Genomic DNA, 57671 nt, shown 5'->3' with positions numbered 1-57671 from the left:
GATCAGCAAAGAGCTGCTTGTAAATCGCCTTTATGTCAATGAAACGCATGCTCCTGATTTGTTTTCGCAGCGGCTTGAATTTTTTCCGGACAATCAGGCGGGCTAACGCTTCAGGCTCGATTTCATAATCATGTACCGAATCCCCTGTAAAGCCGCGTTTTTTCGCAAGATAGGCATGCGCCTTATGGTACTCCTCATTGCTGAGCAGCTCGATTTCCTCCTGTACCCACGGCTGATTCCTTTCAGCTTTTTCCGCTTCCTTTATACGCTTGCCAAGCCATTCCGTCAGCTTCTCAAGTCTGTTATGGAATCGGAGTGAGGTATCGCTGCTGTAGAATCGGTCAGCCATTTGCTGAGCAGTAACGATTGGCTTGCCCCTGAAACTGATATCCTTAAAGATCATGCCTGTTAACTCCAGAGACGTTAAGTAATCATTAATCGCCTCAAGAAAACGAACAGATGCCTTGAATTTAATGCCAGCTACCCTAGCTTTGTACTCAGGGGTTTCCGCTGCAGTTAAGACATACTCTAATTGCTCATATGGATTTTCGACAGTGAATTCTTTCCCCAGCCGGTGATCGAGGTATTCCTGGAAAGTAACCTGCTGCATGTTCTCTTCCCCCAGTTCAGGCAGCACATTGGATACATAGCTGTTAAACATCGAATTGGGAGAGAACAGGATGATCTGATCAGCATTTAGATTTTCCCGATATTTGTAAAGCAAATAAGCAATCCGCTGCAGGGCAGCAGATGTTTTGCCGCTGCCGGCTGCCCCGTGAACTATTAGCAGCCTTCCCAGATCATGACGGATAATCCGATTTTGATCCTGCTGAATGGTTGCAACGATATTATGCATATGCTTATCAGTTCCCTGGCCGAGAACCTGCTGCAGAATTTCATCCCCAATGGTAAGGCTCGTATCGAACATCGATTGCAGTTCTCCCCGGCGGATCAGGTACTGCCACTTTTTCTCCAATGTGCCCTCAATTGTGCCTCCGGGCGTATCATATTTTGCCGGCCCCGGCTGGTAATCATAATACACACTTGAGACAGGTGCCCTCCAATCGTAGATAAGAAAATTTTCTCCACTCTGATCCCTCAGGGTAGAGATTCCTATATAGACGGGTTCAAGATCGGAAGAGTCTTCCTCCCTAAAATCGATCCGGCCGAAATAGGGCACCTCCTCCATTCGGCGCAGGGTGGACAATCGCTTCGAAGCATGTCTATGGGTGCTTTGGCTTACAGATAGAGCCTGCGCTTCTTGTCTTAAGCCAATAATCGTCTCCAGATAATCATCAAACGTATCCGTATTCACCTTCACTTCATCCCAAAAGTGTTTGCGGATATGAACTACTTCGTTTTTACGTCTGGAGGTTTCTTCTTCCAATCTGCGGACTTCCTCCGAAATCGTCTCCATTACACCATCCAATCGTTTTTGCTCCTGCTGAAGTTTTGAATCCATAGCAAACACTCCTTAAAAAAATTTTATAAAAAGGTTGACAAACGAATTGATTGCATTATATAATTAAGATAGGGAAAATATACTTTTGTTTAATTAAATAATGCGCATCTATATAAATTTACCACAGGGCATTCTCTTTTTCAATGGTTTTTACATAATTTTTTTTGTCGAATCCACACTAGCCGTTTTTAACGTTTCCAGCGTTAAAAACGGCTAGTTTTATTTTTCATAGTTTCCCGCCTAATTAGACATTGGTTCCCTCCTGCCCATTCCTAATCGTATTTTTATTTCCCCTCATTAAGACTGCCGGCTGCAGGTCTATTCTTTTCCTTCAGGACCTTTTTTCTAAAGTAAAAAGTCCGCCTTTTGACTCCTAAGGCGGACTAAACTTTATTGGCGATCCTGCAGTGATTTACCCTGATTTTTCTTAAACTTCTCGATCATGGCTGCAAAATTCTCATGTGCATAAATGCCTTCCGATTCTGAAATAGCCCCATAAAGAACAGAATCTAAAGATTCCTTTAATACGCATAAAGACTGCTGAACAGCACCACTCTCAAAGCTCTCCAGCGGCTCAGGTAATTCATCCTCATCTAATATAAAAATATCTCCATTCGGAAGCACTAGCATATCGATGATTAAATCTTCAAATGAAACCATTCCATCGGTGAGCACTGTATCTTTTACAATGTTAAAATAGGAGCCTAAATAGCCGCCTTCAGCATCTCTCCAGAAATACAAATTATATGGGCGGTCCTCCCAGTAATAAGCAATCGTATAACTGCCTTTCGGTATAGTTAATTGAGTTTGACCTGCTATCATTGTAAAGGAATCTTCTATAATATGAAAAAGCACCGCACGATGATTTTCTGCTGTCAGCAGCATACAATGATGTTCCACGATTTCGGAATCGTATCGTATCTTTCTTTCTATTATTTCATCCCCATACATCATTTATTGCTCAAGTCTCCTTTTATAAATTCATTCTGTCCAATTGGCCCATAGTTCTGCGGACCATTTACGCTCGTTATTATAACTTATTGTACATAGAAATAGAAAAAGCTTACTCCATCCAGCTAATTTAATAGCCTGGAGTAAGCTTTTAATACTTTAGTGTTTTTGCAGTAAGCTGGTCAGCAGCCCCTTGTCCAGGCTGCCTTTTCCCGTTCGCTTAGCCTCGTCATGCCACCAGTTGGCTTTTTCCGGGTTTTCGAGGACTTCTTTTATCTCACTCGGATGCTCAACAACTGGCGCGGAGCCGCGAAGCGACCTGCCTGCAGTCTCTCTTACAAACAGGGTGACAACAATAATTCCGAACGCACACATGCCCATCAGGTAAAATGCCGGTACCATATTATTATCAGTCACACTCACAAGCCATGCCACAAGCAGCGGCGTCGTTCCTCCAAAAAGGGATGTCGCCGTATTATATGTGATGGCAAGTGCACCGTAACGCACTTTCGTGAAGAATAAAGAAGGCAGTGTAGCCGGCAGGGACCCCTGCAAGGTGGACAGCGTCGCACCGAGAATCAGCAATCCAAAAAAGGCCGCATATATATTGCCTGAACGAACCAGCATGAATGCAGGGATGCTTAGGACAATTGCCCCCAATAAACCTGCTTTTAATACTTTGTTCCTCCCATATCGATCACTCAATCGTCCCATTGTTAATACCATTGGAACCATGGCAATCATGACAAGCACAAGGAGCAATAACCCTTTTTGCTCACTGTAGCCAAGTTCCTCAGACATATAAGATGGCATATACGTAAGAACGGTGTAACTCATCACATTGTAAAAAATTACGATGCTTGTACAAATTAACAGAGCCTTCCAATGCTCAGCAAAAATCTCTCTTAGGGACGAATGTTCTTTTCTTTCTTCTATCGTTTCATTCATAGCCTCAAATGCTGGAGTCTCATCCAAATGGTTGCGGAAGTAGAAACCGATGATGCCAAGTGGTGCAGCAATGAAGAAAGGTATTCTCCAGCCCCATTCCACCATTGTTTCACTTCCAAGAATAGATGTCAGCAAGGTGACAAGACCGGCACCCGCAATAAACCCTACCAGTGTTCCAACCTCTAATCCACTTGCCATAAAGCTGCGATTTTTATCGGGAGTGGTCTCCGCAATGTAGGTCATTGCCCCCGCATACTCACCACCCGTTGAGAAACCTTGAACGAGTCTGGCTAATAGCAATAACACCTGAGCAGTAATCCCAATGGCTGCAAAACTAGGTATTAAACCAATACTAAGGGTGGCAGCCGACATCAGAATCATAGTGATTGCCAGGACATTCTTCCGGCCAATGCGGTCACCCATCATTCCAAAAAACATACCACCGAGCGGCCGTGCTATGAAAGCCACTGCAAATGTAGCAAAAGCATATATAAGCTGAAAGGATGGATCAATTTCCGGGAAAAAAACTTTTCCGATTGTAACGGCTAAGAAGGAGTAAATACCAAAGTCAAACCACTCCATCGCATTCCCGAGCGATGTACCCATCATAGATTTTTTAGCGACACTGCTGTCTACTACCGAAATATCTTTTTTCTCTACGGATCTTGGTTGTTTATTCACATTTTCCCTCCTAAATATTATTACACTAGAATAATTGCTTAATGGTTTTTTCCCTATCTCTCATCTATTAAACAATACAAATATTGGTAATAATCAGAAATCTTAACACCTGCAACTCCATTAAACAAAAAAGCTGCCTATTGGCAGCCTGCTGATCAATGGTGGTTTTAAGCGACCATATATTATAGATATTGGAATTATAATGCTGATAGTTACACCTTAGCTTTACAGAGATATCAAAAGGAAACAATCATATCTTCCCTTCTCTAATCTGTCCAATCAGCTTCTCCATCCAAAAAATAGCATGCTCCGCTTTGGTTGACACGTATCCGCCCAGGAATTCAATTAGCTGTTCATTATCTTTGTCTTTTTCAATTAGCTGTTCAAAACTTTTATAATACTCCCACTTAGCCTTGGCACTCTTTAATTTTTCTTCAAGGATTGCAGCTGCTTTGTCCCGGTCTACGTATTCGAGGTTGGCCAAACCCACCATCATTTCACCGATCGTATCGGCTTTTTCAAACAATTTGTAAATTTTCCTCGGCAGTTCTTCCCGGCCGTTTGCGGTGATCTCGAATATGTGTTTATCCGGGCGATGCTCCTCTTTCATAATTTCAACTGCTTGAATCAAGCCTTGTTTCTCTAAAGAATCAAAATGGTAGTACAGCTTGCTCTCTGTTATTCCTGCGAGCTGATCAAATGGAATGGGTTCTGAAAGCTGCTTTTTTATTTTATAAGGGTAATTCTTACCTTCCATCAGTTTCGTTAAAATAAATATTTGAATGGTCATCCTTTATACTCCTTCAAGAGAATTACCCTTATTTTAGCAAAACGCAGGTGCCATTTCAGCCTCATCCTTTGCCTTCTTAATAGAAAGCCACCCTTAAAGATATCAGTATGCCTGCACTAAGGGTGGCTATTTTATCTTACTTAAACACCTTCATCGGCAGGTGCGTCAAGGACTGGCCAGTGGCAGATGATGTTAAATTCTTTTCCAATTCAAACCCTTCCACTGGTTCAATGCCGGAGAATTTTTTCACGAAGGTCTCCAATGCTATTTTCATTTCCAGGCGTGCCAGAGGGGCACCCAAACAGAAATGCGGGCCATTGCCGAATGTCAGATGCTTTTTATTGTTAGGCCGGTGTATGTTTAACGAAAAAGGATCTTCAAACATCCGATGGTCCAAGTTACAGGCACTCATCCAGGCAATAACGACATCCCCCTCTTTTAGCTCAACACCTAATAAATTGTTATCTTTTTTCACAGTGCGGTCTCTTCTCGACATATGGAATCGATAGCGAAGCATTTCTTCAACTGCGTTCGGCACCAATTCAGGGTCTTTACGCAGCTCTTTATATAGTGACTCATCGTCATATAGCAATGAATAAAACGTATTGGCGATCGCATGACTGGTAGTCTCGACTCCTGCACCTAAAAGCAGCATAGTCACCTGCACAATTTCATCATCGGTAAACTTTTCGCCATCTACCTCAGCTTGAATCAAATCAGAAATAATATCATCCGAAAGATTCGACCTCTTCTGAACCACTATCGGATAGAGATATTGAAAATATTCTTTCGCAGCATTTTGTTTTTGAAGCTCTATGTCTTCCAGTCTTTCTTTATCATAAGGCTGGAACAGGATATCTACCCACTCCTTGAACTGGGTCCTGTCCTGTATCGGCACGCCAAATAAATCGGCAATCACCATACTCGGCAACGGGGCTGCCAGAGCCTCAACGATATTCACTATCGAATTTTCCTGGATGTTTTCTGTCAGTTCCTGTGCGATCTGCTCAATGCGCGGCTCCCAATTCTTTAAACTGCGGGGAGTAAAAGCTGCCGCTAACAAGGAACGCCATTTTCGATGATCCGGAGGGTCCACAAGTGTCAGATTGGTTAAAGGCGACGCTTTTTGCTGCTTATCATTGGCGCCAACAAAAATCGTTGTTCTCGGCCCGGCGCTTGAAAAATATTCATAGTTGCCAAGCACCTGTTTCACACCCTCATAGGTAAACACATTCCAAGTATTCGTTGGTTCATGATAATACACCGGATGATGATGGAGCATATCTTTATACCACTCAATAGGAAAAAACTCTTCTGCACGTAACTGGAAATTAGTAATCTCGTTTACGGGAATAACTTCTTTCAACATACGATTTCTTTTCCTCCTTTAAAATGATGGAGATTCGCCGGGCTTCGCCAAAGTTAGATTTAATAGGCTATTAAATGCCTTCGTTAATTACATTACTCTAATTAGAGTAGTTTAAAAAGAGTATTTCAGGCTAAATATTTCCATATTTTATTTTGGAGAAAATTTATATGTAGTCCATGTAACCTACAAAACGATTGAAACTTGAGAGATACGCCTGTATGGATGCTGCAGCTAGTTCGATAGGCACCTTTCAGGGAAATTTTGTATTTAAGTGATTAGACTTATGGTATGGTAATACATATAGGGTGAGTCCCTTGTTAGTAAGGATTTAAAGGAGGCCTCGTCATGATTATCAAGTGGATTCGGCACAGATAATGAACAGGGGCAGGCCAATGCTCCGGGAAGAAACTGATCTGCGATAGGAAGAACAGTGAGACGGAGGTAAAATATGAGTGAACAAATAATGAAAATAAATAATGTGGAAATCTGTACTGAGAGCTTTGGGAACCCCAAGAATCCAGCTATTCTTTTGATAATGGGCGCCATGACTTCACTCGATTGGTGGGATGAGGACTTCTGTTTTCGTCTAGCTGAACAGGGGAGATTTGTCATCCGGTACGATCATCGGGATTTGGGAAGGTCGACTACTTATGAACCCGGGACTTCCCATTACACCATAACGGACTTGGCTGATGATGCGGCAGGCGTACTCGATGCTTATCAAATAGACCAGGCACATATTGTCGGTATGTCCATGGGCGGCTTAACTGGCCAGATTCTTGCCTTAAGACATCCGGAACGTGTATTGACGCTGACCCTTATCGCCTCAAGTGTGTTTGGAACTGTGATGGAAAAGCTGCCGCCAATGGACCAAAGCATACTGGATTACCACGCGAAGAGCGCTTCCATCGATTGGTCGGATCGGGATGCGGTTATTTCCTTTCTTGCGGGCGGATGGAAAACATTAGCCGGCTCCAAACCTTTCGAGCATGAAAGAATGCATAAGCTGGCAGCAAGAGAAGCCGACCGTGCCAATCATCTCCCAAGCAGATTTAACCATGCCCTGCTGCAAGGCGGAGAAGAATATTATGATAAAACGGATGCGATTCGCGTACCGGTTCTCATTATCCACGGCACGAAAGATCCTGCCCTCCCTTACGAGCATGGACTTGCGCTTAGGAAAGCCATTCCTCATGCAGAACTGGTGACGCTTGAAGGGACTGGACATGAGATTCATAGTGAAGACTGGAACCAGATTATAAATTCTGTTGTTAAGCATAGCTCCTGATTAAAGACTAAGATGTTACTAGAAAGTTCAAAGCCCAGTTTCTCCAATCAAATTAGAAACTGGGCAGCTTTTTTCTTTACAATCATGGCATTAAAAGGAACGGAAAGGAATTGACTGCATCCGAACCCTTTAAGTGTGAATTTTTGAAACCCCTTTATACATTTATTCGTATAAAATATTAGAAAAACCTAAAGAAATATGGTGTTGCTAAGTGTTCATTAGAATTTTTCACAAATCAAGCCGACCGGCACAAGCAGCTCTAGTTGCAGGCTCTATACTATTATTAATTGGCGGAATAGTTAGTCTTGCTTTCTAAGTTCCAGCCAGCCAGACATACTATACCTTACTAAAATTGTATTTAAATTGAATTACTGCCTTTAACAGTACCATATCACGATATTCAACTACATTTAGATTCCTTTGTAGCGGAGGCGTTAGCAAAAGCTGGCGCCTTTTTTTAATTAGCTGTGAACTAAAAAAAGAAGCAGCTGGAAAACAGATGAAATCCAGTGATTAATCCTTAACTTACACTAAAAAAAGTGCAAGAGCTATGGTCGCACTTTATGATTGGAATTGATTAATTTAAGCTCTTTTTCAGACTTACCTGATTCCGGGCAGAGTGAAAGTAAATCTGCATTAACCGCATAAGTAAATGTATCCTCTGTTTTTAATTCTCTCTTGCCGTTGATAATTAATTTGTCATAATGTAAAGAGATTTTTATAAGATGGGTATACATTTGGTCGTTTTCAGCGGACTTAAGCTGCTTAATCCAAATACGAATTCCTTCTGGTTTTAGCTCTCCCCAGCTGATGGAGTTTGCATTATATTTATGATGATAATAATCGTTTAAGCTATGACGAACCCATACCTGCATTGTGTCATATATAAACATCTTTGCTGCTTGATCCTTCACTTCATATTTTTCTCCTCCTACTGCAGGAACCTTACTAGCCGAGGCATTACCAACGGTTAAGAAAAATATCGCGACAAAAATTAGCACCATTTTATTCATCTCAACACCCCCATAATTAATTATGAATAGGGTTGCCTAATGATATTCTTTAATGTACTTAAAATGGAAGTTAAATTTAGCTGGGTTCCCAACTATCATGCCCAAGCAGAATAAACCTCCCGCAATAATAAAATAAAAAAAGTGCAGGAAATAAGATCTCCATACACTTTTTCACCTTCACCTATTTATTTAATAAAAGCTCTGTTTCCGAAAAAATTTCTTGTAGTATTTCCAGCGCTAGCCTTGTGCTATCTATGTTTGCAGAAAGCAATGTGATTATTTTATCTATTTTTATCTTATAGTCTTTTGGCTTGGCATCAAACCCGTCAATCATTCGAACAGCTTTTTTCTCATTGATACAATATTCTTCATTCAGAGCAAATAAGACTTGATTTAGACATGAGATGGATCGATAACAATGACCTGTAACATACGAAATATCATCTTTATCAGCATTAGCTTTTGCAAACATTAATGAAAACGATGCTTCGAACATAAAGTAGCCAATGATTGCATCCTTTAAAGGCTTTGGATATGGCATGGTTTTGGATTTTAGGCTGGCAATTCGATTCCTTTTGTCATCCAGTATTTTGCAGATGGAGACTTCACCCATATACATAACATTTAAATAGGCATGTGGGTGTCCTGTATGGTAATGAGTTGAAACGTTACCTAACAGGCATTCATCAATGACCTGCTCCACTCTATTGATATCACGAAATATTAAATCAACGTGATAACCTTGAACAATAATCCATCCGCCTCCATTTATCCAAGCACCCCATTCCCCTAAAGATGTAACTAAATTCTCTCTATGTTCATCATCCAGTTTTGCAGCAGCCCTGTTAACATCACTGACATTAAAACCTGCCGATTCATCATAGTAGATTCCAATGTCAATATCAGAAGTGGCGTGATTAGTCCCTCTTGCTCTGGAGCCGCCTAAAACTGTCCCTACAATGCCAGGTATCCCGTCCAGTTCTTTTATTATTTCAGTTATAATCTTTTGCACAGTCAAAAATTTTCAACTCCTATAGATTTATTTTAATATGGGGCCATACGTTACTCATCCATTAATTTGTCCTCCCTTTCTTTCAGCCTGCCGCTCTCAATTATCTTTATTTAATTATAAAATCTAAGCTCTTTCTCACAATGTTATAAATGTATAAATTATCATTTGTGACTTAGGCGTTTCCTATATAACTTTATTGATATAAGGATAATGATATCGAGCAAGCAGCAGCAAAGAATCATCAATCCACTGAAGAGATAAGAACTTGGAAACAGACAACCCCAGAAACTATCCCAACTGACAACGTTTCTATAGATTTGTATGGTGAGGTTGGAAAATATGGACTTGTCCGCGGCACCTTCAGGGTTGAGAATGAGGGGAAACATACATGGTATTTATGGGTTGACCCTGACAAAAAGGAAGAGTTGATTGGTAAAAAAGTAACTATTACAGGGATTAATGAAAAAGATAAAAACGCAGAAATGGACTTAGGTGTAAGTGATATTGCAGAATTATTAACGGATGAAGCAAAAATTATTCCTGACTCTATGAATGCATTGAAATTCGAAAGTACCATAACTCCGCCAAGGGAAGGCAAATGGAAAATAAATACTTTTGTAGATGATACCATATTAGGAACAACTGTTGCTGAAGCTCAAGGTAAATAATGCTCTACAATAATATTCTTATTATAAATGCCCTTCTTTTTAGAAGGGCTGTTTTTTTTTGCTATCCTAAAGTTTGCCCATTTTTAACAAATTACTAGAGATCGCCACTTAGGGACATTAGTATGATATAAAGAAATTTGGTTTTTACCACTGGTTATCATCAACAAACCGCAACAGTTCCTTTGATACAGAAATAACGTCTTCCTCATTAAAAATGATACAAGCTGTGCCCCCACCATATTTCTCGTGTTCAAATTCACCAAGGACTGTAACATATCCCTTTTGAAAAAAATAAATGAGTTCTCCATCGAGTTCTTCAACAGCACTTAAATCATTAAATAAATATGCTTTGCGCGGTTTGTCATAAATCTGCAATGCACTGCCTCCTTGCTCCATGATTAGCAGCTTTACTTGTATAAAAGTACCCGTAAATTTAAGTGAATTTCTTCAAAATCTATTAACTTACCTTATTAATGCACCAAACACCAGTTAATTATTGCACTCAATTTATTATATAATGTTAAAATATTATATTGCTGATTCCTGTGGTCTAATTTTTGTATTTTACTATATTATCGGTAGTTTGCAGCTTATTAAAGAAAATATAGAAAGAGGGATTTTTTATCAAAGAAAAAAATTTGGTTGTTATACATACTGTTTCTTTGTTTGTTTTTATAGCTGTTACCAGCCTTACATATACTCAAGCAGGTTTGGAACTTGACCAAGTCATCACACACTGGTTAATAAAATTCAAAGATACACTTATTGGAAGCAGTATGAAATACATCTCTGTATTAGGTTCGAGTGAGTTTATTTTAATCTGTACACTATTCCTTTTACTTTGCCTCATGTTTAAAAGAGATTGGTATAATAGCTTGTTCTTATGTGCTGTAACATTTGGGGGTATTCTTTTAAACCTTGTGTTGAAAATCGCTTTCCAGAGGGAACGCCCAGAAGATATGCATTCCATTGAAGTTTTTAGCTACTCTCTTGATATTCCATCTTATAGTTTCCCAAGCGGTCACACAATGAGGGCTGTTGTGATGTGCCTCTTTTTAATCTATATTAGTTCCCTTTTATTTAAAAAGGGTTTCACTAGAATGGTATCCTATGTTATCTGCATCACCATTATAATAGCCGTAGCAGCAAGCCGTATTCTCCTTGGATTTCATTTTCCATCCGACACGGTCGCTGCTGTCAGTATTTCAATAGTTTGGTTCACCTTCTGCTTATACTTTTTCCCATTCATAATAGAAATAATAAAACGGCAAAGGGCTTAAAAACCTTTTCCGTTTTTTATTTTGTATAAATAAAGCACGGCACTTTGCTTAAATATCCTGCCTATAGCATTTGAATTCTTATCTTATTCTTCACTGTTCACCTATATCCTCTTTTAGAAAACTTCCCGCAGCAGCTAAATTCTTTTACTGGGAATCCATTAATCTTGGAAAATCCACCCTTTTTTCTAATCATTTTCTAATCTGCTTTTCAGATAATTTTAGTTTTCGGCAGGTACATTATAAGTAATAAAGCTAGGAGGGAAACAAATTGAAGATTGTAATTGTACCATCGGGGTTTAAGGAATGCATGGATGCGGAGGATGTTGCTTTGGCGATGGAAAGAGGAGCTATGCGGTTTAATGAGTCCGCCAAAATCGAAGTAGTACCCATGATTGATGGGGGTGAAGGGTTTGCCAAAACCATCACGCGATTAAAGAGCGGGAAATTAATTTACCTGGAAGCTACCGGGCCTGTAGGCAAAAGAATACATACCTATTTTGGCATGTTCGAAGAGAACGGGAAGCAGACTGCTGTAATTGAGATGGCAGCTGTTGCCGGGCTGAAGCATGTCCCGCTGCTGGAACGCAATCCTTTGCTGACGACTACTTATGGTGTGGGCGAGTTGATCCTGGCGGCACTTGACCTTCGGGCAGATCGATTTCTAATCGGCTGCGGCGACTCTGGAACATCAGATGGAGGAGCTGGAATGGCTCAGGCACTTGGAGTGAAGTTTATGGATACCAACGGGGAAATTATTGATATTCATGGCGGAGCTGATTTATTGAAGGTAAAGCATATTGATGCCACTGGTATTGATAGGCGGCTTAGTAAAGTGAAAATAGATGCAGCCTGCAACTGGGAGAATGTTTTATGCGGGGAAAGAGGTGTGGCAAGAGTATTTGGACCGCAAAAGGGTGCGAGCCCAGAACAGGCAGGCATATTATCTGACGCTATGGAACATTATGCTGGATTAATAGAAAACACCTTCTCTTTGGATGTCAGATTGATACCTGGAGGCGGGGCCTCAGGCGGGCTAGGGGCAGGTTTGGCAGCATTTGCAGGTGCCTCTCTTCATCCGCGCTTTAGCCTTATTAAGAAGTATATTAACATCGAAGAAAAAATTGCAAACGCTGACATTGTGCTAACAGCAGAAGGCAGCATCGATTCCCAGACTCCCCATGGAAAAATACCAACAGAAGTCGCGCGAATTGCCAAGAGATACGGAATCCCCGTTATTGCCATTACCGGAACGATCGGAAAGGGAGCCGAACTAAATTATGAAGCAGGCATCGATGCTTTCTTAAGTATTATTCAAAAGCCAACTTCACTTGAGAAGGCTATTCTCTATGCTCCTGAATGGATTGAAGACAGCACAGAATCTGTGATGAGACAGATTGCCATAGGGCTGAGGATTGCCAAAAGGAACCGGGTTAAGGAAGCAGCCGTTTAATATGCAGACAAGAATAGAAAGACATAAACATAGCGGGCCTCTTATGGTACAAGTGGATCGTGTTTTTACACGGACGCTCACCATTATCCTCTTACATGGCCTTTTCCTGCTGGTGACTTTCTTTTTGGAGGGGCTGGACTACAAGGCAAAATTATCACTATTTGCTTTCCTCTCCGCCATGACCCTTTGGATCACAACGAAATTTCCGGCAGGATATGTCGCACTTGCTAGTGTTTGCTTCATTGTTTTCATGAAGGGCAGCAGCCAGGAGCTTCTATTCCATTCCCTCTCCGAAGAAGTAGTATGGCTGATGATTGGGGCCTTTATCATTGGAGAGGCGGTTACACAATCCGGATTAGCTGCCAGACTTGTTGAATTTATTTTAAGGAAAAGCCGGACTGCTGGAAGAATGAAAATGGGGATTATCTCATATATTTTCGCAACAGCTTTTTTTATCCCCTCCACTTCCGGACGTGCTGCAATGGCAAAACCCATCATCATGCATGTAGGAAGCAGATTATCTCCAGGAGAGAAAAGAGTTTTGGCGGTCACAGTGCCAGTCGTCATACTAATGAGTACATCTGCTGCTTTAATTGGAGCCGGATCTCATATGATTAGCATCGGCCTCCTAGAGAGCGCTTCGGGACAGACCATCTCCTATTTACAATGGATGGTATGGGGTCTGCCATTTGCTCTAATAGTGACAATTTTATCTGTGTTGGTCATAAAATGGCTGATGAGACAGGAAGCAACATCCGCCCACTGGGATACTAAAACAGCCGTCGAAGTAACCAAGCCTCTAACCATGGCGGAGAAAAAAACTTTAGTCATTATTGCCTTCCTTTTAGCAGGATGGATGACTGAAAATATCCATGGGTATGATCTTGCGTTTGTAACAGTCCTTGGAGCCATCGTCATGATGCTTCCCAACATAGGTATCATCAGCTGGAAGCAAGGAATTAAATCAGTATCGTGGAACCTTATTCTGTTCGTAGCAGCAGCGACTTCCCTTGGAAAGATACTGGTTGAAACTGGTTTGGTTCAATGGCTGGAGGAAAAGATAACAGGTTTTCTCTTTTTGTTCAGTCAGGCCCCTGGCTGGATTATAGTACTGGGCATTTTACTGATCACCTCAACGAGCCATTTATACATTACTTCCCATACTACAAGGGCAATCGTTCTGATTCCAGGGATCATTCTCTTTAGCCAGTCAGCAGGGATTAGTCCCTCTGCTGCCGTCTTTCTAAGTTTAATAGGAATGAATTATTGCATTACCTTTCCTGTCAGTTCAAAAGCACTGCTTCTCTTTTATGAAGATGGAGATTTAAATTATGATGCAGGGTTATTGACTAAGTTAAGTGCAATCCTAATGCCGGTTTACATTATAGTGGCTGTGGTTTTTTATTGTACTTATTGGCAATGGACTGGAATGAGCCTGCATTAATTCAGCTTACATTAATTGGCTAGTTCATTTCCACTGGTGTTTTTCAAAACATCTCAAATGGTCTATAACAAAGCAAAACTCGTCCTGCAACTGACGAGTTTTCTTTGTTAAACTGAAGCCCCCATTACTTTAAATTCTAAAGTCAAAAAGTTCCCTTCTAATTTGTCGGTGAAGCTTTATCTTAAATTTTGTTGACTAAATTAGTAGTAACTTGCCTGTCCCCTTAGTGGAATAAAAAAAAGCCGCATAATTCAGCAGCCGGTCATGAACATATGCTCTTGTTATAATAAGCAGCTGTGCTTACTGAGAGTTAATTGTGACTTAAAAATCAATGTCAATCCACTTTCAAATAATGAAAGAAAACACGTTCCCATCTATAAATTAGTAATTTCACCATTACCTATATGTTATATTTCGGCCTTCCGTAACCGGCAATCTTTTGATTAGACAAAGTATAAAACTTCTTGCTAACGCCGCCTCCGTTGGAAATCTCGCTGGAAGCCCCGAAAGTATTGCCTTCGATTGTATATACATATGTGGAATCAACCGCATAAACAATTCCTGTATGACTAACACATTGAATGTTGGAGCCAAAGAAAATTTGATCACCAATTTTCGGGCCGGACGTATAATATTGACCGTTATTTTTAAAATATAGAGCGGAATGTGCGCAGCTAGCCCCACGCTCTCCATGGCACAAAAGCTTCTTCGCTTCTTCTACTCCGTAAGCTTGTACAAAGCACCAGTCAACAAATACGTCGCACCAGGCATATCCTTGTTTTTCACCAATATAAAATCCGCTGATGGCATCTAAATCTCTTGCGTACTTAGTGAAATTATTAACACCAGCATTAGCGGTCTTGTCATCAAGATCCCTGTTACTTGCCTTTTCAAGATAGCCAACTTCTGCTTTGGCTATTTCAATGACAATGGATACATCAGTCACATCCTGCACCTCCTTAAAACGGTAATACAAGCCACTACTTTATTAGATGCGTCAATATAAAACCCAGTTACAGGATACATGGACTAGTACCTATTTTAATCGAAAAATTTTCAACGCCAGTTGAGTATGGCGGCTCGTTAGAACACCAGATGCTTGGAAGAATAGATATAACCAGCTGTAGCAAAAATTGACCTACAGTACTTAATTAATCTAGTAAGAACACAAAAAAAGCAGCTGTATAGGCTGCTTTTTTCGTCCGTAAATAGCTTAAAATTAGAGCTAACTATTTATTATGTCGTTTGTTAACTTCAATCTTTATGAACTCCGGCAAATAGTTGGGAGTACATCCTTTTGATACTTTTTCATCTTTGTAAAGACCCGTTTTCTCGCCAATTTTAATACAGCGTGCACGATTCTTTTCATCATAAACGCCTATCCAGCCTGCGGTGAAATTCATAGCCCATTGTACTTCCGGTTCTTCCTGCGAAATATTAGCTTCTAACGCAGATAGCAAGTCTTCGGTGTTATCAGGCGGTGTTTGTCCAGTCCATCTCAACCGTGCTTGATAATACCAGAAAGCTCGCCTTTGTAGAGCAGAAGGACTAGTTTCCCATGACTCCATCAATGCAACTGTCTTCTTATCTTTATTGAGCTGATTAGCCATTAACCAATCCATTAAGTTATTTCGCTCATCAATCGTGTGAATCTGCATATCCTTATCAAGCTTATTCAGTACATCTTGTGAAAGAAGTTTTTTGTCCATAATTAGGATTGCTAAAAGTCTGGGCAAATACTCTTCGCTTGACCATAGTTCCATAGCTAGTTCGTGATCCTTTTTTATGACCTTCGCGATTTTTCGTAAATCGCCCAGCTTGGTTTTACTATCGATCTGAGATAAGATGTTTTCTGCTTTTGAAGAGCGTTTTATTTCTGCAGCTTTATTTTCGTTCATTTTATACCACTCCTTTTTTAACACTTTTTTAATATGTAGTTGACGTTCTATTTTTTATCTCCAAGTATAGTTCGAAAACTTTACAACTTCAATTAATGCCTTTGAGTTTTTCCCACTCACTTAAGTACATAGTTGGTGAGTTCTCAGGCTCTGAAGGGAGTTTGCAGATAAATTCTAATGAATTCCCATCGGGATCATGAAAATACACCATAGCATGAGATTGATCTGGCATTACAATTGGCTCAGCAGGTTCAAATCCGAACTCTTCACACAGATCAATCCCCCTTTGCTTTAACCATTGCTTTGCATTTTTCAAATCCTCAAGATTCACTTTAAACGCTATATGTCTTAAGGATGGATGGTAATTTATATTAACACTTTGGTCATTTTCCCATAAACCAATCCAGCTATTATTCTCTACTATCCAAAAAAACGCTGTCCTCTCATACCTGATTGCTAACTTTAAGCCTATGCCTTCGTAAAATTCAATTGACTTTTGTAAATGACTAACTGGCAAATGCGCTTCATATAATCCTCTAATCATTTTATATAACCTCCTTACATGAAATTTTACATTTCTATGAGATGATTACCTCCAGGCATAGTTTGATATCCCCTGCAACTTTAGATGTAGGATTAATAGGAATCTCAGTTTGTCCAAAAGAAAAAGCTGCCGATTAGCAGCTGATCTTGCACTTAAGCATCCTTTCGTTCAACAGGCAAAGGTTATTTTTGAGCAGGATTTTTTAACCACTCGTCATTCCGCTGAAAATATACTTCACTAGATTCCCTATGGATATGGTAAAGCCATTTCAGGCATATGGATTGGATTAAAATATTGAAGTTCAGCAGTCTCATTATCGATTGGATATAGTTCACCACTCTGCCACTCTGAATAATGCATTCAAACATAAAGACGTTATACTCCACTTGATGACCAGTAGGATATTGATATCGAAAGTCTTCCCCGCCAAATATACCTAATAACTTCTTGGGTAAAACATTTAATCCTGTCTCTTCCCATACGTCTCGAATAACTGCTTCAGCAGGTGCTTCTCCAAGTTCAATGGCACCAGCAGGAAGACTCCACTTTTCACCATTTCCTTTGTATGGTAATAAAATTTCTCGCAAATCGTTTCGAACAATCCCTGCTGCACAGGGCATAAAGATTAGTTCATTCCCTACTTTTTCTCGGAGTTTCTTATAGTAATCTGACATTCCCATTATCTAACCACCTAGAGTTAGTTATTTCTTTATAAATTCTCTCCGGTATATAAAGGACCAGTTTTTTCTTCACCTAAACTTCCCTGAGTAAGCAAATTGCTCTATTACTTTATTAAAGAGTACATCTTTAAGTCTTTATGTTCCCCTTTAACATACAAAACTTTTCTGTTTATACCTTCAAATGACATCCCCAACTTTTTCATAACGCGCTCTGAACCCTCATTTTCTAAGAAGCATCTTGCCTGAATACGAACTAAGTTCATACTTTCGAACCCAAAAGTGGTGATTGCCTCTGCTGCTTCCGTAATTAACCCTTTGCCCCAGTATTCTTTTGATAAGACATATCCAATTTCAGCACTATTGTGTCTTGGCTGCCACCAAACAAAATGAACTGTTCCAATAAATTTACCGCTTTCTTTGAGCTCTATCCCCCACGGGGCATCATATTGAGGCAAAAAGTTATTTATAAAGTCAATTGTATCTGTTAATGAAGAATGTGTATCCCAGGTTACATATCTTGTTACATCTTCATTCGAGGCATATAAAAACATATCTTCTGCATCATCTAAGGTGATTTTTCTAAGAATGAGACGTTCCGTTTCTATTTTAGGTATATCACCAAATCTTTCTATCATATTCATGAATTCACCGCTTTACAAAATATTACCTGGTGCCCTGGTTAGCAGTCCCGGTTTATTTCATTTCAATAAAAGGAGTATTTTTACCTGCTTAACGCCAGGCTTCCTCTGAACCGCCTATAAGGTAAATTACCAACAAAAAAATAGCGTTAATCCAATCCCACCTGGATAAACGCTGCCTTCTTCTTTATCTGTTCCAACTGTTTTGCAGTTTTCGAATAAAAATAATTTGACCAATATGATAGGCATTATGGGTTGTTGAATTACTCAGAATATGCCACCATTTAGCCTGTTCCGGAAAACCGATTACGTCACTTTCTATTTTATCTGCGGATAATAAACCATCCCATTTTAAAAGTACAGCAAGCAGCGTTCTTTTTAAATCATGAAAGGTGGTATTTTCCGGAATTTTAAAACTCTCTTTGTTATCTGCAATGGAAGGGACAGCATCCATGCTGGATTTCATATACCTGGTCTGCCAGCATTGATTCCAATATATTAAATGCTGTACAATCTCAGCAATACTGGGACAATTCTCGTTTGGCTTCCAAAATGCCTGTTTTTCTGTTAGATTTTCCACGGATTCTGAAAAAGGCTTATACCAACTGGCATCATTGGCATTCGCCAGAAATTGGTCAGAAAGAAGATCTTTTATGTCAGCTATTGTAATCACTCCTCATAAGTTCTCATTTACCTTTTATATTATTCTATATATTTACTTTGACACCCTTATAGTAAAAAGATACTTTTAAATTTCTTAATATTAGTAAGCCATTCCTATTATTTTTTTGAGTTGTTCCTCATTTTCTTTTATATTCACTTGGATACTTAGATGTTTATTCAGCCTAAGAATTTCTGGTACCATGCTACCCATTGTTTTCATAATTTGATTAGTGTTACGGCCACAATCCCAGCTTTCCAAGAGCGATAATTGCCAGCCTTTCAATTTGCTTCTATTCCCCTCAATTTTAGACCAAACACCGTAGGGGCTATCCAACTGCTGTTCCATCTCCATAAACCAGCCAGAAACAATTAACCAGCGTACTCTATCTAAGTTAGATAAAGCATAATAATTTTCATTCCTCATAACCGCACGGTAAGTTTCGTGTATTAAAGCAAAGAGTTTGCCTCGCCAAAACTCAACTTCCTCCGGTGATGGTTTATACACCTCAAATGATGAGTCATTAATCACCACACTAATCATGTTATTTGGGTCATAAAGAACTTTATATCCCTTTAACCAAATAGACGGTTTAACCTCCTCAGGCGAATGATACCAGCTATCTACCTTTACAAAAGAATCGTAATGGGTAACTATAACTGGGGAAGAAGGATGGAAGTCTTCATAAAATAAAACATTTCCCCATTTTCCAGCTCTATTACCTTTCTCTTTAATAAAATCCGCTTTCTTTTCAGGAGTGACAACAGTGTGTAAATCAATATCTGAGTAATTGTCAAAGTTCCCTCTCGCCAGTGAACCTGCTAGATAAATAGCCAAAACATTGGAATCTGATGTAAGATCATTTAATGCGTTTTCCAAGAGAACATCCCGATATTTAGGCAGTGATTGATCTCTTTCTAAATGTTTGCTTACAAAGCCCACTCTTCTTTCACCTGCCCCTTTAGCACAAATAGAAAAAAGCTCCTTGATTAGCAGCTGATCTTGAGTATAGGCACCCGTAATTTTAAGTAAATGTATGCATAATAATACTTCTATCTTTACCCATAAACGGATTAAAGGATTATATCAAATATTCTTTGATAGCCAAAGGGCAAAACTGAAGCAACTAAAACACCGATAACTATATAAGATGCTGCTAAAACTCTAAATTTAAGAACGGGTATTTCTTCTCTTTTATAAGCAATACTTAAGACTTTAATCATAAAAAAACAGTAATAAAAATAATCATAGCTGAAAAAAGACTGGTTAAAAATACTGGCATTTTGCGCCTCCCATATAAGACACTCTATTTTCTATATTTACTTTTAAATTCTCCGAGGATGAATTTAATTCCTTTTTTATCACCTTATTCTGTAACAACCTTCTCCTCTCTTGTATTAAAAGAAAAAGCTGCCTTATCGGCAGCTGCTCTTTAATTAGCAACACAAGCAGGAGCAATAAAAAGGTCTAAAAACGTATACTAAGCTTTCTTCTCCCACACTTTAGTATAGAAAGACATAATAACCCAAATAGCAGCCGGAAGTGTGATTGCTCCAATAAGCATATACATTAACATGTTAAATGTATTGCCATTTGCATATAACAAAATAAAAACAGCTATTAAGAAGACCAGAACTGGAATAGTCTTTATAAGAACAACTAATCCATTTTTTTCTTTTACCTTCCATTTGTTCTTGTACGTCGCGATTACAGTCCAAGCTGCCGGAATGGCAATGGCAGTGAAAATAACAGCTATTGCAAACAGTATTGATTGAACTAGAGCGGAGCTTAGCGCTGCTCCAACCCATGCAAGAACTGTTACTAAAATGAACGGGATGGCAAAATAATTCATAGTATGAGCTAAATTTTCATACTTTTCAGCAGATGTGTCACGGTCGCTATAAATCGGTTTTGTATTAGGTTTCGCTCGAAATAAATGAATATCTCCTTCTGAAGCAATATGCGACCATCCAGAAGCTGAAAAAAAGGCAAAGTATTCTTCTTCATCCCCTTTTAATGAACGGTAATCTACACTGTAGATATAATCTGCACTTTCCCCTTTTTTCAAAGTATATCCCATACCTTTAAAACCACTGACATGCCAGCCTTTCAATGAAAAACGGCGTAATTTTTCCATATCCTTATCCTCTGAAAAAGCTAGCCCGCCTGACATGATATACTTTGTTTGTTTCATTCTTCCCCCTCCTTCAGTCCCGATTCTGCTAAGTGAATCATCAGTTTCCTAATCTTCACATCTTCTTCTAATACTTCCCTGCCCTTGTCAGTAAGCAGATACGTCTTTCGCCTTGAATCTGACCCATCATGCAAATAAATCCAGTCTTGATTTAATAATTTTCTAATTATCGTGTACATTGAAGCAGGTCCTATCGTAATTTCTCCTTTTGTTGTTTCCTCAATTAAGCTCATAATGGCGTAGCCATGCCTTGGCTTCGTTAAAGCAGCCATAATGTAAAACATCGAATCCGTTAATTGCTCCGTTTTCTTCAATCCATCACCCTCTATATCTCATTAAGATATATCACTATATGATACATGTATCTAAAAACAATATATCATCATATGATATATATGTCTAGAGTTATATCACATAATGATATATAAAATTTTTGTAATTTGTATTTTATAATTAAAAAAGAGCCCTTAATATGGTTCCCCTCTAAATCTTCAAACACATGATTTTATTTTTCAATACAAAAAAGCTGCCTGCAACGACAGCGACAGAATTTGTTCGAAAATGAAAGAGATTAGAATAAATATAATGAAAGCATGAACTAATCAAACTGTAACCGGAATAGCAAGTGAATTCCAATTACTTTAGAGCTTCAACAAAATTGCCTGTTAGTTGAAGATTAAGTCATTGTTTCCTGCGCGTTATCAAGAAGATCCTAATTGTCAAAAGATCTTGATTGTTTTTCGCCTTTTATGGAAGTACAATTTCTCGATTTAGATAGGGGTTCTGCTTTCTGAAAAATCCATTAACATCATTCTTATGAATAAACATGCTTAAATACCCAGTTTTTAAAGGATTGATATGCTTGTTCTTGTAATGGTGCAGGGTAAGACATTAATACAAGCGCAACCGAACATTGCCCTTTTGCAAGTGCTGGTTGAACATACCCCCACTGACTAAGGCTAAAGCCATTTCGTTCATAAAAATCCGCTCTTCTTTTTTCGATTTCTCCCTCAGGCGGTTCGATTTCAATCACAACAGGTTTTTCATGCTGCATAAGAAATTCTTGAAGAAGCTTCGACCCTAAGCCGCCATTGCGAAAGCCTTCTTTAACTGCAAAATGCTCCAGGAAGATAAAATCAGGTCCTTCCCATGCAGCAAAAAAAGCAGCAAGCTCGTGATCTTTTTCATAAACATATATTTGATAGTTAGGGTGAGAAAGTAATGCACGTTGTGTTTGATAGGGCCTATATTCATCACGAGGGAAGGAGTCTTCCATTAATTGATAGAAGCTTTCAAATTGTTCTTCTTGTAAAATTGTTAGCATTTGATTCACCTTACTGACTTTTTATTTTGTTATTACTCGCGGAACTTCATGGTGATAGATGCATGATGTGCACGATCTACATAACCGTATTTGGTTCGATTGTTTAATAAATAGCTAAAGACATTATTGTAGGATTACCTCATCGCCAACCTTGACTTCACCAAAACGTACAGCCTTTGCCCAAACGCCGAATGTTCCATTATGATTATTAACCAGGTGCCGGAGGATTCGATCATCCTCTTTTAAGTCCTCTTGTTGATTATTCACCATTACACACCTTGGAAGCAGAGCAGCCACTCTCAGAATAACATTTGGTCCGACTTTAATTAATCGGTCAATCCAATCATCTTCCAGGTATCCCGGGGCTTCTGTATCAATTAAAAAGTTTGCCCTAAAACGGCGAATGTCTGCCGGCTCTCCTAATTCCTTACTCAACTGACGCAGTGCGGAAGTTGTAATGATACTGATTGGTCCCTCATCAAAATGAGAGATAGACTCTTCTCTTGACAAGGATACTTGAACCCCAAGACACTCAGTCAACTTCTCATTTATGACATGGTTATCAGCTCGATATTCAGTTCCATCAGGCATCTTAATGATTGGAACAGTCCCCTCATATCGAGACTTAAATTGAAATAACCCATCCATCCGCTGAAAGCGGCGTGTTGTCTTCCCGCTGCCGAACTTTCCATTTGTGTTTTTTATTGCCCACAGGCGATCTCCAATAAGACCGCGCTCATCAACTGAAGCTTTCGACAATGGCTCTCCCAGAATTGATTTTACCGGAAAACGGTACATTTCCTTCAAACTCCCTGCTTTATCATTCAAAGCCTTACCCCCATGTTTCTTTTGAAGTATTTTTTTCTCTTATATTTATTTTATATTCTTCTTCAAGAAACCTGCCTTGTTAGTCAATAATAATTCAAGGGCTTGATCTTTAAAGACTAGCGCATCTTATTGAGCCAATTACTAAGTACGATCGGCGCGCCACCATGGTTCAATATTTACACCCTGAAAAAAGAAACCCTCCCTTATTTAAGGGTGAGTTTCAAAGGATTGTTCTCTTATACATACTAAACCAATTGGCAAACTAAACCCAACTCAATTCAGCCTTTATAATAATCGGCAAGAGCCGTGAACGCAGTCTTGGGTTCCCAAGGCATATCCGGGTATGTGCGGCCGAGTCGATCTTCAAGCACCTTTACCACTCCGTAACTAGCCAAGTCGAAGTCTTTGCTGGGATTGCTGCGGTGTGGCAGGTCGTAGCGAGCGAAGGTGTTAACGAATGCAGTGTCTACACCTTCCGTGTTGAAAATGTCCAGCAGTTCACATAAGTATCTGGCTTGTTCCGCCTCATCCCGGGTGTATTCGCCGTTCAGCCGGATTGGCCTGCCGTCCTCCCCCCACTCGACGATCATATCTCCGCGCCCGCCTCTGTCAGCGGCTCCGCAATAAGTGGTGCATCCGAACTCGGTTATCGCGACAGGCTTTCCTTGCGAGACTAAGGCACGGACGCCATCGCTAAAACGCTCTGCGTCCTCTATGAATCAATAGCCAGCATCGGTTGAAATGAAATCAAAAGGTGTCCAGTCGACGCCTTCAAACGGGAGCGATGCATAGCTGATCTTCCCGCCAAACCGCTTACGGACGACTCCCACAGCCTTGTCGAGAAAGGCGTTGATTCGGATAGGGAGCTCTCCAATAACCTCTCGCAGTTTATGTGGCGCAGTCAGAAGCTTAACCCTCTCTTTGAAGGTATCACCTGGAAGAAGGCCGGCAGTAAACAGGCTCAGTTCGGATCCCGTTACAAATACTATTTCAGCACCCTGCTTCCGTAGATGCTCGGCGTGTTCGGCACAGTCTGCGAGGATGGCAAGGAGCTCATCAGCTGTCAGATCACATGTGAACGGACAGAGCCAGATGTCCAGACCGGCGTTAGCAGCATGGTCAGCCGCTAACTTCAATCGTTCTGGATCTCCTCCCGTAATGCGCACTGCTGTACAGTGCAGATCCTCTCGAATAATCCGCATTTCCCGCTGGACAACCTCCGGATCAAACTGTTCACGGGTAGTTATTCCGGCATTAATAAAGCCGGTATCGTAGGTGATTCCTTTTCCCCGCATGATTCTTTCCCTTTCTTATCAAGATCAATGTGTAACTCAGCTTTCTTGATGTAGTCAGCAAGATGTCTATCCAGTCCAAGTCTCTCCCCTATTTCAGGATTCTCTTTATAATAGTGGGCAGCTGCTTTGGTTAAATCGGAATCCCCAAAACTCAACTGATTGAATAATTCAGCCCATTGTTTCACCAATTGTATAACCGTCAGATTCTCAGGCGGTATTCCCTTCTCATATTCACAGCGAATCTTTGCAGTTATTTCTAGCCATTCACTGACCATCTGCTTTCTTTCCTCTAATCCAAGCTGTTTGAACATCTTTTCCTGTTGATCCTGGGTAAAGTATTTATCCTTACTCCTATTGATCACTTCAATTAAGTTTAGGAATTGCTCTGACTCCACTTCCTGCTGACTGTTAAGCAATTCATAAATCCTTTCCAAACGGCTGCACAATTGTTCTTGAATCTGTATTGACTCTCTTACACTTTCCAGCTGTACTTTTATCACTTCGGCCGGATTCAGCTTTGGATTTTCCATCATCCTCTTAATCTCTTCTAAGGCAAAACCCAGCTGCTTAAGTGACATAATTTGCTGCAGCCTGGAAATATCTGTTTCCGTATAGATTCTATGTCCCTTTTCAGAAGACTTCGAAGGAGTAAACAAACCAATTTTGTCATAGTGATGGAGCATTCGTACCGTGAGTCCAGTTTGCTTAGCTAATTCTCCAACTTTCCACGTTTTTTTATCCATTATCAACCCCTCTTTTCATACAATTATTTTCACTGGCAACATTACTATACAACCTGACACCGTGTTAGGTTCAAGTACCCTTTTTAAACTTTTTGGGCAGACGGAACTTAATTTAGTCTTTGTTAAATAGTATTGGTGTTTTTCAGGCAAAAAAATAGAGGAACGTCTGATTTGGGCGTTCCCCTTCTTCTTACCAGTGTACTTGAAGTTTATTGCCATTTGGATCATAAAAGTGGAAAAAGGCATGACCATTATCTTCTTTTATATCCTCCACCTTAACTTGATGATCCCTTAAGTGCTGATGAAATTTAGATAGTTCTGGACTAGTAAAACCAATGCTGAATTCTGGTTCATTATCCAATGTAAAATGGGCAAATGTTTCATCTGGGGTAGGGACTAAGATAAGTAAGAAAGGTCCTTCATTTACTTTTATAATGGCAAGTTCCTTAGTCTTGTTTAGTAACTGGAGCCCTAAAACGTCTCTATACCATTGTGCAGACAGTTCTAAATCTTTTACAGGAATTCTAATATAATGCACTTGTTCAATAAATGAATTACACATAGCTTCTCTCCTTTAGTTAATCCGGTATATTGATACCAGACGCTCCAGCCTCCTGAAATCGCCAGAAGTATCAGTAAAAGATTGCGTTGAGAACTAATCCTGGAGCTGGAGCCAGTAAATATTAAAGATAACGCCAGCACCAAAATTCCGATAGTTAACAGCCCGAAAATAATCGGATGAAAGGCTGAAGAAGATCTAAGAATGGGCATTCACTGAAAAAGGTGCTGCAAATTTAGACTATTTTTCAAGTAACCTTTTTATCGCACACACTACAACTTCCGGTTCATCATTTTGTATATAGTGAGCACTGTTTTCAGCAATTACCAATTCCCCATCTGTAGATATTTCAAGAATCTCTCTCTGCATTTCATTCCATAACTTTTGTGATTCCATAGAATAATGAGCTTTCTTACCCGCTGAAAGAACAATTAATGGTACATTTAGCTTTTGTCTAATGTCTTTTAACTGCTTTAGGCTTTCTACAAATTCGTCATAATTTCCTTCGTATACGAATTGTTTGTTATAGGCTTGTTGAAAATCTAGTGACATTGCAGGGAGAAAGCGCTCTCTATAATCTTCTGGAGTTGAGTCAACCAAGAGCAGGCCATGAACTTCATTTGGATATTCTGCAGCAAACATCCGCATATTTACTCCGCCAAATGAATGACCTACTAATAATAGGGAGGATTAATCCTGGCTTCACTAAGCAGTTCCTTTAATTCCTTTACCATCTCCCGGCTGGTTCTGGGATTAGAGCTTGCTTCACTTTTTCCAAGTCCGGCTCTATCATAAACTAGTACACTGGAGAGCATTGAAATCTCTTTGAATACTGAATTCCAGGCCTTAGAGTAGTCTCCATATCCAGCATCCATTATGACTGTTGGTTTTCCGTTATTTTCCCCTGCCAATCTAGCATACAGTTTACAATTACTTATAGGTATAAGCAATTCCTTCATTCCTCTCATTCTCCAACTATCCATAGCTAAGATATAATTAATAGGGCCCAGGCAGCTAACCTGCCCCGTTTCTATCAAAAAAAGCCACCTGATTCGGCAGCTCGACTTTAACAAAGAATAGTGCCCCGCCATTTTGGGATCAGTCACCTATTTTCAGGGTCTATGAAATTTTTAAGTAGGGCTGCAACCTGGTTGTTGAATGGGAAATTCCCCTGTCTCACCACTTCTTTTAACCTTTCAAGTGCTCTTAAGGCCTCGACCTTTAATTCTTCAGAATACCCATATTTAATACAATTTATTTCAAACTCATCCTCATCAACTACTGTCCAACCTTTATTCTTCTCCTGAATAAAGTCTAAATCTAAATCAACAAAACTTATTTCTTCATTATTAAATAAGGATGGTTTTGCTACATTGCAATAAGCAGATACAACTTTTCCATCTTCAACTTCCATCGCAGCTGTGAACCATTCTTTTAAAGAAAAATACTCTATAGAAGTATTATCAATAGTAAAAACAGTATTTTTGGTATGGTGAATTAATTTGCGGCCTGGTTTACACAGCACAAGTAAATAATCTGAGGTGTGAGAAATTAATTCGCCTTCCCATTCATAGTGAAGAATATTAGGGAATTTAAGGGATTTAATTTTTACAGCTTTGCTCAATATAATCATCCTCAAAAAAAGATTCTAACTATTTCGCATGATAATAGGAGAGTCGCCCAATTGATAGGAGTAAACCTTTTAATTAAAATCCTGAATTTTACATTTATTTCTCAATTTATCATAATAAAAGCTTAATGATAAGGATCGTTTCACAATAGTCAAATAAGAAAAGCCACTTAGATTATTGCTTAAATGATAACCCTTCTTCTTCTAAGGAGGCTCTCATAATAGGCAAGGAAGCTGGCCCAATGCCATGAATTTTTAATATCTCTTTTTCTGTGTAATTTGATAGTTTTTTCAAAGTGTCTATTCCTTGGCCAGTCAGTGCATTCCTTGCAGGAGCACTGAGTTTCGAAAGGAAGCCGCTTTTTGGTTTATTCTCTTTATCACATGTAGGGCAGCTATTACACTCACTGCTTTTATAAAACCTATGTCCCTTTTCACAAACCCTTAAACTTTTATCTGCTTTCAAAATCATTCCTCCAATCATATTCTATTCCGGTGTTATCTATTATGAATTGTATATTAATTATACAAACTCGACAAAAGCATGAATATAAAAAAAGATCGGCTTGAAATGGACAGCCGATCCTTGATATTTTTCATATTGTTGCTGCTGCAGCGTATTTCTCTTCTAATGTCTTTTTTAGGTAGGCAGCTAATTCGAGCATGCCGTACATTCCGGCTTTCTCTTCCGCCTCAGAGTTGTAGTTTGTATTTGTATTTATATCATACGTAAATATGTCACCTTCAGCATTTCTGATAAATTCAATGCCGGCTACTTGAATACCATTCCTGGCCAAAACCTCTTTGTATCTATCCAATATTTCATCCTCAAAATCTTCAATGACCTGAAATTTAGGCTTCTCTTCTGCTTCTTCTCCTGCAGGACAGAATAAATCGCCAATCTGGCAGGCGTCAGCTGGACAAAGTTCGAATCCTTCGGAAGTATCAACCCTGACTGCATAAACAAAGCGGCCTCCAACAAATTCACAGCGCGTGATATAGCTCTCTGGAGATTGAATATATTCCTGAATAAGCGTAATGCCATCGACCGGTTCTTCGAAGGAAGGGCCTTCCACATAAGTCTTCAGGGCTTCAATACTATGGAATAATTGAACACCCAGACCTTTGCCGGCACGATTATGCTTTGTGATAAACGGATGTCCGGCAAATGCTTCAGCTGCCTTAAGGATTTTTTGTTTTCCAACCGCCGCAATTGTCTTTGGCGTCCTCACACCCGATTTATTCAACTCCAAGTATTGTAAAACCTTACTCACTTCCAGCTTTAAAGCACCCGTTCCATTAATCACTGTACGCCCATGCGCTTCAAGCCAAGCCAATACTTGTCCGGTTAATTCAGCCGCAAAACGGTGATCACGGGTATGTGAAGATGCGCTCATCCGACTATAGAAGATACCTTCCGGGGGTTCTGCCGATAAATCCAGCGTTCCTTCGTCTAAATGCCATTCCTCATAAGGAACACCCAGTTCCTCTAATCTTTTTGACAGATGGACTGTCCACTCACTATTTTCATGTATAACATATACTTTGCTCATGATTCAGACTCCTTTCTGGCTCTTAATTTTGTTCTTCTATTTTTTAAACATCTACTTTTCGTATCATTTAAGTAGGATTTACAGGTTTGAAAAAACTCTCCATCACTAATAGGAGAGTTTTTTAACCCTATTCTCATATGTCAAGCGCTGCTCCTGATGCTGAAGCTTCAAAGGGCAGTCCCTCCCCCTCTCTGAATAAGAAGAAAGACTATTAAGCTCATAAATTATTTAAAGCGATAATAATTTAAATAGATCAAATTGTCAATTGAATATTCCTGAGCTCGAAATATTTTCACTTAGATTTATTTCTGCTCTAATGCAGAAAAATCTTCAATTTCTTCAACAGCCAGCTCTAACGCTTTTATTCTCCTTTTCAAAAGTGTCCTTTGAGGACTTCCCTTCTTTAACCTTGGCATAAGCGTTCTCTAGTGAAGGCATTAACCCATTAAGAACATGGCGGGCTTCTGCTAAATCCTCATCGGTATAAGGATGGGTCTCTGATTCCACACTTTCTCGAGGACAGCTAAGCCGATGCAGCATGCTTAATACGCTTTTCTGCCAAAGTAGTGTTAGAATCTTTCGCAGTCATCTGAGTCAGGGCCTTTTCTAGTTTTACTGATTGTCGATTTGAAGGATTTAATGGATTCCAATTTAATTGCATTGGATACGTTTTCCATGTTACAGGCTGTCCTCTCTTCCTCTTTTTAATATGGTTATATAGTATTTATGACACGGCTATTTTTTCTTTTAGACAGTATTGCACCAAGCAAATACTCAGCGTCCTTCCCTACTCCGCAAATCAGCGCCGATCCGCGCTGGTATTGCCAGGGCAAGCCTAGATAGTATAGCCCCTCTATTTCAGTCATTCCCCTCTTATGCAGCGGTTTTCCATCAGTAGAGACAGCACCTTTTATGTGAATCCAGTTATAGGAAGGAATGAAGCCTGTAGACCAGATGATATTTTCAAATTTCCTCCGTGACCCATCTTCAAATAGAACTTCTTTATCGATGACCTTTAAAACCTTAGGTTTAACATCAATCTCCCTATTTTTAATGAGCATTTTTAGCTCTTTACCAAAAATCGGGTCCTTCTGTTTTTGAAACCAGCTGCCCTTCATCGTATCTTTTCCTGCAAACAGCAGTCCGAGTTTATCCAGCCAGTAAAAAATGCTTTTTCCGAAAAATGTTAAAGGCAAAAACTTTAAGCGATGACCTACTGCTATTGTAACCTTCCTGTCTTTGGCTAATTCTGCAGCAATTTGCGCACCCGAATTGCCCCCGCCAACAACCAATATCTCTTCGCCTGGTATTTCCTGTGGTGAGCGATATTCCGAGGAATGAAGCTGAAAAGGATTCATCCCTTTAGGAATAAATGGTTTCTGAAATGCACCAGAAGCAATGATGACTTGTTGAGCTTGAATCTTCCCTCTGCTGGTTTCTAACATAAATGAACCTCCTGGCACCTTGCTTAACTTACTTACATTCGTATTCAGCATGACTGGAAGATCAAAATGCTTCACATAGTCATTCAGATATTCCGCCATGTCATTCTTCGTTGGAAAGTCTTCTGATGGTCCTCTCATTTGCAATCCGGGCAGACTGCTATATTGGCGTGGAGTAAATAAAACAAGGGAATGGTATCTTTGTCTCCAGGAGTCCCCCACATCAGCGTTTTTTTCAATTATCACAAAGGAAACCTTTTCTTTTTTCAAAAAATATCCCATCGCTAACCCTGCCTGGCCACCGCCAATAATAGCAGCTTCATAGCTTTTCATTATCATCTCTCCCAGCACAACATTCAAACATACATTTGAATATTATTATACATAATAACCAGAAAAAGGAACACGAAATTCCACAAAAAAAGCCGCCCAGTGGCAGCCCGACAGCGGTTTTCTTTATGTTAATTGCATCGTGGTAATGCAGGTAGGATCATTCTTAAAAGTTGAAATTTCCGATTCTGCTGCTTTTCCATCATGCTTAATCTTTATTTGATAGGTTCTATCTCTTGGAAGCCACAGATCGAAAAACCCATTAGCCTGGGATTTAACTTTATCGTTCAAAATCACATTGCCTTTTGAATCCTCAATATATACCTCAAACTCTTTTTCAGCCAGTTCACCTTGACAACCTGTCAAGTTATGATTCGTTCAAGGGTGGGTTTCATTAGCATAAGGGGCAATCGATACGAAAAATTCATCTTTTGGCAGATCATAGGCTAATTCCTCGCCATCCGCTTCTTTAACCATCAGCTGCTCTGAAGTAATGGAGGCAGACCCGCCCTTTATGTTTCCGGCACTGTAATCATTCACTAATGTTTTGATGTTATCAGCTTTTAAAGCAGCATCATCCTTGGAATCTGCTTGTCCACAGCCAGCTAATGCAATAGAAATTAGTGAAGCGGCGAGAACTAATCTGATCTTCATTGTTTTCACATCCTTCTTCAATCTCATCTCTAACTATATCAAGTACTATAGCAAATAAATATGAACAATTTATGAAAGCTTCAATACTATGTTTCTTCCTTAAATGTCTCAACAGCTCTTTACATTCGTCACCATGATTCTGCCTATATGTTAAAATAGAAAAAAAATACAGAGGTGTTTTCTTTGCCGGATTGGTCGTATCACCCTATTTTCAAGCCAATACTTCAAAAACTGCCTCCTTACTTCAGCCGGGAATTTATCCACCGCGGAATGAGCATCATCGCATCCAGCCGTATCGGTGAAGCTTTAATAGAATTCCTTGGTCATATAAAACCATCCCAAAAAATCTCGAAAAATGTATTTGGCATTCATTTTGCAACTCCAGCAGGGCTTAGTGCCAGGATGGATCCCCAATTATCGGGGATAAAGGCTTTTCAGAACCTCGGGTTTGGTTATCTTGAGATTGGCCCTGTTTCCATTAGCGGATCAGAAGAAGAACTCTATATAAACCCAAAAGAAGAAAAGATACATAGACTTGCACCATCCTCAGTGGATTTACCTGCAGCAAAGAAGCAGCTTCAGTCTCTTAAAAAGAAGAAGCTTCCATTTTTCACTAAGGTTGAAGGAAATGATCAAGAGGCAAAGCTAATTTGTGAAGAGCTGCTGCCTTTTAGTGATGGGTTTATTTTAAACAGTCAGACCTTTCCATCAGCTGATCAATTTATCCAGCTGAAAAGTGAAATGGATAAACCTATGATTCTCTCACTTTCAGCAGACTTTGACATAGAGAGGATTCATGACTATGGCCCGGACGGAATTCTCCTTGAAGACTACAATACCCATGAAGAACTCCTTCAGCAGCTGACAGCCCTCAGGAAAAGATTCAGCAGGGAGTTTCCCATCATTACTTCGGGCTGCATTAAAGAGCCGTTACATGCGATTACACTGCTTGAAAGCGGAGCTGCGCTAATCATGTTAGGCGATGAGTATATTTTCGCCGGTCCCGGTTTGCCAAAGCGGATCAATGAAGCCTATAGCCGTACAATTCCAAAGGAGCCTGTCAAAAACGGCGGATGGCTCTGGTATTGGCTGTTTGGCCTGGCTATAACCATTGCAGGGTTCATTGCCCTTTTCTTCAGCATGACTTCGGTGATTCTTCCTTATGATGAATCTTTTTTGGGAATTCTCAGGAAAGATATTATCTATTTTAACCCTGCCGTTTTATACTTCATGGCCCATGACAGAATGACGCTTTCAGGAACAATGATATCAGGCGGAATCATCTATATGCAGCTAGCCAGACATGGAATCAGACATGGCCTCCACTGGGCAAAAAAAGCAGTCAATATAGCTGGCACGATTGGGTTTCTGGGGATTCTCCTTTTTATTGGCTACGGATATTTTGATTGGCTGCATGGGCTGTTCTGGCTTGTTTTACTGCCCCTTTTTACTTTGGGCTGGATAAAATCAAGAAAGGCAAGTGCGTCGCCCGCCAGTTCAAACCTGTTCAATACTCCTGAGTGGAAGCTGAGCTTAGTTGGTCAGCTATGCTATGTCTTATTGGGTTTTTCTTTAACAGCTGGCGGAGCCGTCATTTCTGTCATTGGAGCTTCACATGTATTTGTGCCTTCAGATCTCACTTATCTTTGTCTTACTCCTGAAGCTCTTAACACATTCAACGATAAATTGATTCCAGTGATTGCACATGATCGTGCAGGATTCGGTAGTGCACTGTTAAGCGTGGGCCTGCTAGTCTTGATGCTGGCTTTATGGGGGATCCGCGAGGGTGAACGCTGGGTATGGCGGACCTTCGCCATAGGGGCCATCCCGGCATTCGCAGCTGGTATCTTAACTCACTTTTTTATAAATTATACGGATTTCATCCACCTGCTTCCAGCTTACTTCGCATTGCTTTTATATGGGATAGGGGTTGTGGCAACCGCACCGTTTTTATTAAAAAAAACAAGATCCTGAAACCTGTCAGGATCTTGTTTTTAAATTATTCTACTATTTCCACACGTACGCTTTTTCTCCCCCACTCAAGGGCATCCCCCTTGTTAGGAATGAACACGTCGATTGAATTTCCATTGATGCCGCCGCCTATGTCTGCTGCTATTGCAGTTCCATAACCTTCGATTTTAACAATAGAGCCCAGCGGAATGACACTCGGATCAACCGCAATCACTTTTGCATCAGGATATTTTTTTAGATCCAGTCCCATTCTCGTCACACCTGAACAGCCTTCACAGCTTGCTGTATAGGCTGTGCTTTGTACAGTCAATGTTTTGCCTGCCGCTGTCCCGCGCTTTGCCTTACGATCAAGTGCGGCTCGTGTCTTAGATCCCGCAATTCCATCAGCCGGTAAGCCCTGCTGTTTTTGAAAACTTTTGACGGCGCTCACTGTGCCATTTCCATAAATACCATCTAAATTCGATTTATAGTGGCCTGTTTGTTTTAATTGATATTGAATTTGAATGACTTGCTTTCCGATGTCCCCATATCTCAGCACTTTTAGTGCGTGATTCGTTTGCGGTCCGGCAATCCCATCAGCCTTCAAATTGCGCTTACGCTGAAAATCCTTAATAGCTTCAACTGTGATGCTTCCATAATATCCTGTCGATGTATGATACGGGAATACCCCTTTTGTCATCAGGTAATCCTGCAATTCGGCCACATCAGATCCTGATGATCCATTTGCAAGTGTCCGGTCCCCAAGCGCTGCTTCTGTAAATGAAGGAGCTGCCAGCATGAGAGCCACAGCTGCAAATACCACCAGCATGTTCCTAAATCTCTTTAACATAAAAAATCCTCCCCAATTTCTTTTTACATAAAAGAATTCGAGAGGATTAGACATTATTCGTGTATTGAAAACAGAATCACAACGTTCGGCCCTCAATCATCCATTTTCTTGTAATAATGTGTTCTATTTTGTCTGCGCATATAATACCCAACAGTATCAAAAGGAGCTGAAGACCTTTAGCTTCAGCAATTTGAGCTATTTCCATATATCCATGTACCAATCTAACCCAAAAATTTCTTTTTCCTCAAAAGGCTAGCTCTGCACTATTTGAATAAGGTTGCCGCATGTATCATCAAAGACAGCCAATGTGACATCACCCATTACTGTCGGCTCAATCGTAAACTTCACGCCTTGGTTTACTAATCGGTTATATTCTTCATGAACATCTTCTACGCCAAACATAGTGGCCGGAATTCCATCCGCAAATATCTTCCTTTGGTAATCTTTTGCTGCCGGATGTACATTAGGTTCGAGCAATACCTCCGTACCGTCCTGGTCTTCAGGAGAAACAAGGGCAATCCACCTGTGTTCTCCGACTGGAATGTCATGCTTTTTAACAAACCCGAGCGTTTCTGTATAAAATTTTAATGCCTTATCCTGATCCTGGACGAAAATGCTTGTAACTACAACCTTCAACATGTTTTTGCCTCCCTTGATATTTGTAATGGGTGCAAGCCAGCCGGCACTCCATTTAGTAAATTACTCTAACCATCCTTTCAGCAAATTCTTCAGTGGCTGGTTATTAAAAATAATTACCCGATATTTTCCCTTTCGTTCGGATCTAATAAGCTTTGCATCTTCCAATACAGAAAGATGCTTAGCTATTGCCTGCCGGGAAATGGACAGGCTGTGCTTCATAATGAGACGAGCAGTCAGTTCATACAGCGTCATCTCTTTGCGCTCGGACAGTTCGTCCAATATAAGCCGCCGAGTCGAATCACCAAGAGCTTTGAATATAATGTCTCTGTCCCAATTCATAATATGAGTATAAGCAACCACAGGGTTACTTGTCAATACACGCAACCCTAAAGTTGCCCAATAAATGTACAGTACCGGAACAAGTCTAAAAGGTTTAATCCAGAGGACTGCATACATCATTCTTAATTAGTAAAAAATATTGAAGAGGTGAGAACAATTGGAAAAGGATAATATAATGCTTACATCTTCCGAAATAGGTACACTATGGGGGGAGTATGTAAACGGAACAATGACCGATATCGTAAATAAGTATATGAATTCTATAATAGAAGACGAAGAAACAAAACAAGTTTTTGAAACTGCCATCAAGACATGGAAAAAGCAAAAGAAGCAGCTTGTTTCCTTCATTGTGAAGGATGGCTTTCCGGTGCCCAATGGGTTTACAGAGTCCGACCTCAATGAAAATGCAGGCAAATTGTTTTCTGACATATTCTGCTTAAATTACTTACATATTATGACGATACATGGTTTGCTGGGGCATACAACCGCATTAAGTGTTTCGGTCAGAAAGGACTTAAGGGAGTTTTACAGTTCATGTGTGGACGATGCAAAAAATATGTATGAGTTAACTATTGAGCTGCTGCTGAAGAAAGGTGTTTTTCAGCGGGATCCCTATTTTTATCCAAACGTGAGCCCTGAAATTATTACCTCAAAAGATTTTACGGATGGAATCTTTGGAAAAGGCAGAGTTCTATCTTCCACAGAAATCATCAGCATTTCTCTTAACATTAAAAAAGGAATTATGGCAAAAGCTCTTTCCATCGGATTCAGTCAAGTTACAGGATCGAAGGATATTAGGAAGTTTTTTGAGGAGCTGGAAGAAGCAGCCGATGAAAACCTGCAGGCCCTGTCAAAAATCTTGCACGAGGATAACCTGCCAGTGCCAAAGTCTTTGGAAACAGAAGTGACAACATCAAAAGACTCTCCATTTTCCGATAAATTAATGCTTTATCACATGGGTTTTCTGGTTCAAACTGCACAAGTATATTACGGGACGGGCCTGGCCGGATCCATGCGGACAGACCTGGCATTAACTTATGAAAAAGCAATCCTGAAATCATTGGGAATCACCAGAAAATGGTTCGGAATAATGGTGAAGAAAAAGTGGCTAGAACAGCCGCCGCTTGCTCCCAATCGAAAAGAACTGGCAAAGGGTGAATAAGTTATCCCCTCATTTGCGTGTGGTTTACCGGCTGGTGAGCCGTGCTGGCCTCTCACAGTTCCAGCCCGGCTCTTCTTTATTAATCTCCACCCCCGCCGCAGCTTGAGCATGAGCTGCAGGATGAGGAGCTGCAGGAACTGCAGGAGCTGCCCGAACCGCAGCTTGTACAGCTTGATGAAATCTTGCTGCTGATCTTCATGTAACTGGCAAATTCGTCATAATGAAAATAGGAAACAGATAAAAAAGGAACGAGCATGGCGTTATAGTTTTGCTGTTCTTTTCTTTTTCTCATCATTTCTTGTATGACCTTTCTTTCATAGCTTTTTACTTTCTTTGCCGATTTTTTCATGGCAGAAACAAGCGCGAGCACCGTATTTATATATTGGCTATCTCTCTTAAAATAGAGGTCTGCTAATTCATTTTCCGGCAAATTCTTAAAATCATCAATTATATTTTGGGGTACAGGGAATCTGTAAAACCCCTTATAAATATGGATATTTTCCTGTCTAATGAAAAAGAGCTCACCATACACCCAATCAAAAAATCCTCGCAGATCAGGTTCAGGCGACTTTTTTAGATTTGGACTATGATGAAGAGTGCTTCCCAAATATTTTTTTGAAAAGTCATCATACTCACGGGTAAACATGAGCATCTGATGCCACAGGCCGTCGACTTTTTCGCTGAACATAGGGGACTCTTTTAAAAGAGAAGTCATAATAAAGTAGCGTTTTAAATCCAGCAGACGCCAGCTGTACTCATTTTCTTTAAGCTTAACTTCTTTCCTTACCCTCTCTTCAACGTTTCCCATATAACTGCTGCTAAGGGACTTCTCCAGATGATCACTTAGCTTTTTCAACCCTTTAACCGGTTTTATGTCTAATGACTTCGGAGATAAGCCGAATTTAAGTGAAAGCTTTTTTCGCAGACATAAAATAGACCAGATAATCACTATAAGCAAAAGTAACCAGACCATGTCATCCCCCCTCTTTCTACTATTACGAATTTCACCGCCGAAAGTTCCATATTTTTCAAAATCACTATTCTTTAGCTCAAAAAGAAAAGGCTGCCCTGCCCGGCAGCTGCTCCATATATGTACTATTTAATTTAATATCACCCCTGCGAAATTCCCTCTTAGTACTTGTTTCTTATTCTGGTTTATACAAAGGAATGATGCAGCAATAGCCATTCTATTTGAATCTTTCTCTTCATACCTATCGATCGTGACTTCACAAAGAATGGTATCTCCTGTAAATACAGGTCTCAAAAACTCAAAGTTCATCGTACGGGCCAGCACGTTTGCGTCACCGCCTATCTTGGTCGGCAGAGTCGCCGTCAATAATCCTTGTACCACAAGCCTCCCCTGTTCATCCGGTGTTATATGGTGAATACCTGCATCCCCCGATATCCCTGTAAATAATTCAACATCCCTCTTTGTAAAGGTCCGTTCAAACGAAATGACCTCTCCAACTTTTAATGGCATAAAAATCTCCCTCAATATTTGTTTTTAGTTCAAAACCTTTTCCATTTCAATTTCATCTCTGATCGGGATACCATCGTACCCAATAAAGGGTATACCGGGTTTTATCTTTCTTGCTTCCATCACGGCATTATGAATAATTCTGGACATGATAAATCCCCGTTTTTGATAAAACTTTAAAGCTAATAAATTATCATTTGTAGTTATAAGTTTAATGATTTTACAATTTTTCTTTTTAGCAAAATACTCGACTTCCTGAACTAACGTTGTTCCAATCCCCTTGCCTTCTTCCGTACTGTCTAAAGATATAATTTCACATTCCATATCTTTAATTATGTAAGTAATTAAGCCAATGATTTTATCTTCTTCATTTAGAACAGCAAATCCATCTAATACACTGCAATCATAGATGCCGCTGGAAATAACCATTTCCGTGCTCCCCCAATGCAGCTTAAAAAACTTTATTATCTTATCTTTCGGTACATCCTCAACTGTGAAAATATTCATTTTAGCCACCTTAATTTTATAAATTCAATATTAATTATCTTAAATGGCCCTCCAGTTAACAACCTTTTTATTCCATTTCACTTAGAAAATTAAACCAATTTCCCTTTAGCAAAAAAGTGCTCTAATGTTAGAATAGTTTTAATGGTATATTTTTGGAAATGGGGTCAAGGGTATGGAGGACGTTATATTAGAAATTAATGATCTGAGAAAGAGCTATGGTTCGAAGTCAGTGCTCAACGGTGTTTCTTTTGGGGTAAAACGCGGGGAAATCATCGGGTATATCGGTCCGAATGGCGCTGGAAAGAGCACTACTGTCAAAATCATGCTTGGCATTGATGATGACTATTCAGGACAAGTCAAAATCTTTGGCAAGGATATATCCGATAAAGATATCGAGTATAAAAGAAAAATTGGATATGTTCCGGAAATCGCTGAAGTATACGATAATTTAACCGGCCAGGAATACTTAACCTTTGTTGGCGAGTTGTATGGTCTTGATGCTGATCTTGCCAGCAGCAAGGCAAAAAATCTGATGGAGCTATTCGGCATAGGGGAAGTCTATCATTCACGGATCGCTTCTTATTCAAAAGGAATGCGCCAAAAGCTGCTCATTATTTCTAGCCTGCTGCATAATCCGGAACTTCTGTTTTTCGATGAACCCATCAATGGCCTGGATGCAAATAGTGTCATGATATTTAAAGAAATCATGGCCCAGCTGGCCGAACAGGGAAAAACGATCTTTTATTCATCACATATCATGGATGTGGTCGAAAAAATAAGCAGCCGCATTATTCTCCTGCATGATGGAAGAATCGCAGCAGACGGTACTTTTGAAGAGCTAAAGCAGCAAAATACGGAAGGTTCACTCGAACAGATCTTCAACCAGCTTACGGGATTCAGTGAACATAAGGAACTTGGAGCCCGATTTGTGTCGGCTGTAAGGGAGATGTAGGGATGCAGAACTATCGCACTCTTAAACTATTGGATCGTTTTGAGCGGATTTTTACCAGCTTTGGAGTAGATTACAAGGTTATGAGGAGACTCCTGCAGGTAAAGCTGACGATGGATGGGCGGCGTGTGCCCACCATTTTCTCACAGAATGCCAAAAAAGATAACAAAGAAAAGAACAATCAGTATATAAAATCTTTATGGATTTACGTTTTGTTTGGCCTGTTTTTAATTCCATTTGTGCTTATTGGGGACAATTATCTTTTCCAGATGAGCCTTTTTTATGGGGTGTTCACCTTTTTTGTCATGACCTCCATAATTTCCGATTTCTCTTCGGTTTTATTGGATATCCGAGATCGGAATATCCTGTTTCCAAAGCCGGTCAGCCGAAAAACAATCAGCACGGCAAAAATGGTCCATGTAACGATTTATCTTTTTTTCCTTACTATAGCACTTGCGGGAATTCCCTTAATCGTGGGACTTTTCAAGAATGGAATCTTATTTTTTCTAGTGGCTGCTGTTCACATCATCCTGATCGACCTATTGGTTGTTGGCTTAACTGCGCTCATCTATCTATCGATTTTGCGGTTTTTTGATGGGGAAAAATTAAAAGATATCATCAACTATGTTCAAATCGGGCTGTCTCTGATGATCATGGTAGGCTATCAATTGCTGATTCGCTCCTTTGAGTTTATTAACTTAACGATTTCACTTCAGCCAAAGTGGTGGCAGGTATTCATTTTTCCGATGTGGTTTGGGGCTAATATGGAAATGCTGATGAAGGGTCGTTTCGAGCCATTTTATCTCCTCTTCTCAGCATTAGCAATCCTCACTCCCATCCTGTCTATCTGGATATATATGAAATTTACAGGCACCTTTGAGCAGAACCTGCAAAAGCTTGCTTATCATGGAAAAGCCAAAGAACCAAGGCGGAGAAAAGCAGGGGAAATGCTTCTTAGCCTCATTTGCCGCTCGCCCGAGGAGAGAGCCTTTTTCCGCTTTGCCGGCAGCATGATGAAAAATGAACGGGACTTTAAACTAAAGGCCTATCCATCCCTTGGTTTTTCCATTGTGATTCCGTTTATTTTTATTATGAATGTTCTCAGGGATGACTTCGGCCAATTATCAGACAGCAAGTCCTATTTAACGATATACTTTAGCTTGATCACTATTCCGACCATCATGATTCTTCTAAAGTATTCAGGAAAATATAAGGGTGCCTTTGTCTACCGGGTTGCTCCGCTCAAACAGCTGAATCCGGTATTCAGCGGTACCATCAAGGCATTTATCTTCAAGTTATATCTGCCTGTCTACCTTCTTCTTAGTGTTCTATTTCTTTTCCTGTTCGGAGCAAGGATTCTGCCGGACCTTATCGCCTTATTTATTAGTGCCTGTCTATATGCAGTTCTTTGTTTTATGGCATTAAAGAAAGCCCTGCCCTTCTCGGAGTCTTTTGATGACTACAACCAAAACGGCAGCACTGCCATTATCTTTGGATTGATGTTTTTGGCAGCTTTATTTGCCGGGCTGCATTTCGCCAGCACTTTCCTGCCATATGGGATTTATCTATATTTGGGGATTGGCTTCATTTGTCTCGTGACTATTTGGAGGCCGGCTTTCAATGTTTCTTGGGAGCGGATTATCAAAGGATGATGCCAGACATACTATTACAGTTTCAAAAATTACGCCGCCATTATAGGCGGCTCTTTTTGCATTCAACTGGAGCAACTAAAAATAGACATCCTTCAACAGGATGTCTTCTTATGTTTTAATCAGCTGAACAAAAACCAGCATGATAAAAGATATTCCTATCATACACGCCACCCATAGCCAGGCCATCTCCATATTGCCTGAATCAATGGCTACATAAATAGCAGTTGGAATCGTTTGTGTTTTTCCAGGGATATTGCCGGCAAACATTAAAGTCGCACCGAATTCCCCCAGGGCTCTGGCAAAGCTCAGTATGCCGCCTGAAATAATGGCCTTATAGGAAAGGGGGATCGTGATATTCGTGAATAACTGAAAGGCATTCGCCCCATCTACCCTAGCGGCATTTTCAATGTCACGATCAATCGCTTCAAAGCCTGTCTTGGCAGACTGATACATAAGTGGAAAGGCGACAACCGTCGAAGCAATAACAGCAGCCCACCATGTAAACATAATTGGCTGTTTAAAGATAAGCTCAATGAACCGGCCTGCAAAACTATTTCTTCCAAAAATAACAATCAGCAAAAATCCTACAACAGATGGGGGTAATACTAACGGCAAAAGGAAGGCGGTCTCAGCAATGGCTTTCCCTTTAAATCTTTTATTCGCCATGCTCTTTCCTATGATAACGCCCAAAATAATTGCCAATACTCCTGATACAGCTGCAACTTCAGCAGATAATAAGACTGGTGACCAAAAATCAGTAGCCATATCCTTATTTCAGCCCTTTAAATCCATACTCTTCAAATATACTCATTGATTCTTCGTTTTGAAGAAAATCATAAAAAAGCTTGGCTTCCTCCGGATGACTCGTATCCTTAATTACACCCAAAGGATAAATAATAGGACCATGAGTATTTTCATCTGCTGTGTCCACAATATCCACATTGTCAGAAATGAGTGCATCTGTTTTATAGACAATTCCGGCATCCACATTATTGGTCTCTACATATGTAAGGACTTGGCGGACGTCTTTGGCATACACCACTTTTTCTTTGAGGCCGTTCCAAATATTCATGTTTTTTAATGATTCCTTAGAATATTTCCCCGCAGGAACCGACTCCGGTGTACCGATGGACAACCTATCTGCTTTTGACAGATCTTGAAACGATTTGATTTTCGCCGCTGAATCCTTGGGCACCACTAAAACAAGCTGATTCCCGACCAAATCAATTCCATTCTTTTCTTCCATCAGTCCATCCTTTACTAATTGATCAAACTTATCCTCTGAAGCTGAAAAGAACAGATCAGCGGGTGCTCCCTGCGAAATTTGCTGCTGAAGAGAGCCTGAAGCTCCAAAATTAAAGTTTACATGCACATTAGGGTGTTCTTTTTCAAAGCTTGCTTTGATATCTGATAGGGCATCCTGCAGGCTTGCTGCTGCTGAAATCGTCAATTCCACTTTCTCTTCAGCTTCATCCTGCTTCACTTCTTCTGTATTTTTAGACTGGCCACTGTTTGAACATCCGGCCAATAATAAAAAAAGGACCATTGATGAAAGAAATAACAGGGAATTCTTTTTCATTATGTATCACCTTCTCTGAATAGGGATATCTAGTAATAATTAATTATAACTACTTATAGGGATACTGGCGAATATTTAATTAGCTAGTAAATACAAAGAGACGCGTTCCTTTACAAACGCGCCTGCTAGTATTAAAAACAATATTCAGCAAGAAACACGCCGATTGGCATCAGCTTCTATCGCATGGAATTCTTCCCTCAAGACAACCCTACACCCTCAGCGAGCCGCGGAATCCCCTTGCAGCATAGTAGGAGTCGGCTCCATTGTGATACACAAAGACCGAGTCGTAGCGGCGGTCACAGAAGAGAGCCCCGCCAAGTTTTCTAATATGAGCGGGTGTCTGTACCCAGCTCGATGTCTTCTTATCAAAAGCTTCAAGCTCCTGGAGCTCCCGGTATTGCTCTTCTGTTAAAAGTTCAATGCCCATGGCAGCTGCCATATCCATCGCACTGTTTTCCGGCTTATGCTTTTTCCTTGCCTCCAGTGCTTCACGATCGTAACAAACACTCCTGCGGCCTTTTGGACTTTCTGCTGCACAATCATAAAATATGTATTCAGCCGCCTGTTCATCATACCCGGCAACATCCGGTTCGCCGCCCGTTTCCTCCATTTCATTCAGTGACCACATTTTTTCAGGATTAGCCTCAAGCTTAGCTTCAACATCCTCCCAGTCGAGCCCTTCATGCCTGTGCATATTCTTCTCAAAACGGGCTTTCAATGTTTGCAGCAATACATCCTTCTGTTCTGGTGAAAGTTCCTTACTTCCCTTTGCCATTTGAGTTCCTCCTTTTTTTCTCCATTATAATATAATTATGACCCTAAATGGCTAGTAGATAAAAGCCGGAACCGGATTTCTTTTCACCTATTACCTCTTGAATCTGCTCTGACTTCGGACTCTAAATCGCCGGTTTCCTCTTTTTGAGTCCGGACATGAACCTCTTCCAACTCTGCCCCGACGATTTCCCGTTCATGTGTCCGGCCCCGAACTATCTCGCTCCATAAAAAAAACACTAACAAACGAATACATTTGTTAGTGTTTTCTAATCTATTATGAAGCTTGCTGTTCAAATCTTTTTTCAGCTGGTGGGTTAAATTGCCCTTCCCACTTCGCAATAACAATTGCTGCCAGTGAGTTCCCTACTACGTTAACCGCTGTGCGGCCCATGTCAAGGATACGGTCAATTCCCGCAATAAAGGCCAGGCCTTCTGCAGGCAATCCAATGGTGCTGAATGTTGCCAAAAGCACAACAAAGGATACGCCAGGTACGCCCGCCATCCCTTTCGATGTAACCATCAGCACTAACATTAACGTAATTTGCTGTCCGATGCTTAATTCGATCCCAAACATTTGGGCAATAAATAAAGAGGCAATCGCCTGATATAAAACAGATCCATCCAGGTTAAAAGAGTAGCCTGTTGGAATAACGAATGAAGCAATATGTTTCGGGCTTCCCGCTTTCTCCATTTTGTCCATGATTCTAGGAAGAACGGTTTCTGAGCTTGCTGTGGAAAATGCCAAAATTAATTCTTCTTTGATCATCTTTAATAATTTAAAGATGCTGAACCCGACAATTTTCGCCATCACTCCCAGTACAACAAGAACAAAGAAAATCATAGCTCCATATACAGTGAGCGCAAGCTTGCCTAATGGAATCAGTGAGGCGAAACCGTACTTGGAAATCGTGACACCAATTAAGGCAAATACCCCGATCGGCGCATACTTCATAAATAGGTTAGTTACATAGAACATCGCTTTAGCCGTACCTTCAAAAAATCTCAGAACTGGCTTTCCCAGATCTCCAATGGCTGCAATTCCAAGTCCAAATACAACAGCAAAGAAGATAATTGCCAGCATATCGCCTTCAACCATGGCTTGTACAGGGTTAGTAGGCACAATATGCAAAAACGTATCCGCTACAGACTTGCCTTCCTGCTCTTTATTGGTTTCGACATAATTTGAAATGTCACTTTGCTGCAGGCTGTCCATATTCAGGCCTGCACCAGGCTGTAACAGGTTTCCGGCAACTAAGCCAACTACAATGGCAACCAATGTCATACCGATAAAATAGGCCAATGATTTACCGCCAAGCTTACCAACGGATTTAATATCTCCTACACCAGCAATGGCAACGATAATTGTGGATAGTACAATAGGAACCACAATCATTTTAATTAAACGGATGAACACATCACCAAAGGGCTGTAAGAAACTTTGCGCCGATTCATTACCGTAAAAAATTCCGCCAACCACAATCCCCAAAACAAGGCCAATAAAGATTTGAGTGGCTAAACTTAATTTAAATTTTTTCATCAATTACCCTACCTTCCTTTTTGTATTAACATGCTGCTCAGGCAAGGGAAACAAAGCTGAACTCCATAAAAAAGAAAATCGACGATTGTCAATTCTCCTAATTCATATAGTTTTTATGTTTCCTTTAAACGCTGACGAGGTTAGCTTTCGGGTTAGGACTATGGAAACGGTAAGCCCTTCCATTTTACTGGATTCACCCCATGCGGAAACTCCGCCGTAAATAATGGGTCCCCCGTTCTTAAAATAAGATTAAGCATAGAACACTAAATCATTATATTATCCCAAGATAATTTTTGTAAATAGTTAAGTATTCCCGGTTGGCAAAACTTAAGTTCATTTCTAAACAAAAAAGCACTTGGCTCCACCTGCGCCAAGTGCCATGATAGCCACCCCTGCTATCCCCGCTAGAACTAAATTAACATCTTTGTTTTAAGAAAAATGAAGGAATTTGTAAACTTTTGTTAAGGTTATATCTTGCTTACATACCACTATCTGCACTTTTTCTTACTGTTTCGGAAAAGACAATTTTGACCAAAATTTTTTAGTATGCTGCCCCCACTTGTTCTGCTTATGCGTCCCTTTTATTTACCCTATTCCTCTCAAAACCTAAAAAACGGGTACCCTGAAAATTTAATTTTCCAATATCTCCTTCTGAAAGCAAACCATATTCCTTCCCGGAAACATGGAGCTCCAGACGGTCCCCGCTTTCAAATTCGAATGTGACAAAATACCGTGTGCGGGTACTGGAAGAATGGTGGTGATGGTTATCATGATGAATAGTTGAGCTTCTGGATACATCTGCTCGTTTTGAAGTAATCATAGCCGGCACTTTTAAATTTGGGGACTCTTCGTTTTTCTTCCACTGCCCAATCCCTTTAAAAATTGAAAATAAAATACTGCCAAAAACAATAATAAAAACGATGCCAATAAAAACAGGAACCACTTGAAACAGAACATCATCCATAAAGAATGGATCAGACATCATTCAACACACCCCCCTTTTTAATCTATAACGTACAAAACAGTTTCACAAAGTTATTGAAGGAACCGTTATAAGAGAATATGCAAATGAATTGATGTAGTATCACGCAAACAAAATGGAAAACATATTAAATCCCGCCATAAGTCCAGCAAAACTATCTGCCGAATGAGAAAGGACAGTCTCGTCCGGGGACAAAACTGCCTTTTAAAATTAAACACACGCTTCATATTCCCTTGTGATATTATGAATGATTGTCTCAACAGGCAGAATCTCGGTAATCTCATGGACTCTTGCCCCCGCAAATACGAGACCATTCTCACAATCCCCTTCCATGGATGTGACCAGGGAATCCATAGTGCAAAAGCGGTATGAGCAGTTTTTCAGGCAATCGATGCATTTCTTGATTTTGACCTTTTTATTGTCAGATATTTGTTCCGTAAAGTGGTTCTTAATGGCACGGCCTTCCAATCCTACGGTAGTTTTCACCATAACGATATCTTCCTGTTGGGCATGTACATATTTTTCCTTGAAAGATAAAGGTGCATCACATTCATGACTTGCGACAAACCGTGTTCCCATTTGAACACCGGAAGCACCGAAGCGAATGGCATGCGCCATATCTTCTCCTGTCAAAATCCCCCCCGCTGCAATGACAGGGATTTTAACAGCTTCCACAACTTCCGGTAAAATATCAAATAATGGCCTTTCGGTGCCTAAATGTCCTCCTGCCTCATTGCCTTCAACGACAACAGCAGAAGCCCCCAGCCTTTCTGACATTTTAGCCAGCCTTGCAGATGACACAATCGAAATGACCGGGGTACCGGATTCTTTGCCCCAATTGTACATATCCCTTGATATTCCTGCACCTGAAATAATGAAATCCACCTTCTCCTCAATGGCGGCTTTCATTTTTTCAGCGAAATCATTCATGGCAAATAGAACATTCACCCCAATATAGCCCTCACCCTTGATAGATGCCCTGGCCTTTCGTATGTGCAGCCTTAACTCTTCTATGCTAATACCTGTTCCTGAAATAATGCCAATCCCCCCGGCATTCGCCACAGCGGATGCCAAGCCGCTTAACGAAATCCCTACGCCCATTCCACCTTGCATAATGGGAAACTCGGGTGTCATATGACCGATTGTTAATTGTGGAAATTTCAAAAGAACTACCCCATTTCATCGCCAATTTATTTCTTCTCCATTATTGTGCGAATGGAGTTAATTGAATAGTGATAAACATAATACCTGGTACTAAAATCAGGTTGTATTTTTACGGTATTCACAGAATGTTCATGAATTTGCAAAGACTGCTTCTGACTATAAACATAGAGCTGATACAGTTGACCGCTGCAGCCTATCTTAATAAAATGAAAGCATCTCAAATTGGAGGTTTTTGTTTGTTGAACTTATGTGTAGAGCTGGAGGAGAAACACTTTCTGGCTGCATAACAGCATGAGAAAGTGCCATTTATATTGAAACTTTATCATCACATAAAGAACAGGAGACTATAAATGGATATCTTAATTCGTCAAGAACTCCCGTCAGACTATCATTCGACTGAAGAAATGGTAAAAGAAGCTTTTTTAAATGAAGAATACAGCGATAAAAAAGAACATTACCTTGTCAAAAGGCTAAGGAGTTCCGAAGCTTTCATTCCGGAGCTTTCTTTAGTCGCAGCCGCTCCGGCTAAAGAGATTGCGGGTCATATTCTCTTATCCAAAATTAAAATATTGGATGGTGAAAGAGAGGCAGATTCTCTTGCACTTGCCCCTGTTTCTGTTGCTCCCGGTTATCAAGGGAAAGGCATCGGGAGCCAATTAATTCGTACTGCACTTAACACGGCCAAAGAAGCCGGTTATCATTCTGTAATTGTTCTGGGCCATAAAGATTTCTATCCTAAGTTTGGCTTTAAACCGGCCAGTCTTTGGAATATCAAAGCCCCCTTCGAAGTGCCTGACGAAGCATTCATGGCTCTCGAATTGACGGATAATGCTCTCAAAAATTCAGCTGGTACAGTCCGGTATTCAAAAGCCTTTTCAGAGTAAAAACAAATACAAGCTATCTCTATTTAAATATCTGGAGATAGCTTTTTCTTTACTAAGGCTCTTTTCGAATAAATTGTTGTTTTTCGCTTATCAATGTTGTCCGCTGATTGCAGCGAGAGGATGCTCGCTTTCCACTACAATCCACTCAGTAAATATTATATAAATACCAACAAACTTTGCGAAAACGGCCTAAAAAAGCTGTACCCTACTTCATATACTTCGCAACTAACAAATAACACCTTTCTCTTGTCAGACTTGCCAGGGCAGCCACATATTCTAATTGCTCCATTGAACCCCCTTTATATTTTAGGGAAGAATTTTTAGCCGTTTCATCTCTTTGCTGGACCCATTTCCGCTGTTCTTCTCTTAGTTGATCCATCTGATCATTTTCAAGCTGTTCTTCCAGCAACCCATAGATTTTGTTTAATTCGTCATCCCACGTTCTATATCTTTCTTCCTCCTGTTCCACCATTTCTGTGGTCGTTGTCTTGGCTTCTGCGTTTCTGTCCGCTTCTTCCATTTTGTTTAGCTTCTTAAGATATTCATCTTTACTGCTCCCGGGACTTTCATTTTTATCAACATCAACATCATTTGAGGCTTCAGCTGAATTGTCTTTGTCATGGGACTGTGCAGTATTACTGCTGCCGTCAGATTTTTCTTCCTCCATTCCCTGTGATCCTTTAGGCTCCTTTTCCGTTGTTTCGATATCTTCTTCTTGAACAGAGCTGTTACTGGTTGGCTCACTGCTCGATACTTCAGATGAGTTCCCACAAGCAGCCAATACTCCTGACAAGGCTACTGTTAACAGTACTGCCAAAAACCTTTTATTGTTTTTCAATGTTCTAACTCCCTTTCTCTTTTTGAAAAAATGTCTGTATTCATTCGTCCAAACCAATCTTATCATTATTTATAGAAAATTATCCCAATTAAAAATCAAGGACGAAAAAAGGAGCTCCGCTTCGGAACTCCTTTCTAGATAGATTGAACATAATCCTTAATCACTCTTTGGTCAGGAGGACTAATATTCGAGGGAATCTCCTGAACATGAAAAAATCGCAATTCGCTTACCTCATCTTCACCTATATCAAGTTCTCCATCAAAGTTATTGCAGATATAGGCGGCAACGACATTATATACTTCATCACCGTGAGGGTATTTATAGTAAAACTCTTCACCTGAATAGATATTAAACAATTGCAGGTCTTTCGCTGTTAGCCCTGTTTCTTCAAGCATCTCTCTCTTTGCCACATCTTCCAGTGTTTCACCGGGCTCCAGAGAACCTCCCGCCAGCCCCCAGCAGTTATTATCCTTCCTTAACTGTAATAATAGTCTATTATTCTTATCCAAAATGATGACACTCGCTCCAGTAATTACAAGAGGACGGCTTCCAACTATCTTTCTTAAATCCATAACATACCCCATAACAATCTCCTATACTTAAGACTTCCCTAAGACTATTCGCCAATTTGGAAATAAATCCTTTATTAATTTTGGAATTTTATGTTAATATAAATGGGAGGAGGGCATGCTTTCCAGCATTTCACAAAATGGTTTTTAGAACATTCAAAGGACGGAATATATGTGGATTATATTTGGATTCATTGCCATAGGTGCAACGATCATGAATCTTTATAAGTATAAAGCAGGAAAAGATTATAAACTGGCACTGGCAATGGGATTATCCTTCACTGCCTTGACACTATGTGCAGAGCACAGCACTGTGGCCAATTGGGTGGATGGAGAAGATTGGGGAGCATTAATGGATGTGGTTCCTGCTATGGAAAAAGCATTGTGGGTATTAACAGCGGTTTCAATCCTGTTGAATATAACACCTATCCTTCTAGAGAGAAAAAATAAAACAATAAGATAAACGAAAGGAGAATTTTATGAGCACTCAAAATAAACACACATCAAAAGCTATAGGAATTTCCCTATTAATAACAATCGTTGCCTTATTCAATATCGATAGTCTTAAACTCTATACAATAATATATATCCCCTTCGTATTCTGTATATCGTTCATAAGCATTTACTGGATTTCAGCGATTACTGCAAAAGCCTTTCAAAAGTTCCAAAAACACACTGGTTACAATTAAGATAAGGAAAGAAGGCAAACTGCTGCCACACTTCATAGATTCTTTTCTTCCGCTAACCAAGCAATCGCCTTCTTCTCCATCTCTTTCACAAACAACATTTTTGCCTGGCTATAATCACTCGTGTCTTCAACCTTCTGGCCAGTTCTCCCTTAAATTATGAATACCTTGCTGCTTCATCCGGGCGGGACCTCAGATAATCTCTCAAGATAAGATGCCGTTCTATTTGAGGGTTATCAAATTGATAGAAATGGATATGGTGGGATCGGTTTTCCCCGCCTTTTCGAAATAATCTTCGCCCTGTAATGCCCCATTCCCCTGCAGGTTCGTACCTAAGCTTTTTCATCTGTTCATTAAATGGATCAATCTTCCCGATGTTTTTCACGATACACATCATATCGATTACAGGCTTTGCTTCATCCCCCCGGACTGCAGTGATCCCAAAATGTTCACACTCAATGATTTCATCTTTAAAAATGGCTTTTAAAAATTCAGCTTCTCTTTGATACATAAGGGCCCATCTATCGCTAATTCAGTTAGTCGAATCTTCACTCAAAAAACCTCCGTTGAAACCTTCATAGTACTTATTCCATACGGAAAATCATTTACCTTCTAATGAATCATACGCCTTTTGCTGTTTTCTTATATAATTGTTTAAGGAGAGCTGGAAGTGGCACTAATGAAAAAAAACATCTATATCCATTACTATTTTTGGGATTAACTGTATTAGAACTATTCTTATATGAATTTTCCAAGGAAAAAGAGGCACCTGAAAACACCCTTTTAAACGAATATAATATTTTTATGAATTTCAATGGTTATGAAATCTTGAAGTCCACCCTGGGGAAGAATATATATTTTCTCTATATGAAAATGCAGCTGCTAATACTGTTGGTTTAATAGAATCTCGGGAGAATGGAGAAATGAAAACCGAAATGGGAGAGGAAGAGAAATTAGATTTTTACGTTCTTTGTCTTAAGGGTAAGTACAATAATTATGTTGGAGTAAAGTTTGAAAAGACCTCAAAAGGCAGGATATTTTGAATTACATACAAAAGAGGCCGTGTAGAAAAGTTTGCAGTTAATACAGATACTTATATAACTAAAACTGAGCTGCCTTTTAATGAGCTTACAGTGATAAAAATCTTTACTAGAAACGGAGAAGATTTATTTCAGAGTCAGCTGTTGTATGAGCCTTAAGATTAAACTTATGGAGGATGTGTTTTTAGCTTGAAAGACCGTTATTATCTAATACTTTTAATTATGATCATTCTGATGCCAATAATTGTATTTCTAAAAACGCACAATTGGGAAAATGCGATTACGGCTTTACTGGGGGGAGTGATCTTTTATGGCATTTACGGATTGTTTAGTTTGCACCGCGATCTGAAAAGGCAAGAGGATTCCGACATCTCGATGATCAGCAAGCTTTCGGATGAACAATTAGAGGATTTCACCCTCCCTCTGTTAACTAAATTAGGATATCCCATTACAAAGCCGAGTGATGAGAACCCGGATATCAGTTTTTTACTAACCCTCCCAACAGGCAGCCAAGCGATTGTAAAAGTCAAAAGCCATAAAAGAGAAATCGGTATTCGCCTTGTCCAAAAAACTTTAAAACAAATGGATACTTATGAGGCTTCTGAATGCTGGGTTATCACAAACGAGCGTTTCACCACTCAAGCAATTGAATTTGCTAAAGCAAACAAGATCCGCTTATTCGACCGGGAACAATTCATAGACTGGATACTAAAAGCAAAAAAAGAGGAAAAAATTCGGGGATAGGCTCCTTGATATTCAGGAGATTCCTTCACACTTCTACATTTGAAGATATGGATTTTCACCTTAACATCCAATTTTTTTGGACGTTAAGGTGAAATATCTCTTGGCTATAATTTCATTTTACCTATAAGAATCATGTATCGGATGGAACAGATCTTCCTCTGCATTTCTGACAACTGAAAAGTGTTCCACATTGTAATGGCCGTGAAGTGTTTCATTATGATGCTTAATAATTTGCTCAGCAGTTAAAGCATCGCTGTCCGTTGTTGAATGCCCATCACCTACTAATGTAACATCCAATCCGCTGATTGTTGCGGTTCTAACAGCACTGTCTATACAATGCTGAGTTTTACAGCCCATTATAACAACATGCCTGACCTCTTGAGACTTCAGGTGATCCAGCAGTCCTGTTCCATGAAATGAATTGGTTGCTGTTTTATCAAAGCACTTTGTTTCTGCAGGCAATTTAATATCTCCGTGAACCTGAAATCCTTTTCCTTTCCCTTCCGCAACATCCAGATCCCTTACAGCGACTACTGGAACACCTGATTGTTTTGCTTTTTCGATCACTGTATTGATATTCCCGATAAGGTGCTCTTTATTAAAAACAGCACTCTCTTCCAGGTTCCCATCAATTAACTCCTGCTGAGCATCAATAATCAATAAGGTTTGATTCAATTAATTTTCCCCTTTCAACACCTTTAAATTTTTCTCAGAAATATTCTCCTAGTGCTTTCACGCCAATATATTTATTTCTCATATTATCTTCCTCCTCAATACAGCTAAAATTATCTAAATTTTTAGATATATTTGATTATAACAGAATAACCAAAGCAAAAAAATGAATTTCGTAAGCTATGAATCAAAAAAAAATAGGCCGCCTGAGTAAGGCGGCCTAAGTTCAATATTCCAATTCCCAGCTTAGTAAGCCCGGGCAAACCATACGGTATGCTTCGCTTCTTTTCCACAATGGATGCATGTATCCTTAGTGGACGGCGGGTTGAACGGAATGTTTCGTGTTGTGAATTTTGTTTTTTCTTTTACACTTTCTTCACAGGCGTCATCACCGCACCATCCGGCTAAGATCCACCCTGGGATGGCATCATTTTGTTCTGATTGGGCAATGTGCTGTTCTAATTGCTCGATTGTATCAATATGTGTGTGCGAATGCTCTGCACGGAATGCTTTAGCTTTTTCTAATAAACGAGTTTGCATGGTTTCAAGCTCTTTTTTGATGCTTTCGATAACCGAATCAAGCGATACAGCCACTTTATCCCCAAGATCTCGTGCTTTCATTAAGCCTTGATTCTGGTCTAAATCACGCGGACCAAGCTCGATGCGGACAGGTACGCCTTTTAGCTCCCACTCATTAAATTTATAGCCTGGTGATTGATCGGAGTCATCAAGGCGTACGCGGATTCCTTCTGCCTTTAATGCAGCAAAGATTTCATCCAATTTCTCCATAATCGCAGGGTTCTTTTTCCATGGGCCAACTGGAATCAGCACCACTTGAGTCGGTGCTATTCTTGGAGGCAGCACAAGACCTTGTTCATCACCATGAACCATGATGACAGAGCCGATTAACCGTGTCGATGTACCCCATGATGTGGTGTGAACAAACGTATGTTTATTTTCTTTGTTCAAATATTTGATATCAAAGGCTTCGGCAAATTTTGTGCCCAGGTAGTGGGAAGTCCCCGCCTGCACGGCTTTTCCATCCTTCATCATTGCTTCAATGCTAAACGTATCAACTGCACCGGCAAAGCGCTCGGATGGAGTTTTTTGTCCATCATAAACCGGAATCGCTAGCAAACCTTCAACCACTTCTTTATAGATTTCAAGCATCTGCATTGTTTCCTTGCGCGCATCTTCTTCGTCCACATGTGCTGTATGGCCTTCTTGCCATAAAAATTCAGATGTGCGGATGAAAGGAAGAGTTTTCTTCTCCCAGCGGAATACATTTGCCCATTGATTGATTAAGACCGGCAGATCCCGGTAGCTTTTAATCCAATCGGAATATAAATGTCCAATCATCGTTTCAGAAGTTGGACGCAGTGCCAGACGCTCCTCCAGCTTTTCTCCAGCCGCTTCTGTGATCCAAGGAAGCTCAGGCGAGAATCCTTCAATGTGATCCTTTTCCTTTTGAAAAAAGTTCTCCGGAATCAGCATCGGAAAATAGGCATTGCGGTGGCCGGTTTCCTTAAAACGCTTATCCATCTCTGCCTGAATATGCTCCCAAATTTCATAGCCATCAGGCTTAAAGGCGATACACCCGCGAACAGGGGTGTAATCAAATAAATCTGCTTTTTGTATCGTTTCCAGATACCACTTTGAAAAATTATTGGTGTTTTGAGACATCTTCTTTTCCTCCTGAAAGTATTTTTTTAGAATAAAAAAAGCATAAAGAGTCCTTCAAAAGGACGTCTTTATGCTGATAGACGCGGTACCACCTTAGTTCGGCTTTACAAAATTTAAAGCCCTCTAATCGTTAATAACGAAACGACCCGGTTAGCTTTTTCCTAACATCTCCGTGGCAGGTTTCAATAAGGAGGGGTGATATAGCTCTCAGCCCAGGCTATATTTTCTGTTTCACAATCCTTATTTACTTGATCACATCATTGATTACATATATATGATAATATACCAACTTGTGATGAGTAATTCAATACAGGCAGAAATAAATTCCTGCCTAACCGTCCCTTCCAACTATTTCCCCTCAGATCTTCTCTCTATCTTAGACGTCTTCAGGAAAAATAATCCATACACAACCGGACCAATAATGAGCGTCAGCTTAATTTAAAAGTTAACCTTCTACTCTGTTTTATATTCCTATTTCTCAACATTTCCATCATTGTTCATAAAGTCGATCTGGAAAAAATAGTTTGATATGATAATATAAATAAATGTGTTAACCTTCAAACCATTTTAGTTAACCTTTATATTTTATGGGGGGATTTTATGTTTAAGCTGCGCGGCCATCATCTCTTCTGTCTTTTGGGCTATCGGGGAATGGGCTATTCCCGGGAATACGCGGAAAATATGACACGTATGCATAAAACCTTGAGAGACAATCCCAGGACATGGATACAGCTAGTAAAAGGGCCGGATCATTTGTGTGAAAAGTATCCCAACTCAGGTGAATACCATTGTGAACACGATAATATTTACGAAAGAGATGCTGTTATTCTAGAGAAATTAGGGCTTCATATCGGGCAAATTCTGTACTGGCAGGACATTGAATTAAACATCCGGAAGCATGCTCTTCCCTCAGATATACAGACTGTCTGCGAAACTTGTTCCTGGCGCTCTTATGGAGTCTGTGAAGAAGGCATTCGGGATATTCTTGAAGGGCAGGGTTTAAGGGAAGTAAAGTAAGCCTCTATTAGAATACTTTTCTTAAAAATGGCAGCATCCATTTATTTATCCCTCCATTCAGGCATTAGTCTATTCTTTCCGGAATATAGGTAGAAAAAAGAAATAAATGGAGGGAATTTCGTGGCATTTGCGGCAATTTTGACAGTTGGTCAGCTAAAGTATCCAGAAGAACACCCTGCCTCAAGGGAGTTCTTTATAGCAGGAAATCAAGTTATGAGAGAGGCCGCTAAAACCGGGCAGCTTATAAAAGAATTCAATCCTAATAGAGTGAAACTCCCTGAAGAAAAAATTAAGGGCAATAGAACTCCTATCCTTACCTTAACAGTATGGCAAGACCTGCAATCCTTATACCGGTTTACCTATTCAGGCAGCCATAGGCAAGCATTGCAGGACAGGAATAAGTGGTTTGGTCCTCTTCCGGAAAGGCAGCCTAATTATGTGGTATGGTGGACAGATAAATTATCGGATGTTTCCTGGAAGGAAGCTTTCAAAAGATATGATACTTATATCCAGCATGGACCTGATTCTTTCGCATTTGACTTTAAGCATCCGTTCAATGAACTTGGGGAGCCGGTCTCGCTTAAATAGCTATGAAAGAAAGTTACTTTTTCTTTTTAATCAATTCTATTAAATAACACATTTGCGAAATTATTAATGACAGCAGTAAGACAATAATTATTCCGAATGTGTTTACCGCTTCTTCTGCCGAATCGCTTCCGACCATATTTACTGAACCCATTATAATAATGAGCAAGGCACTTACTAGTACTGATAAGAAGAAAATACTAATATATATTTTGACATGGAATCCCCCTGCTCTTCAGAGTATATTGTTTCGTTTCTTTTTGCGCTTTCTTTTTTTATAGCCCTTCATTATATGAAAAAGGATTTCGTCTATTCAAAGAGATTAAGCCCTGAAGGTCTTCCCAAGATGTCCGCCCAGTCCGTAATAGTGTCTGAAATTATAAATAAGCGGACTCCATTCATAGGGGTTCACATGATGATCCTCCATAATGATGGATGTATGGGCATGAACTTTTAATGCTTTTACTTCTACGATAGCAAAGCTTGGGTCATGCTCCGGAATCCTGATATGTTCCACCCTGCTCTCAATTTGCAGGGGACATTCCAGGATTCTAAGGGGCTTCACGATTTCTGCTTCCTGCTTACTAAGGGAGGCTGCCGAGAATTTATCCCTCTCAAAACGAAATGAATTATCCCGTTTGTATTCCGGTACTGGATTCTTGCCTGTCAGCGGTGCCAAAGCCTCTACATTCCTCCAGAGGCCGGGGCCGGGAACGTTCACCACGCACTCAGGATGATTACGAAGGTTTTCCAATGCCTTTCCCCCTTCCCCGATTCCAAGAACAATACATTCCCCTAACGCCCATGACGAGGATAACGGGCTGATGTTGGATGTTCCATCTTCATTAAGTGTTGTTAATAAGACCACTGGTGTTCCATAGTATAAAATTTTGGGGTGAATGGGTTTAGTTCTTATTTCTTCCTTTTTCATAACTTGTTCCTCCTGAATATTTTTTCAATTATCATTGTAAGGGCTAATTATTTCAATTATCATCGAAATATGGATTACATGGAGGAATGGGATATGATAGTGAATTCTAACGTTGCAAAAGTCGCTTCTCTAATCAGTGAACCCAGTCGGGCAGCTATACTGACCGCCTTATTGGATGGCCGCTTTCACACTGTAAACGAGCTCGCCCATATGGCACGGGTTAAGCCGCAAACGGCCAGCTTCCACCTCAAAAAAATGCTGGATGCTCAAGTAGTGACAGCAGAAAAACAGGGAAGGCACCGGTATTATGGAATCATGAATCAAGAAGTTGCCAGAGTGATGGAATCCTTTCTATCCATTGCCCCTGCAGCAGAAATTAAATCTTTTAAACATGCCTCTGAAGATAAAGCAATCCGCTTTGCCAGAACATGCTATGATCATCTCGCTGGAAATTTAGGGGTGCAAATAACTGAATCGCTAAAAAAAAGAGGATTTATTGCTGAAGTAAATGACACATTCAGTGTTACGGAAGAGGGAAAAGAATTTTTCCACACCATGCAAATAGACCTGGCCTCATTAAAAAAGAAACGCCGCTCTTTTTCCCATAAATGTCTGGACTGGAGCGAAAGACGCCATCATCTTGCAGGTGCACTGGGGAATGCCATCCTGGAGATACTCCTGGAACGAAATTGGATCCAGCGTATCCCCAAAACCCGGGCTATCAAAATAACCCCTTCTGGATTGAAGGGACTTAAGGATACCTTTGCGATTGATATGGATAGAGAATAAAAAAGGTACCCTCGCTTCCTGGATGCGGGTACCACTGGCATTCCTATTACCGTCAAATCTGCCGAACTATGATTCTATCCAAGCCACTGACAATTGTAAGCTAAAATACCTAAGAGTGCCCCCACACCTGATCCAAATCCTAACCCAAACAATGCCCATACAGCTTTTCTATTCACTTGCTTTTTATTCTTTTCACCCAAGATCAGTACCTCCCTATAGAATGGACAGTAGCTTCCATGACAAAAAATGCTGCTCTATATTTCATGCACCTGTAAAAAAATGTATGAATCCATCATTACAATATACTATGCTGAATTGGAAATTCCTTCTATAAAACAAAAGA

Annotated in this window: 60 protein-coding genes, 4 pseudogenes, 1 riboswitch and 1 other annotated feature (1 of these 66 running past the window's edge); of the genes and pseudogenes, 15 read left to right on the top strand and 49 right to left on the bottom strand. The window is 40.1% G+C overall.

What is annotated here, in order from left to right:
• The 5 genes from helD to AC6CHU_RS17545 all read right to left on the bottom strand — a co-directional run.
• Positions 1-1462, bottom strand: the 5' portion of a protein-coding gene (helD, locus tag AC6CHU_RS17565) for an RNA polymerase recycling motor HelD (RefSeq protein ID WP_498122521.1). It extends 872 nt beyond the left edge of the window; the window shows 1462 of its 2334 coding nt (coding positions 1-1462); it begins with the start codon at positions 1460-1462; its stop codon lies beyond the left edge, outside the window.
• A 390-nt stretch (positions 1463-1852) separates the two neighbouring features.
• Positions 1853-2416 carry a ribonuclease FAU-1 family protein gene (locus AC6CHU_RS17560; RefSeq protein WP_236566112.1) on the bottom strand — a complete coding sequence of 188 codons (564 nt, stop codon included), beginning with the start codon at positions 2414-2416 and terminating at the stop codon, positions 1853-1855.
• 156 nt (positions 2417-2572) lie between these two features.
• The gene (locus AC6CHU_RS17555) at positions 2573-3970 is read right to left on the bottom strand and encodes an MFS transporter (protein WP_236566130.1); all 1398 of its coding nucleotides are present in this window, start codon (positions 3968-3970) and stop codon (positions 2573-2575) included.
• A gap of 322 nt (positions 3971-4292) precedes the next feature.
• Complete coding sequence (locus AC6CHU_RS17550; protein WP_159862263.1) at positions 4293-4832, bottom strand: PadR family transcriptional regulator; 540 nt, start codon at positions 4830-4832, stop codon at positions 4293-4295.
• Positions 4833-4968: 136 nt separating this feature from the next.
• On the bottom strand, positions 4969-6201 hold the full coding sequence (locus AC6CHU_RS17545) for a cytochrome P450 (RefSeq protein WP_498122520.1): 1233 nt from the start codon (positions 6199-6201) through the stop codon (positions 4969-4971).
• Between the two features lie 448 nt (positions 6202-6649).
• On the opposite strand from AC6CHU_RS17545, the gene mleCBF reads away from it, so the two are divergent.
• The gene (gene mleCBF, locus AC6CHU_RS17540; protein WP_159862265.1) at positions 6650-7489 is read left to right on the top strand and encodes a CBF family alpha/beta fold macrolide esterase; all 840 of its coding nucleotides are present in this window, start codon (positions 6650-6652) and stop codon (positions 7487-7489) included.
• A gap of 548 nt (positions 7490-8037) precedes the next feature.
• Here mleCBF and AC6CHU_RS17535 read toward each other — a convergent pair.
• Both AC6CHU_RS17535 and AC6CHU_RS17530 read right to left on the bottom strand, forming a co-directional pair.
• Positions 8038-8502 (bottom strand): hypothetical protein, encoded by a 465-nt coding sequence (locus AC6CHU_RS17535; protein WP_159862266.1) that lies wholly within the window; start codon positions 8500-8502, stop codon positions 8038-8040.
• A gap of 181 nt (positions 8503-8683) precedes the next feature.
• Entirely contained in the window at positions 8684-9520 is an 837-nt protein-coding gene (locus AC6CHU_RS17530) for a nucleotidyltransferase domain-containing protein (protein ID WP_498122519.1), read from the bottom strand.
• Between the two features lie 311 nt (positions 9521-9831).
• On the opposite strand from AC6CHU_RS17530, the gene AC6CHU_RS17525 reads away from it, so the two are divergent.
• Positions 9832-10182: a hypothetical protein gene (locus tag AC6CHU_RS17525; RefSeq protein WP_159862268.1), complete on the top strand. Its 351-nt coding sequence runs from the start codon at positions 9832-9834 to the stop codon at positions 10180-10182.
• A gap of 144 nt (positions 10183-10326) precedes the next feature.
• Here the strand turns inward: AC6CHU_RS17525 and AC6CHU_RS17520 are convergent, their stop codons facing one another.
• Positions 10327-10557: a hypothetical protein gene (locus AC6CHU_RS17520; RefSeq protein ID WP_159862269.1), complete on the bottom strand. Its 231-nt coding sequence runs from the start codon at positions 10555-10557 to the stop codon at positions 10327-10329.
• Between the two features lie 263 nt (positions 10558-10820).
• On the opposite strand from AC6CHU_RS17520, the gene AC6CHU_RS17515 reads away from it, so the two are divergent.
• The 3 genes from AC6CHU_RS17515 (at position 10821) to AC6CHU_RS17505 (ending at position 14356) form a co-directional block, all read left to right on the top strand.
• On the top strand, positions 10821-11462 hold the full coding sequence (locus AC6CHU_RS17515; protein ID WP_498122518.1) for a phosphatase PAP2 family protein: 642 nt from the start codon (positions 10821-10823) through the stop codon (positions 11460-11462).
• 268 nt (positions 11463-11730) lie between these two features.
• Entirely contained in the window at positions 11731-12912 is a 1182-nt protein-coding gene (locus AC6CHU_RS17510) for a glycerate kinase family protein (RefSeq protein ID WP_159862271.1), read from the top strand.
• Positions 12875-14356, top strand: a complete 1482-nt coding sequence (locus AC6CHU_RS17505; RefSeq protein WP_498122517.1) for an SLC13 family permease — start codon at positions 12875-12877, stop codon at positions 14354-14356. Before AC6CHU_RS17510 ends, AC6CHU_RS17505 begins: the two co-directional genes overlap by 38 nt.
• Before the next feature lie 400 nt (positions 14357-14756).
• Here AC6CHU_RS17505 and AC6CHU_RS17500 read toward each other — a convergent pair whose 3' ends face one another.
• From AC6CHU_RS17500 to AC6CHU_RS17395, 22 genes and pseudogenes are all read right to left on the bottom strand, one after another.
• Positions 14757-15302 carry a CHAP domain-containing protein gene (locus AC6CHU_RS17500; RefSeq protein WP_159862273.1) on the bottom strand — a complete coding sequence of 182 codons (546 nt, stop codon included), beginning with the start codon at positions 15300-15302 and terminating at the stop codon, positions 14757-14759.
• A 283-nt stretch (positions 15303-15585) separates the two neighbouring features.
• Complete coding sequence (locus tag AC6CHU_RS17495; protein WP_159862274.1) at positions 15586-16254, bottom strand: DNA alkylation repair protein; 669 nt, start codon at positions 16252-16254, stop codon at positions 15586-15588.
• A gap of 88 nt (positions 16255-16342) precedes the next feature.
• Positions 16343-16798, bottom strand: a complete 456-nt coding sequence (locus tag AC6CHU_RS17490) for a VOC family protein (protein WP_159862275.1) — start codon at positions 16796-16798, stop codon at positions 16343-16345.
• A 246-nt stretch (positions 16799-17044) separates the two neighbouring features.
• Positions 17045-17478, bottom strand: a pseudogene (locus tag AC6CHU_RS17485) (NUDIX domain-containing protein).
• 104 nt (positions 17479-17582) lie between these two features.
• Positions 17583-18119 carry a GNAT family N-acetyltransferase gene (locus AC6CHU_RS17480; protein WP_159862276.1) on the bottom strand — a complete coding sequence of 179 codons (537 nt, stop codon included), beginning with the start codon at positions 18117-18119 and terminating at the stop codon, positions 17583-17585.
• A gap of 184 nt (positions 18120-18303) precedes the next feature.
• Positions 18304-18780, bottom strand: a complete 477-nt coding sequence (locus tag AC6CHU_RS17475) for a DinB family protein (protein ID WP_159862445.1) — start codon at positions 18778-18780, stop codon at positions 18304-18306.
• Positions 18781-18879: 99 nt separating this feature from the next.
• Positions 18880-19719, bottom strand: a complete 840-nt coding sequence (locus AC6CHU_RS17470) for a nucleotidyltransferase domain-containing protein (protein ID WP_159862277.1) — start codon at positions 19717-19719, stop codon at positions 18880-18882.
• 538 nt (positions 19720-20257) lie between these two features.
• On the bottom strand, positions 20258-20971 hold the full coding sequence (locus AC6CHU_RS17465; RefSeq protein WP_159862278.1) for a DUF2812 domain-containing protein: 714 nt from the start codon (positions 20969-20971) through the stop codon (positions 20258-20260).
• On the bottom strand, positions 20968-21285 hold the full coding sequence (locus AC6CHU_RS17460; RefSeq protein ID WP_498122516.1) for a PadR family transcriptional regulator: 318 nt from the start codon (positions 21283-21285) through the stop codon (positions 20968-20970). The genes AC6CHU_RS17465 and AC6CHU_RS17460 overlap by 4 nt, the downstream gene beginning before the upstream one ends.
• 500 nt (positions 21286-21785) lie before the next feature.
• Positions 21786-22295, bottom strand: coding sequence for a GNAT family N-acetyltransferase (locus AC6CHU_RS17455; RefSeq protein ID WP_498122546.1), 510 nt, complete (start codon positions 22293-22295; stop codon positions 21786-21788).
• A 123-nt stretch (positions 22296-22418) separates the two neighbouring features.
• Positions 22419-23123: an MOSC domain-containing protein gene (locus AC6CHU_RS17450; protein WP_498122515.1), complete on the bottom strand. Its 705-nt coding sequence runs from the start codon at positions 23121-23123 to the stop codon at positions 22419-22421.
• Positions 23124-23401: 278 nt separating this feature from the next.
• On the bottom strand, positions 23402-23713 hold the full coding sequence (locus AC6CHU_RS17445) for a hypothetical protein (RefSeq protein ID WP_498122514.1): 312 nt from the start codon (positions 23711-23713) through the stop codon (positions 23402-23404).
• A 129-nt stretch (positions 23714-23842) separates the two neighbouring features.
• Positions 23843-24418, bottom strand: coding sequence for a hypothetical protein (locus tag AC6CHU_RS17440; protein ID WP_498122513.1), 576 nt, complete (start codon positions 24416-24418; stop codon positions 23843-23845).
• On the bottom strand, positions 24367-25161 hold the full coding sequence (locus AC6CHU_RS17435; protein WP_236566114.1) for a MerR family transcriptional regulator: 795 nt from the start codon (positions 25159-25161) through the stop codon (positions 24367-24369). The genes AC6CHU_RS17440 and AC6CHU_RS17435 overlap by 52 nt, the downstream gene beginning before the upstream one ends.
• Positions 25162-25351: 190 nt before the next feature.
• Positions 25352-25723, bottom strand: coding sequence for a VOC family protein (locus AC6CHU_RS17430; RefSeq protein ID WP_159862284.1), 372 nt, complete (start codon positions 25721-25723; stop codon positions 25352-25354).
• A 237-nt stretch (positions 25724-25960) separates the two neighbouring features.
• A pseudogene (locus AC6CHU_RS17425) lies at positions 25961-26688 on the bottom strand (alpha/beta fold hydrolase).
• 134 nt (positions 26689-26822) lie between these two features.
• Positions 26823-27344, bottom strand: coding sequence for a DUF402 domain-containing protein (locus tag AC6CHU_RS17420; protein ID WP_498122512.1), 522 nt, complete (start codon positions 27342-27344; stop codon positions 26823-26825).
• 181 nt (positions 27345-27525) lie between these two features.
• On the bottom strand, positions 27526-27822 hold the full coding sequence (locus tag AC6CHU_RS17415) for an RNA polymerase alpha subunit C-terminal domain-containing protein (protein ID WP_396398451.1): 297 nt from the start codon (positions 27820-27822) through the stop codon (positions 27526-27528).
• A 124-nt stretch (positions 27823-27946) separates the two neighbouring features.
• Positions 27947-28903, bottom strand: coding sequence for an ATP-grasp domain-containing protein (locus AC6CHU_RS17410; RefSeq protein WP_159862287.1), 957 nt, complete (start codon positions 28901-28903; stop codon positions 27947-27949).
• 302 nt (positions 28904-29205) lie between these two features.
• A pseudogene (locus tag AC6CHU_RS17405) lies at positions 29206-29580 on the bottom strand (hypothetical protein).
• Between the two features lie 36 nt (positions 29581-29616).
• Positions 29617-30678: a flavin-containing monooxygenase gene (locus AC6CHU_RS17400; protein ID WP_159862288.1), complete on the bottom strand. Its 1062-nt coding sequence runs from the start codon at positions 30676-30678 to the stop codon at positions 29617-29619.
• Between the two features lie 123 nt (positions 30679-30801).
• On the bottom strand, positions 30802-31329 hold the full coding sequence (locus tag AC6CHU_RS17395) for a CueP family metal-binding protein (protein ID WP_201306453.1): 528 nt from the start codon (positions 31327-31329) through the stop codon (positions 30802-30804).
• A 183-nt stretch (positions 31330-31512) separates the two neighbouring features.
• Here AC6CHU_RS17395 and AC6CHU_RS17390 point away from each other — a divergent pair, with 183 nt between their 5' ends.
• Positions 31513-33303, top strand: coding sequence for a dihydroorotate dehydrogenase (locus AC6CHU_RS17390; protein WP_498122511.1), 1791 nt, complete (start codon positions 31513-31515; stop codon positions 33301-33303).
• Between the two features lie 25 nt (positions 33304-33328).
• Here AC6CHU_RS17390 and AC6CHU_RS17385 read toward each other — a convergent pair whose 3' ends face one another.
• The 3 genes from AC6CHU_RS17385 to AC6CHU_RS17375 all read right to left on the bottom strand — a co-directional run bounded on the left by AC6CHU_RS17385 (position 33329) and on the right by AC6CHU_RS17375 (position 35107).
• Positions 33329-34129, bottom strand: coding sequence for a peptidoglycan-binding protein (locus tag AC6CHU_RS17385; protein ID WP_159862292.1), 801 nt, complete (start codon positions 34127-34129; stop codon positions 33329-33331).
• 252 nt (positions 34130-34381) lie between these two features.
• On the bottom strand, positions 34382-34765 hold the full coding sequence (locus AC6CHU_RS17380; RefSeq protein WP_251283590.1) for a VOC family protein: 384 nt from the start codon (positions 34763-34765) through the stop codon (positions 34382-34384).
• A gap of 63 nt (positions 34766-34828) precedes the next feature.
• Complete coding sequence (locus tag AC6CHU_RS17375) at positions 34829-35107, bottom strand: ArsR/SmtB family transcription factor (RefSeq protein ID WP_159862447.1); 279 nt, start codon at positions 35105-35107, stop codon at positions 34829-34831.
• A 175-nt stretch (positions 35108-35282) separates the two neighbouring features.
• Here AC6CHU_RS17375 and AC6CHU_RS17370 point away from each other — a divergent pair, with 175 nt between their 5' ends.
• Positions 35283-36269, top strand: a complete 987-nt coding sequence (locus AC6CHU_RS17370; RefSeq protein ID WP_159862448.1) for a DUF3231 family protein — start codon at positions 35283-35285, stop codon at positions 36267-36269.
• Positions 36270-36348: 79 nt separating this feature from the next.
• Here AC6CHU_RS17370 and AC6CHU_RS17365 read toward each other — a convergent pair whose 3' ends face one another.
• The 3 genes from AC6CHU_RS17365 to AC6CHU_RS17355 all read right to left on the bottom strand — a co-directional run bounded on the left by AC6CHU_RS17365 (position 36349) and on the right by AC6CHU_RS17355 (position 38253).
• The gene (locus AC6CHU_RS17365) at positions 36349-37242 is read right to left on the bottom strand and encodes a UCP032817 domain-containing protein (protein WP_159862293.1); all 894 of its coding nucleotides are present in this window, start codon (positions 37240-37242) and stop codon (positions 36349-36351) included.
• A gap of 126 nt (positions 37243-37368) precedes the next feature.
• Positions 37369-37749 (bottom strand): hotdog family protein, encoded by a 381-nt coding sequence (locus AC6CHU_RS17360; RefSeq protein WP_159862294.1) that lies wholly within the window; start codon positions 37747-37749, stop codon positions 37369-37371.
• 24 nt (positions 37750-37773) lie between these two features.
• Positions 37774-38253 (bottom strand): GNAT family N-acetyltransferase, encoded by a 480-nt coding sequence (locus tag AC6CHU_RS17355; RefSeq protein ID WP_251283517.1) that lies wholly within the window; start codon positions 38251-38253, stop codon positions 37774-37776.
• Between the two features lie 172 nt (positions 38254-38425).
• Here AC6CHU_RS17355 and AC6CHU_RS17350 point away from each other — a divergent pair, with 172 nt between their 5' ends.
• Both AC6CHU_RS17350 and AC6CHU_RS17345 read left to right on the top strand, forming a co-directional pair.
• Positions 38426-39205 (top strand): ABC transporter ATP-binding protein, encoded by a 780-nt coding sequence (locus AC6CHU_RS17350; RefSeq protein ID WP_251283519.1) that lies wholly within the window; start codon positions 38426-38428, stop codon positions 39203-39205.
• A 2-nt stretch (positions 39206-39207) separates the two neighbouring features.
• Positions 39208-40854 carry a hypothetical protein gene (locus AC6CHU_RS17345; protein WP_159862297.1) on the top strand — a complete coding sequence of 549 codons (1647 nt, stop codon included), beginning with the start codon at positions 39208-39210 and terminating at the stop codon, positions 40852-40854.
• A gap of 108 nt (positions 40855-40962) precedes the next feature.
• Here AC6CHU_RS17345 and modB read toward each other — a convergent pair whose 3' ends face one another.
• The 6 genes from modB to AC6CHU_RS17315 form a co-directional block, all read right to left on the bottom strand.
• Positions 40963-41619, bottom strand: a complete 657-nt coding sequence (gene modB, locus AC6CHU_RS17340) for a molybdate ABC transporter permease subunit (protein ID WP_159862298.1) — start codon at positions 41617-41619, stop codon at positions 40963-40965.
• 4 nt (positions 41620-41623) lie between these two features.
• Entirely contained in the window at positions 41624-42433 is an 810-nt protein-coding gene (modA, locus tag AC6CHU_RS17335) for a molybdate ABC transporter substrate-binding protein (RefSeq protein WP_159862299.1), read from the bottom strand.
• A gap of 208 nt (positions 42434-42641) precedes the next feature.
• Positions 42642-43208 carry a DUF4256 domain-containing protein gene (locus tag AC6CHU_RS17330; RefSeq protein WP_159862300.1) on the bottom strand — a complete coding sequence of 189 codons (567 nt, stop codon included), beginning with the start codon at positions 43206-43208 and terminating at the stop codon, positions 42642-42644.
• Between the two features lie 273 nt (positions 43209-43481).
• Positions 43482-44744, bottom strand: a complete 1263-nt coding sequence (locus tag AC6CHU_RS17325; protein ID WP_159862301.1) for a cation:dicarboxylate symporter family transporter — start codon at positions 44742-44744, stop codon at positions 43482-43484.
• A gap of 114 nt (positions 44745-44858) precedes the next feature.
• A riboswitch (cyclic di-AMP (ydaO/yuaA leader) is annotated at positions 44859-45010 on the bottom strand.
• 302 nt (positions 45011-45312) lie between these two features.
• Complete coding sequence (locus tag AC6CHU_RS17320; RefSeq protein WP_311315899.1) at positions 45313-45729, bottom strand: DUF2500 domain-containing protein; 417 nt, start codon at positions 45727-45729, stop codon at positions 45313-45315.
• A gap of 207 nt (positions 45730-45936) precedes the next feature.
• Entirely contained in the window at positions 45937-46890 is a 954-nt protein-coding gene (locus AC6CHU_RS17315) for a nitronate monooxygenase (RefSeq protein WP_159862302.1), read from the bottom strand.
• A 350-nt stretch (positions 46891-47240) separates the two neighbouring features.
• On the opposite strand from AC6CHU_RS17315, the gene AC6CHU_RS17310 reads away from it, so the two are divergent.
• Positions 47241-47774, top strand: a complete 534-nt coding sequence (locus AC6CHU_RS17310) for a GNAT family N-acetyltransferase (RefSeq protein ID WP_159862303.1) — start codon at positions 47241-47243, stop codon at positions 47772-47774.
• A gap of 205 nt (positions 47775-47979) precedes the next feature.
• Here the strand turns inward: AC6CHU_RS17310 and AC6CHU_RS17305 are convergent, their stop codons facing one another.
• Positions 47980-48612, bottom strand: coding sequence for a lysozyme inhibitor LprI family protein (locus AC6CHU_RS17305; protein ID WP_159862304.1), 633 nt, complete (start codon positions 48610-48612; stop codon positions 47980-47982).
• A 134-nt stretch (positions 48613-48746) separates the two neighbouring features.
• Complete coding sequence (locus AC6CHU_RS17300) at positions 48747-49196, bottom strand: NUDIX hydrolase (RefSeq protein WP_251283530.1); 450 nt, start codon at positions 49194-49196, stop codon at positions 48747-48749.
• A gap of 157 nt (positions 49197-49353) precedes the next feature.
• Here AC6CHU_RS17300 and AC6CHU_RS17295 point away from each other — a divergent pair, with 157 nt between their 5' ends.
• Positions 49354-49644, top strand: a complete 291-nt coding sequence (locus tag AC6CHU_RS17295) for a hypothetical protein (protein ID WP_498122504.1) — start codon at positions 49354-49356, stop codon at positions 49642-49644.
• A 258-nt stretch (positions 49645-49902) separates the two neighbouring features.
• Here AC6CHU_RS17295 and AC6CHU_RS17290 read toward each other — a convergent pair.
• Positions 49903-50419: pseudogene (locus tag AC6CHU_RS17290) on the bottom strand (GrpB family protein).
• Between the two features lie 677 nt (positions 50420-51096).
• Here AC6CHU_RS17290 and AC6CHU_RS17285 point away from each other — a divergent pair.
• Positions 51097-51651: a restriction endonuclease gene (locus tag AC6CHU_RS17285; RefSeq protein WP_236566116.1), complete on the top strand. Its 555-nt coding sequence runs from the start codon at positions 51097-51099 to the stop codon at positions 51649-51651.
• 117 nt (positions 51652-51768) lie between these two features.
• Here AC6CHU_RS17285 and AC6CHU_RS17280 read toward each other — a convergent pair whose 3' ends face one another.
• Positions 51769-52326, bottom strand: coding sequence for an isochorismatase family protein (locus AC6CHU_RS17280; RefSeq protein WP_159862307.1), 558 nt, complete (start codon positions 52324-52326; stop codon positions 51769-51771).
• Positions 52327-52569: 243 nt separating this feature from the next.
• Positions 52570-54006: a proline--tRNA ligase gene (proS, locus tag AC6CHU_RS17275; RefSeq protein WP_159862308.1), complete on the bottom strand. Its 1437-nt coding sequence runs from the start codon at positions 54004-54006 to the stop codon at positions 52570-52572.
• A gap of 55 nt (positions 54007-54061) precedes the next feature.
• Positions 54062-54276 (bottom strand) — a binding site (T-box leader).
• 330 nt (positions 54277-54606) lie between these two features.
• On the opposite strand from proS, the gene AC6CHU_RS17270 reads away from it, so the two are divergent.
• Both AC6CHU_RS17270 and AC6CHU_RS17265 read left to right on the top strand, forming a co-directional pair.
• Positions 54607-55023 carry a DUF1284 domain-containing protein gene (locus tag AC6CHU_RS17270; protein WP_251283533.1) on the top strand — a complete coding sequence of 139 codons (417 nt, stop codon included), beginning with the start codon at positions 54607-54609 and terminating at the stop codon, positions 55021-55023.
• Between the two features lie 120 nt (positions 55024-55143).
• Positions 55144-55611, top strand: coding sequence for a DUF3291 domain-containing protein (locus AC6CHU_RS17265; protein ID WP_159862310.1), 468 nt, complete (start codon positions 55144-55146; stop codon positions 55609-55611).
• A gap of 319 nt (positions 55612-55930) precedes the next feature.
• Here the strand turns inward: AC6CHU_RS17265 and AC6CHU_RS17260 are convergent, their stop codons facing one another.
• Complete coding sequence (locus AC6CHU_RS17260) at positions 55931-56539, bottom strand: flavin reductase family protein (RefSeq protein ID WP_251283535.1); 609 nt, start codon at positions 56537-56539, stop codon at positions 55931-55933.
• Positions 56540-56632: 93 nt separating this feature from the next.
• Between AC6CHU_RS17260 and AC6CHU_RS17255 the strand changes: the two genes are divergently transcribed.
• Positions 56633-57328: an ArsR/SmtB family transcription factor gene (locus AC6CHU_RS17255; protein WP_159862312.1), complete on the top strand. Its 696-nt coding sequence runs from the start codon at positions 56633-56635 to the stop codon at positions 57326-57328.
• A 74-nt stretch (positions 57329-57402) separates the two neighbouring features.
• On the opposite strand, the gene AC6CHU_RS17250 is transcribed toward AC6CHU_RS17255, so the two are convergent.
• Entirely contained in the window at positions 57403-57528 is a 126-nt protein-coding gene (locus AC6CHU_RS17250) for a hypothetical protein (protein ID WP_268891635.1), read from the bottom strand.
• Between the last annotated feature and the right edge of the window lie 143 nt (positions 57529-57671).

It is taken from the genome of Cytobacillus sp. GQ23 (assembly GCF_059758675.1).
This window is presented reverse-complemented; position numbering and strand designations above follow the sequence as displayed.

Bases quoted from the DNA above. Each gene is read 5' to 3' on its own strand.
- AC6CHU_RS17295 (WP_498122504.1), top strand. From the start codon at position 49,354: ATGTGGATTATATTTGGATTCATTGCCATAGGTGCAACGATCATGAAT.
- proS (WP_159862308.1), bottom strand. From the start codon at position 54,006: ATGTCTCAAAACACCAATAATTTTTCAAAGTGGTATCTGGAAACGATA.
- AC6CHU_RS17445 (WP_498122514.1), bottom strand. From the start codon at position 23,713: ATGATCGTCGAGTGGGGGGAGGACGGCAGGCCAATCCGGCTGAACGGC.
- AC6CHU_RS17495 (WP_159862274.1), bottom strand. From the start codon at position 16,254: ATGAACGAAAATAAAGCTGCAGAAATAAAACGCTCTTCAAAAGCAGAA.
- AC6CHU_RS17365 (WP_159862293.1), bottom strand. From the start codon at position 37,242: ATGGTCTGGTTACTTTTGCTTATAGTGATTATCTGGTCTATTTTATGT.
- AC6CHU_RS17410 (WP_159862287.1), bottom strand. From the start codon at position 28,903: ATGAGCAAAGTATATGTTATACATGAAAATAGTGAGTGGACAGTCCAT.
- AC6CHU_RS17345 (WP_159862297.1), top strand. From the start codon at position 39,208: ATGCAGAACTATCGCACTCTTAAACTATTGGATCGTTTTGAGCGGATT.
- AC6CHU_RS17350 (WP_251283519.1), top strand. From the start codon at position 38,426: ATGGAGGACGTTATATTAGAAATTAATGATCTGAGAAAGAGCTATGGT.
- modB (WP_159862298.1), bottom strand. From the start codon at position 41,619: ATGGCTACTGATTTTTGGTCACCAGTCTTATTATCTGCTGAAGTTGCA.
- AC6CHU_RS17430 (WP_159862284.1), bottom strand. From the start codon at position 25,723: ATGTGTAATTCATTTATTGAACAAGTGCATTATATTAGAATTCCTGTA.
- AC6CHU_RS17550 (WP_159862263.1), bottom strand. From the start codon at position 4,832: ATGACCATTCAAATATTTATTTTAACGAAACTGATGGAAGGTAAGAAT.
- modA (WP_159862299.1), bottom strand. From the start codon at position 42,433: ATGAAAAAGAATTCCCTGTTATTTCTTTCATCAATGGTCCTTTTTTTA.
- AC6CHU_RS17535 (WP_159862266.1), bottom strand. From the start codon at position 8,502: ATGAATAAAATGGTGCTAATTTTTGTCGCGATATTTTTCTTAACCGTT.
- AC6CHU_RS17255 (WP_159862312.1), top strand. From the start codon at position 56,633: ATGATAGTGAATTCTAACGTTGCAAAAGTCGCTTCTCTAATCAGTGAA.
- AC6CHU_RS17435 (WP_236566114.1), bottom strand. From the start codon at position 25,161: ATGGATAAAAAAACGTGGAAAGTTGGAGAATTAGCTAAGCAAACTGGA.
- AC6CHU_RS17270 (WP_251283533.1), top strand. From the start codon at position 54,607: ATGTTTAAGCTGCGCGGCCATCATCTCTTCTGTCTTTTGGGCTATCGG.
- AC6CHU_RS17560 (WP_236566112.1), bottom strand. From the start codon at position 2,416: ATGATGTATGGGGATGAAATAATAGAAAGAAAGATACGATACGATTCC.
- AC6CHU_RS17375 (WP_159862447.1), bottom strand. From the start codon at position 35,107: ATGAATTGGGACAGAGACATTATATTCAAAGCTCTTGGTGATTCGACT.
- AC6CHU_RS17370 (WP_159862448.1), top strand. From the start codon at position 35,283: ATGCTTACATCTTCCGAAATAGGTACACTATGGGGGGAGTATGTAAAC.
- AC6CHU_RS17400 (WP_159862288.1), bottom strand. From the start codon at position 30,678: ATGAAAAGCTATGAAGCTGCTATTATTGGCGGTGGCCAGGCAGGGTTA.
- AC6CHU_RS17555 (WP_236566130.1), bottom strand. From the start codon at position 3,970: ATGATGGGTACATCGCTCGGGAATGCGATGGAGTGGTTTGACTTTGGT.
- AC6CHU_RS17360 (WP_159862294.1), bottom strand. From the start codon at position 37,749: ATGCCATTAAAAGTTGGAGAGGTCATTTCGTTTGAACGGACCTTTACA.
- AC6CHU_RS17300 (WP_251283530.1), bottom strand. From the start codon at position 49,196: ATGGGGTATGTTATGGATTTAAGAAAGATAGTTGGAAGCCGTCCTCTT.
- AC6CHU_RS17440 (WP_498122513.1), bottom strand. From the start codon at position 24,418: ATGCGGGGAAAAGGAATCACCTACGATACCGGCTTTATTAATGCCGGA.
- AC6CHU_RS17355 (WP_251283517.1), bottom strand. From the start codon at position 38,253: ATGAATATTTTCACAGTTGAGGATGTACCGAAAGATAAGATAATAAAG.
- AC6CHU_RS17490 (WP_159862275.1), bottom strand. From the start codon at position 16,798: ATGATTAGAGGATTATATGAAGCGCATTTGCCAGTTAGTCATTTACAA.
- mleCBF (WP_159862265.1), top strand. From the start codon at position 6,650: ATGAGTGAACAAATAATGAAAATAAATAATGTGGAAATCTGTACTGAG.
- AC6CHU_RS17325 (WP_159862301.1), bottom strand. From the start codon at position 44,744: ATGAAAAAATTTAAATTAAGTTTAGCCACTCAAATCTTTATTGGCCTT.
- AC6CHU_RS17385 (WP_159862292.1), bottom strand. From the start codon at position 34,129: ATGTTAAAGAGATTTAGGAACATGCTGGTGGTATTTGCAGCTGTGGCT.
- AC6CHU_RS17260 (WP_251283535.1), bottom strand. From the start codon at position 56,539: ATGAAAAAGGAAGAAATAAGAACTAAACCCATTCACCCCAAAATTTTA.
- AC6CHU_RS17455 (WP_498122546.1), bottom strand. From the start codon at position 22,295: ATGCTAACAATTTTACAAGAAGAACAATTTGAAAGCTTCTATCAATTA.
- AC6CHU_RS17310 (WP_159862303.1), top strand. From the start codon at position 47,241: ATGGATATCTTAATTCGTCAAGAACTCCCGTCAGACTATCATTCGACT.
- AC6CHU_RS17545 (WP_498122520.1), bottom strand. From the start codon at position 6,201: ATGTTGAAAGAAGTTATTCCCGTAAACGAGATTACTAATTTCCAGTTA.
- AC6CHU_RS17320 (WP_311315899.1), bottom strand. From the start codon at position 45,729: ATGATGTCTGATCCATTCTTTATGGATGATGTTCTGTTTCAAGTGGTT.
- AC6CHU_RS17415 (WP_396398451.1), bottom strand. From the start codon at position 27,822: ATGATTTTGAAAGCAGATAAAAGTTTAAGGGTTTGTGAAAAGGGACAT.
- AC6CHU_RS17465 (WP_159862278.1), bottom strand. From the start codon at position 20,971: ATGAAACAAACAAAGTATATCATGTCAGGCGGGCTAGCTTTTTCAGAG.
- AC6CHU_RS17330 (WP_159862300.1), bottom strand. From the start codon at position 43,208: ATGGCAAAGGGAAGTAAGGAACTTTCACCAGAACAGAAGGATGTATTG.
- AC6CHU_RS17480 (WP_159862276.1), bottom strand. From the start codon at position 18,119: ATGAATATGATAGAAAGATTTGGTGATATACCTAAAATAGAAACGGAA.